Annotated in this window: 61 protein-coding genes, 4 pseudogenes and 1 other annotated feature (1 of these 66 cut by a window edge); of the genes and pseudogenes, 16 read left to right on the top strand and 49 right to left on the bottom strand. The window is 34.9% G+C overall.

What is annotated here, in order from left to right; all coding sequences use genetic code 11:
• Positions 1 to 298: 298 nt before the first annotated feature.
• Positions 299 to 556 (bottom strand): annotated as a pseudogene (locus tag K8L98_RS26855) (GrpB family protein); the annotation flags it as partial.
• Positions 557 to 587: 31 nt separating this feature from the next.
• Entirely contained in the window at positions 588 to 1,139 is a 552-nt protein-coding gene (locus tag K8L98_RS11870) for a TVP38/TMEM64 family protein (protein ID WP_223442702.1), read from the bottom strand.
• A 335-nt stretch (positions 1,140 to 1,474) separates the two neighbouring features.
• Between K8L98_RS11870 and K8L98_RS11865 the strand changes: the two are divergent.
• Positions 1,475 to 1,678: pseudogene (locus K8L98_RS11865) on the top strand (small, acid-soluble spore protein, alpha/beta type).
• Between the two features lie 12 nt (positions 1,679 to 1,690).
• A complete protein-coding gene (locus K8L98_RS11860; RefSeq protein ID WP_338037041.1) occupies positions 1,691 to 1,909 on the top strand; it encodes a recombinase family protein in 219 nt (72 codons plus the stop codon).
• 66 nt (positions 1,910 to 1,975) lie between these two features.
• On the opposite strand, the gene K8L98_RS11855 is transcribed toward K8L98_RS11860, so the two are convergent.
• From K8L98_RS11855 to K8L98_RS11845, 3 genes are all read right to left on the bottom strand, one after another.
• On the bottom strand, positions 1,976 to 2,560 hold the full coding sequence (locus tag K8L98_RS11855; RefSeq protein WP_223443347.1) for a YdhK family protein: 585 nt from the start codon (positions 2,558 to 2,560) through the stop codon (positions 1,976 to 1,978).
• A 234-nt stretch (positions 2,561 to 2,794) separates the two neighbouring features.
• Positions 2,795 to 3,868, bottom strand: a complete 1,074-nt coding sequence (locus K8L98_RS11850; RefSeq protein WP_223442700.1) for a sensor histidine kinase — start codon at positions 3,866 to 3,868, stop codon at positions 2,795 to 2,797.
• A complete protein-coding gene (locus K8L98_RS11845) occupies positions 3,865 to 4,563 on the bottom strand; it encodes a response regulator transcription factor (RefSeq protein ID WP_223442698.1) in 699 nt (232 codons plus the stop codon). Before K8L98_RS11845 ends, K8L98_RS11850 begins: the two co-directional genes overlap by 4 nt.
• 675 nt (positions 4,564 to 5,238) lie before the next feature.
• On the opposite strand from K8L98_RS11845, the gene K8L98_RS11840 reads away from it, so the two are divergent.
• From K8L98_RS11840 to K8L98_RS11825, 4 genes are all read left to right on the top strand, one after another.
• Positions 5,239 to 5,412: a hypothetical protein gene (locus K8L98_RS11840; protein ID WP_223442696.1), complete on the top strand. Its 174-nt coding sequence runs from the start codon at positions 5,239 to 5,241 to the stop codon at positions 5,410 to 5,412.
• A 535-nt stretch (positions 5,413 to 5,947) separates the two neighbouring features.
• A complete protein-coding gene (locus tag K8L98_RS11835; RefSeq protein WP_223442694.1) occupies positions 5,948 to 6,052 on the top strand; it encodes a YjcZ family sporulation protein in 105 nt (34 codons plus the stop codon).
• 255 nt (positions 6,053 to 6,307) lie between these two features.
• Entirely contained in the window at positions 6,308 to 6,634 is a 327-nt protein-coding gene (locus tag K8L98_RS11830) for a helix-turn-helix domain-containing protein (protein ID WP_223440851.1), read from the top strand.
• Positions 6,556 to 7,497 (top strand): IS3 family transposase, encoded by a 942-nt coding sequence (locus K8L98_RS11825; protein WP_223443344.1) that lies wholly within the window; start codon positions 6,556 to 6,558, stop codon positions 7,495 to 7,497. Before K8L98_RS11830 ends, K8L98_RS11825 begins: the two co-directional genes overlap by 79 nt.
• Before the next feature lie 225 nt (positions 7,498 to 7,722).
• On the opposite strand, the gene K8L98_RS11820 is transcribed toward K8L98_RS11825, so the two are convergent.
• From K8L98_RS11820 to K8L98_RS11810, 3 genes are all read right to left on the bottom strand, one after another.
• Positions 7,723 to 9,234, bottom strand: coding sequence for a DUF4179 domain-containing protein (locus tag K8L98_RS11820; protein ID WP_223442692.1), 1,512 nt, complete (start codon positions 9,232 to 9,234; stop codon positions 7,723 to 7,725).
• Positions 9,209 to 9,745: an RNA polymerase sigma factor gene (locus tag K8L98_RS11815; protein ID WP_223442691.1), complete on the bottom strand. Its 537-nt coding sequence runs from the start codon at positions 9,743 to 9,745 to the stop codon at positions 9,209 to 9,211. The genes K8L98_RS11820 and K8L98_RS11815 overlap by 26 nt, the downstream gene beginning before the upstream one ends.
• Before the next feature lie 333 nt (positions 9,746 to 10,078).
• Positions 10,079 to 10,582 (bottom strand): DinB family protein, encoded by a 504-nt coding sequence (locus tag K8L98_RS11810; RefSeq protein WP_223442689.1) that lies wholly within the window; start codon positions 10,580 to 10,582, stop codon positions 10,079 to 10,081.
• Positions 10,583 to 10,881: 299 nt separating this feature from the next.
• Here K8L98_RS11810 and K8L98_RS11805 point away from each other — a divergent pair, with 299 nt between their 5' ends.
• Together K8L98_RS11805 and K8L98_RS11800 are read left to right on the top strand one after the other, a co-directional pair.
• The gene (locus K8L98_RS11805; RefSeq protein ID WP_223442687.1) at positions 10,882 to 11,106 is read left to right on the top strand and encodes a hypothetical protein; all 225 of its coding nucleotides are present in this window, start codon (positions 10,882 to 10,884) and stop codon (positions 11,104 to 11,106) included.
• Positions 11,051 to 11,284 (top strand): hypothetical protein, encoded by a 234-nt coding sequence (locus K8L98_RS11800; protein WP_223442685.1) that lies wholly within the window; start codon positions 11,051 to 11,053, stop codon positions 11,282 to 11,284. Before K8L98_RS11805 ends, K8L98_RS11800 begins: the two co-directional genes overlap by 56 nt.
• A 134-nt stretch (positions 11,285 to 11,418) precedes the next feature.
• On the opposite strand, the gene K8L98_RS11795 is transcribed toward K8L98_RS11800, so the two are convergent.
• The gene (locus tag K8L98_RS11795; RefSeq protein ID WP_223442683.1) at positions 11,419 to 11,598 is read right to left on the bottom strand and encodes a hypothetical protein; all 180 of its coding nucleotides are present in this window, start codon (positions 11,596 to 11,598) and stop codon (positions 11,419 to 11,421) included.
• Positions 11,599 to 11,959: 361 nt separating this feature from the next.
• On the opposite strand from K8L98_RS11795, the gene K8L98_RS11790 reads away from it, so the two are divergent.
• From K8L98_RS11790 to K8L98_RS11780, 3 genes are read left to right on the top strand one after another with little or no spacing between them, the layout of a single operon-like run.
• The gene (locus K8L98_RS11790) at positions 11,960 to 12,301 is read left to right on the top strand and encodes a PadR family transcriptional regulator (protein WP_223442681.1); all 342 of its coding nucleotides are present in this window, start codon (positions 11,960 to 11,962) and stop codon (positions 12,299 to 12,301) included.
• The gene (locus tag K8L98_RS11785) at positions 12,294 to 12,776 is read left to right on the top strand and encodes a hypothetical protein (protein WP_223442678.1); all 483 of its coding nucleotides are present in this window, start codon (positions 12,294 to 12,296) and stop codon (positions 12,774 to 12,776) included. Before K8L98_RS11790 ends, K8L98_RS11785 begins: the two co-directional genes overlap by 8 nt.
• Positions 12,773 to 13,300 (top strand): permease, encoded by a 528-nt coding sequence (locus tag K8L98_RS11780; protein ID WP_223442675.1) that lies wholly within the window; start codon positions 12,773 to 12,775, stop codon positions 13,298 to 13,300. Before K8L98_RS11785 ends, K8L98_RS11780 begins: the two co-directional genes overlap by 4 nt.
• A 591-nt stretch (positions 13,301 to 13,891) precedes the next feature.
• Here the strand turns inward: K8L98_RS11780 and K8L98_RS11775 are convergent.
• Positions 13,892 to 14,368: a GNAT family N-acetyltransferase gene (locus tag K8L98_RS11775; RefSeq protein WP_223442672.1), complete on the bottom strand. Its 477-nt coding sequence runs from the start codon at positions 14,366 to 14,368 to the stop codon at positions 13,892 to 13,894.
• A 143-nt stretch (positions 14,369 to 14,511) separates the two neighbouring features.
• Between K8L98_RS11775 and K8L98_RS11770 the strand changes: the two genes are divergently transcribed.
• Positions 14,512 to 14,940: a MarR family winged helix-turn-helix transcriptional regulator gene (locus tag K8L98_RS11770; protein ID WP_223442670.1), complete on the top strand. Its 429-nt coding sequence runs from the start codon at positions 14,512 to 14,514 to the stop codon at positions 14,938 to 14,940.
• Between the two features lie 290 nt (positions 14,941 to 15,230).
• Positions 15,231 to 15,455 carry a site-specific integrase gene (locus tag K8L98_RS11765; protein WP_223442668.1) on the top strand — a complete coding sequence of 75 codons (225 nt, stop codon included), beginning with the start codon at positions 15,231 to 15,233 and terminating at the stop codon, positions 15,453 to 15,455.
• 86 nt (positions 15,456 to 15,541) lie between these two features.
• Here K8L98_RS11765 and K8L98_RS11760 read toward each other — a convergent pair.
• The 6 genes and pseudogenes from K8L98_RS11760 to K8L98_RS11735 form a co-directional block, all read right to left on the bottom strand.
• Positions 15,542 to 15,628: pseudogene (locus K8L98_RS11760) on the bottom strand (hypothetical protein); the annotation flags it as partial.
• Positions 15,629 to 15,767: 139 nt separating this feature from the next.
• Positions 15,768 to 16,259 (bottom strand): GNAT family N-acetyltransferase, encoded by a 492-nt coding sequence (locus K8L98_RS11755; protein ID WP_223442666.1) that lies wholly within the window; start codon positions 16,257 to 16,259, stop codon positions 15,768 to 15,770.
• A gap of 631 nt (positions 16,260 to 16,890) precedes the next feature.
• On the bottom strand, positions 16,891 to 17,655 hold the full coding sequence (locus K8L98_RS11750) for a DUF817 domain-containing protein (protein WP_223442663.1): 765 nt from the start codon (positions 17,653 to 17,655) through the stop codon (positions 16,891 to 16,893).
• A 132-nt stretch (positions 17,656 to 17,787) separates the two neighbouring features.
• Entirely contained in the window at positions 17,788 to 18,009 is a 222-nt protein-coding gene (locus K8L98_RS11745; protein ID WP_223442659.1) for a helix-turn-helix domain-containing protein, read from the bottom strand.
• Between the two features lie 10 nt (positions 18,010 to 18,019).
• The gene (locus K8L98_RS11740) at positions 18,020 to 18,496 is read right to left on the bottom strand and encodes a DUF2975 domain-containing protein (RefSeq protein ID WP_223442656.1); all 477 of its coding nucleotides are present in this window, start codon (positions 18,494 to 18,496) and stop codon (positions 18,020 to 18,022) included.
• 1,306 nt (positions 18,497 to 19,802) lie between these two features.
• Positions 19,803 to 20,900 carry a GerAB/ArcD/ProY family transporter gene (locus K8L98_RS11735; protein WP_223442653.1) on the bottom strand — a complete coding sequence of 366 codons (1,098 nt, stop codon included), beginning with the start codon at positions 20,898 to 20,900 and terminating at the stop codon, positions 19,803 to 19,805.
• Positions 20,901 to 21,350: 450 nt separating this feature from the next.
• Here K8L98_RS11735 and K8L98_RS11730 point away from each other — a divergent pair, with 450 nt between their 5' ends.
• On the top strand, positions 21,351 to 22,172 hold the full coding sequence (locus K8L98_RS11730; protein WP_223442651.1) for an NmrA family NAD(P)-binding protein: 822 nt from the start codon (positions 21,351 to 21,353) through the stop codon (positions 22,170 to 22,172).
• A 485-nt stretch (positions 22,173 to 22,657) separates the two neighbouring features.
• On the opposite strand, the gene K8L98_RS11725 is transcribed toward K8L98_RS11730, so the two are convergent.
• The 18 genes and pseudogenes from K8L98_RS11725 to K8L98_RS11640 all read right to left on the bottom strand — a co-directional run bounded on the left by K8L98_RS11725 (position 22,658) and on the right by K8L98_RS11640 (position 42,097).
• The gene (locus tag K8L98_RS11725; protein WP_223442648.1) at positions 22,658 to 23,101 is read right to left on the bottom strand and encodes a DUF4279 domain-containing protein; all 444 of its coding nucleotides are present in this window, start codon (positions 23,099 to 23,101) and stop codon (positions 22,658 to 22,660) included.
• Positions 23,102 to 23,196: 95 nt separating this feature from the next.
• Positions 23,197 to 23,688, bottom strand: coding sequence for a DUF6584 family protein (locus K8L98_RS11720; protein WP_223443341.1), 492 nt, complete (start codon positions 23,686 to 23,688; stop codon positions 23,197 to 23,199).
• Positions 23,689 to 23,839: 151 nt separating this feature from the next.
• Positions 23,840 to 24,073, bottom strand: a complete 234-nt coding sequence (locus K8L98_RS11715) for a hypothetical protein (protein WP_243551006.1) — start codon at positions 24,071 to 24,073, stop codon at positions 23,840 to 23,842.
• Positions 24,074 to 24,523: 450 nt separating this feature from the next.
• On the bottom strand, positions 24,524 to 25,177 hold the full coding sequence (locus K8L98_RS11710; protein ID WP_223442646.1) for a serine/threonine protein kinase: 654 nt from the start codon (positions 25,175 to 25,177) through the stop codon (positions 24,524 to 24,526).
• A gap of 517 nt (positions 25,178 to 25,694) precedes the next feature.
• Entirely contained in the window at positions 25,695 to 27,557 is a 1,863-nt protein-coding gene (locus tag K8L98_RS11705; RefSeq protein ID WP_223442644.1) for an ABC transporter permease, read from the bottom strand.
• Entirely contained in the window at positions 27,532 to 28,296 is a 765-nt protein-coding gene (locus K8L98_RS11700) for an ABC transporter ATP-binding protein (RefSeq protein ID WP_223442641.1), read from the bottom strand. The genes K8L98_RS11705 and K8L98_RS11700 overlap by 26 nt, the downstream gene beginning before the upstream one ends.
• 90 nt (positions 28,297 to 28,386) lie before the next feature.
• Entirely contained in the window at positions 28,387 to 29,388 is a 1,002-nt protein-coding gene (locus K8L98_RS11695) for a sensor histidine kinase (protein WP_223442640.1), read from the bottom strand.
• Positions 29,389 to 29,402: 14 nt separating this feature from the next.
• Positions 29,403 to 30,092: a response regulator transcription factor gene (locus tag K8L98_RS11690; protein ID WP_223442637.1), complete on the bottom strand. Its 690-nt coding sequence runs from the start codon at positions 30,090 to 30,092 to the stop codon at positions 29,403 to 29,405.
• A 963-nt stretch (positions 30,093 to 31,055) separates the two neighbouring features.
• Positions 31,056 to 31,433 (bottom strand): VOC family protein, encoded by a 378-nt coding sequence (locus K8L98_RS11685; RefSeq protein ID WP_223442634.1) that lies wholly within the window; start codon positions 31,431 to 31,433, stop codon positions 31,056 to 31,058.
• A gap of 63 nt (positions 31,434 to 31,496) precedes the next feature.
• On the bottom strand, positions 31,497 to 32,375 hold the full coding sequence (gene vanY / locus K8L98_RS11680) for a VanY-A/VanY-F/VanY-M family D-Ala-D-Ala carboxypeptidase (RefSeq protein ID WP_223442631.1): 879 nt from the start codon (positions 32,373 to 32,375) through the stop codon (positions 31,497 to 31,499).
• Between the two features lie 102 nt (positions 32,376 to 32,477).
• Positions 32,478 to 33,590, bottom strand: a complete 1,113-nt coding sequence (locus K8L98_RS11675; protein ID WP_223442627.1) for a HAMP domain-containing sensor histidine kinase — start codon at positions 33,588 to 33,590, stop codon at positions 32,478 to 32,480.
• Positions 33,583 to 34,278 carry a vancomycin resistance response regulator transcription factor, VanR-F/VanR-M family gene (gene vanR, locus K8L98_RS11670; protein ID WP_223442624.1) on the bottom strand — a complete coding sequence of 232 codons (696 nt, stop codon included), beginning with the start codon at positions 34,276 to 34,278 and terminating at the stop codon, positions 33,583 to 33,585. Before vanR ends, K8L98_RS11675 begins: the two co-directional genes overlap by 8 nt.
• Positions 34,279 to 34,765: 487 nt before the next feature.
• Positions 34,766 to 34,945 carry a hypothetical protein gene (locus K8L98_RS11665; RefSeq protein WP_223442621.1) on the bottom strand — a complete coding sequence of 60 codons (180 nt, stop codon included), beginning with the start codon at positions 34,943 to 34,945 and terminating at the stop codon, positions 34,766 to 34,768.
• 716 nt (positions 34,946 to 35,661) lie between these two features.
• A pseudogene (locus K8L98_RS11660) lies at positions 35,662 to 36,302 on the bottom strand (DUF3885 domain-containing protein).
• A gap of 362 nt (positions 36,303 to 36,664) precedes the next feature.
• Positions 36,665 to 37,633, bottom strand: coding sequence for an alpha/beta fold hydrolase (locus K8L98_RS11655; protein ID WP_223442619.1), 969 nt, complete (start codon positions 37,631 to 37,633; stop codon positions 36,665 to 36,667).
• A gap of 460 nt (positions 37,634 to 38,093) precedes the next feature.
• On the bottom strand, positions 38,094 to 39,794 hold the full coding sequence (locus K8L98_RS11650) for a 2-isopropylmalate synthase (RefSeq protein WP_223442618.1): 1,701 nt from the start codon (positions 39,792 to 39,794) through the stop codon (positions 38,094 to 38,096).
• Between the two features lie 53 nt (positions 39,795 to 39,847).
• Positions 39,848 to 40,070 (bottom strand) — a binding site (T-box leader).
• Between the two features lie 456 nt (positions 40,071 to 40,526).
• Positions 40,527 to 40,958 carry an HIT family protein gene (locus tag K8L98_RS11645; RefSeq protein ID WP_223442617.1) on the bottom strand — a complete coding sequence of 144 codons (432 nt, stop codon included), beginning with the start codon at positions 40,956 to 40,958 and terminating at the stop codon, positions 40,527 to 40,529.
• A 251-nt stretch (positions 40,959 to 41,209) separates the two neighbouring features.
• Positions 41,210 to 42,097 carry a LysR family transcriptional regulator gene (locus K8L98_RS11640; protein WP_223442616.1) on the bottom strand — a complete coding sequence of 296 codons (888 nt, stop codon included), beginning with the start codon at positions 42,095 to 42,097 and terminating at the stop codon, positions 41,210 to 41,212.
• A 122-nt stretch (positions 42,098 to 42,219) separates the two neighbouring features.
• On the opposite strand from K8L98_RS11640, the gene K8L98_RS11635 reads away from it, so the two are divergent.
• Positions 42,220 to 43,137, top strand: a complete 918-nt coding sequence (locus K8L98_RS11635; protein WP_223442615.1) for a PhzF family phenazine biosynthesis protein — start codon at positions 42,220 to 42,222, stop codon at positions 43,135 to 43,137.
• A 1,732-nt stretch (positions 43,138 to 44,869) separates the two neighbouring features.
• Here K8L98_RS11635 and K8L98_RS11630 read toward each other — a convergent pair.
• Together K8L98_RS11630 and K8L98_RS11625 are read right to left on the bottom strand one after the other, a co-directional pair.
• Positions 44,870 to 45,367: an SRPBCC domain-containing protein gene (locus tag K8L98_RS11630; protein ID WP_223442614.1), complete on the bottom strand. Its 498-nt coding sequence runs from the start codon at positions 45,365 to 45,367 to the stop codon at positions 44,870 to 44,872.
• A 13-nt stretch (positions 45,368 to 45,380) separates the two neighbouring features.
• A complete protein-coding gene (locus K8L98_RS11625) occupies positions 45,381 to 45,701 on the bottom strand; it encodes an ArsR/SmtB family transcription factor (protein WP_148359539.1) in 321 nt (106 codons plus the stop codon).
• Between the two features lie 357 nt (positions 45,702 to 46,058).
• Here K8L98_RS11625 and K8L98_RS26990 point away from each other — a divergent pair, with 357 nt between their 5' ends.
• Complete coding sequence (locus tag K8L98_RS26990) at positions 46,059 to 46,271, top strand: YczF family membrane protein (RefSeq protein WP_476703494.1); 213 nt, start codon at positions 46,059 to 46,061, stop codon at positions 46,269 to 46,271.
• 12 nt (positions 46,272 to 46,283) lie between these two features.
• On the opposite strand, the gene K8L98_RS11620 is transcribed toward K8L98_RS26990, so the two are convergent.
• The 13 genes from K8L98_RS11620 to K8L98_RS26690 all read right to left on the bottom strand — a co-directional run.
• On the bottom strand, positions 46,284 to 47,387 hold the full coding sequence (locus tag K8L98_RS11620) for a GerAB/ArcD/ProY family transporter (protein WP_223442613.1): 1,104 nt from the start codon (positions 47,385 to 47,387) through the stop codon (positions 46,284 to 46,286).
• 17 nt (positions 47,388 to 47,404) lie between these two features.
• Positions 47,405 to 48,580: a Ger(x)C family spore germination protein gene (locus K8L98_RS11615; RefSeq protein WP_223442611.1), complete on the bottom strand. Its 1,176-nt coding sequence runs from the start codon at positions 48,578 to 48,580 to the stop codon at positions 47,405 to 47,407.
• 43 nt (positions 48,581 to 48,623) lie between these two features.
• Positions 48,624 to 50,078: a spore germination protein gene (locus K8L98_RS11610; protein WP_223442609.1), complete on the bottom strand. Its 1,455-nt coding sequence runs from the start codon at positions 50,076 to 50,078 to the stop codon at positions 48,624 to 48,626.
• Positions 50,079 to 50,410: 332 nt separating this feature from the next.
• Positions 50,411 to 50,842, bottom strand: a complete 432-nt coding sequence (locus K8L98_RS26850; RefSeq protein ID WP_223443338.1) for a vitamin K epoxide reductase family protein — start codon at positions 50,840 to 50,842, stop codon at positions 50,411 to 50,413.
• Between the two features lie 10 nt (positions 50,843 to 50,852).
• Positions 50,853 to 51,467, bottom strand: a complete 615-nt coding sequence (locus K8L98_RS11605; protein WP_223442605.1) for a DsbA family protein — start codon at positions 51,465 to 51,467, stop codon at positions 50,853 to 50,855.
• On the bottom strand, positions 51,457 to 51,738 hold the full coding sequence (locus tag K8L98_RS11600) for a hypothetical protein (protein ID WP_223442601.1): 282 nt from the start codon (positions 51,736 to 51,738) through the stop codon (positions 51,457 to 51,459). Before K8L98_RS11600 ends, K8L98_RS11605 begins: the two co-directional genes overlap by 11 nt.
• 23 nt (positions 51,739 to 51,761) lie before the next feature.
• Positions 51,762 to 52,664 carry a PqqD family peptide modification chaperone gene (locus tag K8L98_RS11595; RefSeq protein ID WP_223442598.1) on the bottom strand — a complete coding sequence of 301 codons (903 nt, stop codon included), beginning with the start codon at positions 52,662 to 52,664 and terminating at the stop codon, positions 51,762 to 51,764.
• Positions 52,654 to 54,135 (bottom strand): hypothetical protein, encoded by a 1,482-nt coding sequence (locus K8L98_RS11590; protein ID WP_223442595.1) that lies wholly within the window; start codon positions 54,133 to 54,135, stop codon positions 52,654 to 52,656. The genes K8L98_RS11595 and K8L98_RS11590 overlap by 11 nt, the downstream gene beginning before the upstream one ends.
• A complete protein-coding gene (locus tag K8L98_RS11585; protein ID WP_223442592.1) occupies positions 54,110 to 54,865 on the bottom strand; it encodes an ABC transporter ATP-binding protein in 756 nt (251 codons plus the stop codon). Before K8L98_RS11585 ends, K8L98_RS11590 begins: the two co-directional genes overlap by 26 nt.
• A gap of 151 nt (positions 54,866 to 55,016) precedes the next feature.
• On the bottom strand, positions 55,017 to 55,244 hold the full coding sequence (locus K8L98_RS11580) for a hypothetical protein (RefSeq protein ID WP_223442589.1): 228 nt from the start codon (positions 55,242 to 55,244) through the stop codon (positions 55,017 to 55,019).
• A gap of 390 nt (positions 55,245 to 55,634) precedes the next feature.
• Positions 55,635 to 56,312: a GNAT family N-acetyltransferase gene (locus K8L98_RS11575; RefSeq protein WP_223442586.1), complete on the bottom strand. Its 678-nt coding sequence runs from the start codon at positions 56,310 to 56,312 to the stop codon at positions 55,635 to 55,637.
• A 558-nt stretch (positions 56,313 to 56,870) separates the two neighbouring features.
• Positions 56,871 to 57,152, bottom strand: a complete 282-nt coding sequence (locus K8L98_RS11570) for a Gfo/Idh/MocA family oxidoreductase (protein WP_338037040.1) — start codon at positions 57,150 to 57,152, stop codon at positions 56,871 to 56,873.
• A 252-nt stretch (positions 57,153 to 57,404) separates the two neighbouring features.
• Positions 57,405 to 57,671: the 3' portion of a Gfo/Idh/MocA family protein gene (locus K8L98_RS26690; protein ID WP_338037039.1), read on the bottom strand. It continues 318 nt past the right edge of the window; only the last 267 of its 585 coding nucleotides appear in the window; its start codon lies off the right edge, out of view; its stop codon occupies positions 57,405 to 57,407.

The following is a 57,671-nucleotide window of genomic DNA, read 5'->3' as shown; positions in this document are numbered from 1 at the left end:
AAACCCCACATCCAATTCGACTCACCTTCAGTTCTTTTTTGGCTGATCCAACACTTTTGTAATTTTATATTAGCCTATACATTTGAATAAGAAGAGAATAATCCGACAAACAGCAGTAGCATTATCAAAATTTTTTCATGAGAATATTTTCACCTAGGCGTAAGTATTATAAAAGAATTTCCTTTAAAACGAATGAGGGCAATTGGATTTTCAACAATTGCCCCCGATTGTGGAATAAGTTAAATTCAACAAGCTCATCCATTATTGTAAGTTTCTTTGGCAAGTGAAATTACATTAGTTATAAATGGAGCTTTTGCATTTGTATATCCAACTCGATCGCATTTATAACGCACAGATAAATCCTTTTTAATTCATTATATTGAAGCTTTATATCTGAATTGTCTATTAAGTAATTTCGAAAAAAAATATTATTAATCCAGAACTCACTCTTATATTCATAAATATGTAAATGATGAGTACCAGTTCTCCCCTGGCCTTTTCTAAAAAAACATCTTCCAGTAAATCCCACATGAAAAACATATTCGTATTCTAATTGCTTTAGTGGGTTCTCTTCTTTTTATAGGTCCTCACTTCTTTTTCTTTATGTTTTTATAGCAAATAAAAACCCCATAACAGGCAGCTAAACTCATGATTATTTTCCCTTGAACACTTACTGTTGTGACTTGATAAACAGCATATGACTCCATAAGCAATGCCGGTAATTTACCTATTGTGCTCCCAAGGAAAAAAACTATGACAGAAACACTTCCAATTGCTGAGAAAAAGGTAACAATTCCAGATGGAATAAAAGGCATAATTCGTAATGATAAAATCAGTAAAAATGCATCAAAGCCTTCAATATGCATAAGAGAGTTTACACGTGGATACTCTTTTAACTTTTCATGGGATAACCTTTTAAATCCTTTGCGGTATAAATAAAAAGCAATTAAAGCACCTAATGTTTCACCAATAAAAGATAGTAATGTTCCTTGCCAAAATCCAAAAAAAGTAAGGTTAGCAGCAGTGACAAACACACTTGGCACTACACCTGCAATAGAAACAATAATGTTTATAAGGATACTTATAGTAATTGCCATAGAAGAGTAGTTTTCTAAAATCTGAACCAATTCTTCTTGCACTGTGACGTCACCTCAATGTATTGAACTATTAGTTATGTTGTATTTGTTATTCTATCAGTTATTTTTCTCGCAATTTCATTTTTTTTAGTATGTTTTGTGAATACGTGCACTACGGATTAATTACAAATAAAAAAGACCTGAATTGGCCTTTTCTAGTTTGTTTCGTTTTGATAGCCTCATTATATTTTTCTAGATAACTCTTCTTTGTATAAATAAGCTACTGAAAAAAATAGTCCAGTAATGAAAAATGAAAAGGTTATTGCAGAAACTCCTATACTTGCTACACTAATCATTGTGGTCAGGAAAGTGAATATAACTTTAAGGAGTTGGATCAGATGGCTGGAAGAAACAGCAATCGTAATGACTTATAAGTACCTGGAGCGCAGCAGGCTATTGATCAAATGAAGTATGAAATTGCTCAGGAGTTTGGTGTTAACCTAGGTGCAGAGACAACGTCACGCGCTAATGGTTCAGTTGGCGGAGAAATTACGAAGAGATTAGTACAATTCTCTCAAAAAGGTATGGGCGGAAGATTCTAAAACAAAGTTTAGCTGCTGATACAACAAAAAAGAGCGAGATCACAATATGATCAGTGCTCTTTTAAAGATAATTTATCTTTTAAGGTCAATGAAACAGCAAACCCCCTACAATCTTTATTATTAAATGTTGTAGGTTCTTTTGCGCAGTTTGAAAGAGAGATAATAGTTGAACGAACATCTGAAGGTAGAAAAAGATGTGCGGAAGATTGCAGAAATTTAGTAGCTGGATGAAGTGGGAAAAGGAGTAAGAGATCTTTCTTACTCCTTTTTTGTTTTGGTTTTGAGTAACGCAATTGGTCAGTGACCACTGTGATTTCCTGCACTCGAAAGTTCACTTTCTGTTACCCATTTGTGATTTTTCACTGGCTCTCCACCAGTAGTTGGGGTGAAATCGACCATGTAAACGGTAGTCTGTTCAGCAGTATCAATGGTTGCTTTGGCCCCTTTCATCCCTTTCATATGGTCGGCATTTAAATCGGCTTCATCCCCAGGTTTTAGAAGGGTATCACCGGCATCTTTTATCTCCTCGTGTATGACCCATTTATGATTTTTTACAGGATCGCCACCTGTTATAGGGGTGTAGGAAACAGCGTAGACAGTTGTATCAAAAGCACCGGAAATGGTTGCTTCAGCCCCTTTCATGCCACCCATATGGTCCGATTGAATGGTTGCAGTGCTACCAACTTCATATTTAGGATTTGCTGCTTCTTTTAACCCTTCGGGGATTTCACCTGTACTAGAGTGGTTCATCTCTGAATGGTTTGTTTCTTCTTCTTTTGGCTCCTTATTTTTGCTTTCATTGTTTTCACGGTCTGCAATGTTACCGCATCCACTTAAACCAATAATAGTAGCCACACCAAGAAATAATAGTTGTTTTTTCATTGTTTTTTTCACTTCTCCTTATTAGTATTAGCACCTTCCAGATGAGGAGAGATTAGCATGTAATGGTTTCGCAGACTAACTCTCGATACATCAAGTTTACACAACAATTATGTAGAACTTATGAAGATGGCAGGCTGACAACCTTGATTTTCTGGAAAGCATTTTGGAATATTACGAGTTATAGAGAATTCATCTTCCAATAAGAAAAAGGCAGGTTAACCTGCCTTTTATCCTCTAGCGTTTGGGAAGTCGAACAAAAACAGACGTTCCTTTTCCTAATTGACTCTCTATCCATACTTCACCATGATGAGCTTCGACTAAACGTTTTACAATTGCTAACCCGATACCGCTTCCGCCCGTGTTACGGCTCCGCGAACTATCTTCTCTGTAAAAACGGTTAAATACTTTGCTTTGTGAATCTGTTTTTATTCCGGAGCCGTTATCTTCTACTACAATAAGTACAGATTTCTTTTCCTCTATAGCCGAAACACTGACTTGTCCATCAGATGCAGTATATTTTAAGGAATTGGATAAAAGATTGAAAAATACTTGTTTCATTCTCTCTTCATCGAAGGGGAAATCTAACCCTCCTGAAAGCTTTGTTTCTAACTTAATATTCTTTTGAAGGAATGCCCCGCTCACAGTTTCGATACAGTGTTCAATTGTTTGTTTCAAATCATGCTGTCGGAAATTCATGCGAAAATCAGGTGACTCAATGGTATTTAACTGCTCGAAGTCGTGAATCAGGTGGATGAGACGATTAATTTCCTCTGTACAACTCCTAATTCGCTCAGGCGTTGGTTCCCAAATTCTATCTTCAAAAGCCTCCATATGGCTCTTTAAGGTAGCTAAAGGCGTTCGAAGCTCATGTGCAATATCGGCTGTCATGCTTTTTCGTATTTTTTCTTGTCTTTCTAGTTCAAATGCTAATAGGTTCAGTGATGAACCTAACTCACTCACTTCATCATTACCAGGTATATGTATTCGGGTTGCCCAATCGCCTTTAGTCATTTTTTCTGCCGCCCTTCGCATCTGAAGGAGAGGGTCGGACAGTTTTTTGGCTACAAAGTAACTAATGATAATCACTAAGATGATAGCTCCGGCAGCTGTAAAAAAGATGGATTCCAGCATTGCTCTTTCCAAATGGCTGCTTAAAGGATCCATATTTTGATTCATGGAGGATTCGTGTTGAAACATCTTAAAGTGATAGTGAATTTCCAAAGCATAAACTATGCTGGCAAGAATTAAGACAGACGTGGTGGTTATAGTGAAACTAATAGCCAGGCGAGCATGTAGTCCTTTCATCATGATTTTTCTCCCATGAATTTGTAGCCTATGCCATAAACAGTAATCAAGTAAATAGGTTCTTTTGGGTTTGGCTCAATTTTATGGCGTAAATTCTTTATATGTTGGTCAATGATTCGAGCTTCGCCTTCATAATCATAACCAAGGACTTTTTCTACTAAATCTTCTCTGGTATATGTTCTCCTAGGATATCTGGCTAACACAAGCAGCAGCTTATACTCACTAGGTGTGAGATTAATGGTTTCGCCGTGAAATGAAGCTTCCTGATTAGCTGTATCGATGACTAATTCTTCATTATTAAATGCGATTCTCTCCGCTAAAAGTAAATCCTCATTTGTGCGTCTTAATATGGTCTTAACTCGCATAATCAGTTCTCTTGGGCTAAAAGGCTTCACCATATAATCGTCTGCTCCTATTGAGAGCCCATGTATTTTATCATTTTCCATAACCTTTGCCGTAAGCATTAAAATAGGTATTGAAAATTTTCTTCTTATAATCTCGCAGACTTCTTCTCCCGACATATCAGGCAGCATTAAATCAAGAATCATAAAATCAGGCAGTTCGTTATTTACGATTTCAATTGCCTCAGTTCCATTACGTGCCTCCAAGGCACAGTATCCTTGATTTTGCAGGTAAGAAGATATGACCTCTCTAATTTTTTGTTCATCATCCACAACTAAAATTTTAGTCTTTTTCAATTACTACACCTCCGAAAATTCACTGTCTTCATGATAAAGAATGATATCATTATTAAATTTATTACGAAATGTTTTAGATGAAGTTCTCATTCCCAAAGAAAAATTAATGAAGAAAATAGAAAAAACAACATTAAAGGTAAGAGGAATGTCATGTGTACATTCGCAGTTAGTCACAGCTCCGGCTAACAATCGAGCAGCAAAAGATCCGGTATGAGAATATTGATTAGTGATAGTTGCGTTAGAACCACCCTACGGTGAAAGGGAACCTGTTTCAAAACTTCCATTTATTATACGATTTTCTATTGTCACTCCAATAACTCCTTTATTGTAATTACTATTAGTTTATTTTCATGTTAGAGGAGTGACAGTGCTCTTTCATTAGGATAACTAATTACCACAAAATTCAATTTTTCAGTTTTTTACTTAGAGTAACAACAAACTAGAAGACAGCGTCTTTTAATAAAAGGCTTTGTTAAGTAGTATTGTTGTTTTTCAGGTATAAAATTTGGGAACGTCCGATTTGGACGTTCCCGTCCTTATTCCATTAAAGCCCCCGATTGTTGAATAAAAGATTTCAAGATATCACCTAGTCTGCTTTTTAAAATCATCAATAATTTCTACAACTTCAATTTTTCCGTTAACTAAAAGCTCAGGTAGAAACATGATATTAATGTTGTGGCTGAAGGGATTACCGAAGAGGAAATGGAAATCGATTTAATGATAAGAACAGCATCAGGAGAAAGTTTTGAGAATGTTAAACAAACTGTAACTAATGCTATTAAAAAGGCTCTTAAAGAAAATGACATTAAAGTTTTTAAAATTGATATAAAAGAAGAACCAGAATGGTAACACGGAGAGCTCAAGTTGAGTTCTTTATATTTAACCATGAGATCCTACAAGTCTACTTTTTAGTAAAAAAACAACCGTATATCGGTTGCTTTTTTTGTGTTCTCTTTATAATTCAAGTGTTACTCCATTAAAGACCCCGATTGCGGAATAGCTCATGCTTTATTCATAAGATTATCTCCCAACAAAACGATCGAAATAGGTAAAAGCGTATGTATCAAACATACGCTTTTACCTTTGAAAGTGATAAGGAAGTCAATATGGGCTGGAGGCACCAGAGATACTTGCGTTCTCTTACTATAAAATATGACTTAAAACCAAAAAGGTTTGGACAACTGTTGAGGAAAGAGTGGATATTAGAAAAGATAGGGAAAGTTAATCACTAATTCCTAATTTCAAACCCCAAATACTTTATATAGCTGGACATATGCTGTTACTTTTTTGTGAAAATCATAAAATACCCAGAGTGTCTGTCCAATCATTCTCAATTTTTCCACATAATTTGGTATTAGCTTATATTGGGGGGGAGGAATCTTAAATGAGTGATTATGGTGGCAGAAAAGACAACAATTTCGCGTTAATTGTCGTACTATTTGTATTGTTAATTATTGTAGGTGCTTCTTTCATGAAGGACTTCTACTAAAAACCGTTTAGATTTACAAAAAACACCTGGCTTTCAGTTAAGCTAGGTGTTTTTTGATTTAATGTGGGGAAGAGGAATTTTTGCTTATATAGGTTTTAATTAAAACGACTCGTCTTACATGAATACTCCATACAAAAATTAATTTACATAAACATAATTATCGGCATTAAAAAAGGATCTTCAAATGATATTATCCCCTTATAGTAGACAGTAAAAAGAAAGGTTTGTACTGTTTATTTTGGAGGGGATTTTATCATGGGGAAAATTAGAAAGACTTATACAAAAGAGATTAAATTAAAAGCAATTAATTTGTACATAAATGATATGGGCATTAGATCAATTTCTAAAGAGTTGGGTATAGGATATACAACTATCCAAAGATGGATATCTCATTATAAAAGTGAAGGAGTCCAAGGCTTAGAGGAAAAAAGAGGAACATCACGTAGCCAGTTTAAAGGTAGACCTAATAAAGATTATGAAAGTGAGGCAGAAAAAATAAATCGATTAGAAGCAGAAAATGCCTTTCTAAAAAAGCTCTTAGCTGCGAAAAGGGGGATGTTAAAAGAAAAGAAAAATCGTTAGTATATAAAATAATCCATGAACTTAAAAAACAATTTAGTATCATCACCTTATGTAAAATAGCAGGTGTTTCAAAGAGTGGTTATTATAAATGGTTTAAACGCCAAAATAACACTTCAAAAAAAGAGCTGGAAGATCAATCAATTGTAACAAAAATTATTAAATGCCAACAAGATCCTGATATTAATTGGAGTTATGGTTATCCAAGAATCAAAACTTGGTTAAAAAAGACCTACGGTCTAAGAGTTAATCATAAAAGAATTTATCGTTTAATGAAGAGATATGGAATTCAAGCAAAGATACGAAAAAAGAAGTGGAGGCACTTTGGACGTAAAGAAAAATGTGTCGTCTCTGATAACTATTTAAACAGAGAATTTTCAGCTACACGCCCAAATGAAAAATGGGTGACAGATATAACCTGTCTCAAATTTAATGGAAAGAAAATCTATTTATCTACAATATTGGACCTTTACAATAATGAGGTTGTTTCGTATAAGATAAGTGAAAGAAATGATCTTAAACTAGTAACTGACACTTTAAAATCAGCCATAAAAAAAAGAGATGTCAAAGGACTCCTATTGCATAGCGATCAAGGATTTCAGTACACCTCAATAAGATATAACCAACTATTAAAAAGAAGCAATATAAACGTAAGTATGTCCCAAAAGGGAAATTGTTTTGATAATGCTTGTATAGAGAGTTTTTTTAGCCACTTTAAAACAGAATGTTTTTACCGTTCTCGATTCAAGACTTCAAAAGAAGTAACAACAGCAGTAAGAAAATATATCAAGTTTTATAATAATAAACGTTTTCAAAAGAAATTAAACAACCTCAGCCCTACTGAATTTAGGGCTACGGCTGCTTAATTAGTGTACCCTTTTTTTCATTGTCTACTTGACGGGGGTAAGACCAAACGAAGATCCTTTTTGCTGCTTGTTTAATTAAAGCGCCCGATTGAGGAAGATCAGTATCTGTAAATGATCACATATAAATCAAAAAAACCAATCTTCCGGTACCTTATGAAAAAAAGTTAAGCCATATTTAAATACAAATCCCCTTTAAATTAATAAAGGGGATTTATTTTATCTATCTTAATCATGAGTTAAATAAATAGGAATGAAAGACAAACCATCTTCTTTTCTTGCTATTTTAGCATCTTCTGCATTTAAAGCCTGAACTTCACTAAGCATACCAGATGTTTGTGATATGGAAACTTCTAAAACCTTTGAATTTTCATGATTTTTCACTTTTCCTATTACAGTTCTATCAATTGAAAATTCTTTTGGAAATTTTTCAAGATATAAATCCATTTCTTTCATTTCATCATTCGACAGTTGTTCTGCTGTAAATCCATTTTCAGCTAACAATGCGTCTATATTTGGTTTTTCATTACCTTCCGCTTGTTTTTCTATAGTTCCACTCTTATTTAATGGTATTTTAATATCATCACCAACTTCAAGAATGCAGTCTTGGCGATCCTTAACCGGAGCAAAAATCATTATATATTCGTCCTTTGCTCCCTCTACTTCACCCTTACTAAAAATTGGCTCCACTTTTTCGGCTGCTGATTTCAAAAATATACCAGATTTTTTATCGTCAACGATATAACCGTATTTTTTATCTATTTTCCTTGCATTAAGGAATTTATGTTCCAATTTGCTCATTACTCTACCTTGACCTCCATCCTTATCCGGTATGGGGTCCCTGTCAGGTGTAGGTGTAGAAACGACAACTCTTGTTTCTAGCTGTGAAAACTCTACCTGTTTAATCTTGTATGTTTCTTTTTCAAAAGTGAATTCTTTATTTATTTCTACGGTTTCTCTTTCTGAGATGGCAGATTTATCGAGCTTAATATCGAGTGGCCAAATCGTTTGAACTTTACTAGTACCGTTGGCATCATATATTGTCAAATTTTGAATTTCTAAACGAATGTCTTGATCTTCATATTCTTTTATTGATTTAAAAGATAATGCTTCAGCCACTTTGTTTTCTTTACTATCGTAATACCTGCTTCCCCAACCCACATTGTCTAATTTTTTTTGTTCATTTCCAACAATCAGGTTAATCGAAGTTACACCTTCAAAAATATCGAGATAATAGTTCTTTAAATTTGTCTTTTTACTTTGAAAAGTCAGTAACAGCTTTGTCTCTTTATCATCCGTCATCACACTCTCAAAATGCACTGTTATATCATGTTTTTCATCATAAAATGTTTGATCAACAGCTTGACCATACCCCTGGGTAATTGCAGTCCTAACACCTGTATCATCAATATGTTTACTCGAAAATATTTTATCATAAACCTCTTGAATAACTGCTAATGCGGGTGTGAAAATAAATGTCGAAACAATAATCAAACACACTACTATAGCTAATGAAAATCTTTTGTAAAGAGTACTTCTTTTGTTAAAGGTGCTGACATTTACCTTTTTGCTATGTGTTGATATACTAGAGTACTTATTTCTCTCATTAGATTCCAAATTTTCAATATCAACTAAAATTCGGTTTTTTAGTTCTTGTTTTTTTGTTTTATTCCACATTAAATCGGAATTTAGCTTTTTTAAGGGATTATCAAACTCAGTATCTTCGTATTGCTTCTTCATTTAAAAATCCCTCCTTTATTAATTGTTTTTTTAGAACTGGTATCGCCCTAAAAAGCGTTGATTTAACCTTACTTTCAGACCAACTTAAAATCTTTGCGGTATCCTCTATAGAAAAACCCTTGATCTTTCTTAAAACTATCACTTTTCTATATGTATCTTTGATTTCACCTAACGCTTTATAAAATTCAAATGAGTTCTCTTTAATTTTAATAATCTCTTCAGGCAATAGATTATTGTCTTTTTGTGAAAGAAAAAATTCTTTAAAGAATATGCTTGGCTTGCGCTTTCTTAAAAAATCCACCGTTAGATTGTGAGCAATACTAAATAACCATGTTTTTTCACTTGAGTGATTTTTAAATGAATCATAATATAAATATGCTTTAACAAACGTATCGTGGGTTAAATCTTCTGCTTGTTGATAGTCCTTAACCATCAATAAAATAAAGGTTAAAATCGATTTACTATGTTGATCATACCAATCTGCAATTTCTTCTTTTCTGTACTCTGACAATAAAATCCCCCCTCCTTTTCTTAATGTTCAATACTTAGACGTAATAACAAATCAAAAGTTGTGTTTTTGAATTTTTTTAAAAAAAATTATCTTAGTTTAACAAGGCCCCAAGTTTCAAATGTATACTCTATACAAATCTAGTTAACATAATCGTTCCTAGAGGAAGTTGGAAAAAAGAAAACCCCTTGATTTATAAGGGGTTTTTCACTGTCCGGATTTATCATTTTTTCACGTTTTGAGGCGACACTTATTAAGTAATCGCCCCCGATTGTGGAATATCGTTTATGTTGTCTTATCGAAGAATAGCGCCCTTTAACGGAAGTATGGATTTGATTACATTGTTGGGGGTTCCATACCAAATTTAGCCCATTCTTCTTTTGAAGGGCCATATATACCTGGAACATTTAATCCTGCTTGACGCATAAGAACAGTCATTTGTCCTCGATGGTGACTTTGATGCTGAAGTAAGAACATCAAAAGAGAACCATTTGGCATTTGTCTACCCAAAAAGTTGATATGTTCTCCTAAAGTTTGGTCCCTCCATTGAGTTTCTAAAGCTTGTACAAATGCTTCACTGGCTTTCCTATAACTACATGCTATAAACTTAGCTGAATCAGGGACTGGCCAATCTTCTGCTTGGGCTTCAAATCTTAATTTTGTGTTTGAAGTAATGATATGAATGGACGCAACTGTATGCCAAGCAATACGTCCTAAATTCCAGTTCTGTGAAGTAATTTCCTGCTTTAGTGACTCATCAGTTAGATTATTCAGTAGGTTCTGTGTGGCTCCAGATTCGTACTCCCAGGATTTTAAAAAATGGTTTAGGTCTTGGAACATAAAAATCCTCCAATTTTGTTATAAATAATAGTTTCGCCAAATCTTGTATATTCCCTTCCAATTTATTAAAGTGTCTATATGGTCATATTAGTTTAACTTAAAAAGACTTACTCAAGAATATGGCCCGATTGCTGATCAAACTCTTGAAACCACTCTTCAACTATGTCTGCCCTTTAATAGAGTAACTAATATTTCCATTTCTACATAATTGTCCAAAATCCTTCCTTAAGTATATTAAAGAAAAAGAATATCGTTAGCCGGCAGAACCTAAAAAAAATGAGAATGGTTCTACAGAATTATTGGAAGTTGGTCAAAAAGCTAAGAATGATACAGCAACGGCAGAACTGTTCAAGATTAAGCAAGTTAATGAAACGGTTGATATTGCCCCTTTAAAGATTACAGTGAAAGACGTTAAAGTCATTAAACTTACAGACATAGATCCAACATTTGCGGAAGATATTGCTTTAAATGCTGATACTACTTCAGAAGAGATTAAAGACGGATTCTCATACATTCAATGCTGAAAATACAACAGAAGGTAACGTTGAATGGTATGATCTTATGAACGTTGTTACAGATAAAGGTGAACAGATTGACGGACAGATAAAAGATTTCTTCTTTGATGATTCAAAAACTGATTCAGTATTCATTGGCAAAGTGAAGAAAGATTATCAAGATGGCTTTATTATCAAGGATGCGTAAATCAATAAAGTGAAGTTGATATTTGGAAGTTCAATGAATGGTGATACCTACGAAGACATTACTGGACAGCAAACAGTTGAGTATACATTTGAATAATAAATATAAAAAGCTGAAGAGTTTCTTCAGCTTTTTTATTATGCTATCCAATGTTCAAAAGAAGGAATTCTTAAATATCCTTTTTGGGTCAAATTGCGGTATTTTACAACGCCTTTTAACTTCGGCTCAAGATAGATAAAATCATTGTTTTCGTTAACAACGTACTTTTGGTATTCAGCATATAGTTTCTTTCGGTCAGCCGGTTTCATAAATTCCATTATGCCTGCTGCTATATTATGAAGTTCTTTGAATTTAGAAGTTTCGTCATTATTTATCAAGACCTAAATTATATAAATCCTTAAAAATAAAGAGGAGCACATATTAGTCATGTATAATATGTGCTCTTCTTTTTATTCAATTAAAGCGCCCGATTGTTGAAGATCAAAGGCTGTTGTAGCTGGCTCGCACTTATTTAACTCTAGCCCCCTTTAGTATAAGTACAATTCTTCACATTCTAATTTTTTTGTTATCACAGAGAAAAAAATTGACACAATACTGTTTATGACAGCATACTGTTATTAACAGTATGCTGTCACCGAAAAATAATTTTTACATTAAAATTAGGAGGTTATATATTTCATGAAACATACAGGGAGACATACAGGTGCATTTCTTTTGCTGTTTTTAACAGAGGGAGATAACTATGGAGGGAAACTTCTGCAAAAATGTGAGGAAGAGCTTCCCATCAATCCAATTGATAGTTCCATATTATATCGCACACTAAAAAAATTAGAGGAAGAAGGTGCTGTTGAGTCTTATCTGGATACATCTGATCGAGATAAACCGATAAGGATGTACAGAATCACTACAGTTGGAAAAAGAAAATTAGAAGATTTTCAAATAGATATTGAAGAAAAAATTAAAAATTTATCGTTTTTCCTAGAAAAATATAAAGAATGGAATGCTCAAAATAATGATTAATGGAATTATTCTCTATACTATAGCCACTATTTATTTGGGTATTTCCTTCACAAAAGACAAACATAAAACAAAGGTAGCCTTATTAAGTTCATGGAAAATGTTTCGCAATGTTTTACCGGATTTATTAGCTATTATGCTTTTTGTTGGGCTAGCATTGTCTTTATTGACACCGTCCCTTATTTCTTCAATTATTGGCGAAAATTCTGGCTTACTAGGCATCATTTATTCAACAATCATTGGCTCAATTGCTTTAGTTCCAAGCTTTATCGTCTTTCCTCTCGGACATACATTAGTTCAAAATGGTGCTGCTCTTCCACAAGTAGCGGTATTAATGTCGACATTAATGTCTGTAGGACTTGCAACTTTATCTATGGAACAAAAAACTTTTGGACGAAGTTTTGCTTATGCACGAAATATTTCTGCCATAATAATGTCTCTTCTATTTGCATTGATTATTTGGGTGGTGATGACATGACAAAACTAAAAAGATATCGGTTCTTTCTCATTTTATTATTAGGGCTTCTTCTTATTGCATTTATGAATCAAGCTATTGCTATGAAAACAGTTCAGTTAACTGGCAAAAGTATTTTGGATATGTTATTCCTACTTCCTCCTATATTCATATTAGTGGGATTATTGGATCAATGGGTAAAGAAAGAATCACTCATTCGATATATGGGTGAAAAATCAGGTATATATGGTGTCTTCTTCACCTTATTATTAGCAACAGTAGCTGCAGGCCCTCTTTATATAGCCTTTCCAATTGCAGTACTTTTATTGAAAAAAGGAGCCAGTGTCCGCTATATAGTGTTTTTCTTAGGCGCTTGGTCAACAGTGAAATTGCCAGTTCTAGTATATGAATTCACTTCGTTTGGTTCTAAATTTACACTTATTCACATTTGTTTTGGCCTCGTGTTTTACTATTTAACAGGAATTCTTTTTGAAAAAATTTATGGCCAACAAAAGTTGTTAAAGTATGATATAACTAAGGAAGTATAGATTTAGATCAATAAGTCTTTAAGCCCCTCAATCCCAGATTATTTTGTAGCTGTAGCTTTTTAATTTATAATATTCCATTAGGAGCCGGACTTTTTACGGAAAAATACTTGGGAAATAACTAGGGAAATCAGTTGAAAAAACCTTGAGAGTATTCACTTGTCGCTGCTGGACTTGGCTCCAGAATTGCTCATGAATACAATCATTTTCTGTTAATCCTGCACCTACAACGGACTACTGTATGCAGCAAAAGATTAGAGGATACGGTATGTACTATATCCTCTTTTTAATTACCTTATTAAATAAAGCTTCTTCTGATTTATGAAGAAGCATTGGAGAAATGTACATAGAATCACCTAATTTTAATTCTAATCTTTACTGTTAAGTTAGTAACTAGTAGGTTCTTGGGTTCATGGAAAAAGAGGAAAGGCTTAAAAGGTGCTTTTATTATTTGATGCTTGTTTAACTAACGGGTAGTTTAAGTACAATCCTTCACAAAGTTAGAAAAAAAGCCGAACTCCACTTTTGGAAATCGGCTTTTTATTCTATATATTAATTTCTAATTATAATTGATTTAATGGAGTTCTTACGGCTCTAATTCAAATCTTTTAAATACCACGCATTCATAGCAGAATGGGCAGAACCTGATAATGGTTGATGTAAAAGTGTAAATCCAAATTTTTCATATAATATACACGCAGTTTTTAATTCGTGCTGTGTTTCTAAGTAGCACTTTGCATAATGTTTAGAGGCAAATGACAAAGCTGTTTCCATTAGTTTCTTTGCAAACCCTAAACCTTTTGCTTTTGGACTTAAGTATAGCTTTTGCAATTCGCAAACTTTGTCTTGTTCGTTAAACGACGCTATACCAATTCCACCAACAACTTCTCCTTCCAATTCTACTACCCAATAGTTAGCATATTTTAAATTAGTATAATATTGGTGAAGGTCGTTAAGTTGAGGGTCAAAATAAGCTGTTCCTGGAATCGCCAAGCCAAGTGATATTAGTGAATCTTGTATTATTTCTTTTACTTTTGCATTGTCTTCTTTTTTAATTTCTCGAATAATCATATACTATCTCCTTCAATTAGATCTTAATAAAGATTGCGACACATTTTTGAAAATGGCATCTCTAAAATGTTGACTTAGTCCACATTTTAGAGATACAGTTATGTTAATATCAAATGTGGACATAGTCAACTAAAGGAGAATGTATGGATAAAGAAATCATTTATGATATCAGACAATTCAATCGATTTTATACAAAGGTACTTGGTTTATTTAATAACCAAATTCTAGATTCAGATTATTCATTAACCGAGGCACGAATACTATTTGAAATAAGCGAGAGAACTGAGTGTATTGCGAATAATCTCGTTCAAGAACTTAATATTGATAGAAGCTATATGAGCAGAATTTTACGTAAATTAGAGAGGGAAGCATTAATAAAGAAAAAAAGCTCAATATTAGACAGTAGAAAAAATCTTCTCTTTTTAACAAAAAAAGGAGAGAAATTGCTAGATAAAATTAATATTCAGTCAAATGAACAAATAAATCATTTATTGAATGGACTAACTGAAAGTGAGATTAATGAAATACGTATTTCGATGATGAAAATAAAAGAAAAATTAGATAAAAATTAATTTTGAAAGTTTTTTCAATCAGTTTGCCCTGGTGTAAGTGCAAACTAAACAAACCAACTGTCTCTTGTCGCACCACGCTAATGTGTGAATTAATTCACTTATTTTTTTCACAGCTTAGATCACCTCCTTATTTAGATGAAAAATCCCTTGGAGATTAAGCCAAACAAAAAAAGCCTTTAGGCTTCTGATCCAGATCTATGTTGTTTCTTCAACTCTTCAATTTCTTCCTTAAGAATCTTTTCTTTTTCCTTGGATGATTCAAGCTTTTTGTATTTTGCAAAGAAGATGGCATGCGTTTAAGAGAAAGAACAATTCAAACTGCATTTGAAAGACTAAAGAAAACTAGCGCTGTAATGCTGCTGGAAGCAGAAGTATCTTTAAAAGAGATTCAAGAAAGATTAGGACTTAAGGATATTATGACTACCGGAAACATTTATTCCCATGTTACAAAATCAATGGAAACCAAATCAATAAATAAATTCTCAGAGTATATGGGAGACTCAATCACATTTTAGCAAGGAATGTGGTCAAAATGTGGTCAGTCACCTTTTTATACCCCGTGAACAAAGCAATTACTTAATAAGGAAAGTGGCGTTAAACCTTATTCCTCAAAGTGTTTTTCAAGATTCGCTTTAACTTCTTCTAAACCTGGTTTCCCAAGTAAAGCAAACATGTCTATTTTATAGGCTTACAAAATATAAGGGCAATTTCACTTTGCAGCAAACGCCCCCGATTAATTAAGAAGGATTAATAAAGTTTATCTCAATCTTTTTTGGGGTTATCTCCTTCATTTCTAATAAAATCTTCTGCATCAGATTTAATTTTTTCTATGTAATTTGAAAAGACTGAACCAAACATTCTTCATCATCGACAATTTTCTTTTTTTCTTCAAAATCTATATTTAGCTCACTAAAAATCTTTCTCCAAAATATAACAGCAGGAATATTCTTAGCTAATTCCACAACAAAGTAACTACCCTTTTTTTGTTTAAACAATACCTTTAATAATGAAATTGCAATACCTTTTCTTCTATATTTTTTCAAAATAAAAATATCATTAATACTGTAATCATAGTCCTTTTTTAAAAACGGACTTTCCAAAAGTAATAAAAACCCTACAATTGTTTTATTTTTTTTCAAAAAATATGGTGTTAACCCTTCCGTCTTCCAAATTAATTCAAATGAATCAAATTCAAATAAACCATCTGTTGAGATGTCTAAACCCTCGGTATACTCTGAAAGGTCATGTAAATAAAGGGAATATAAATTCTTAAGAATATGCTTTTCATCTTTGGAAATGGGGTTCAATGAAACAGTCATTGTTATACCTCTTTTACAATTAATTAAATCTCTTATTTAATTAATTTCGACCTAAACTTTCATTTGTCCTTCACGAACTAAACTGCCTCGTTAGTTAATTTAAGTGAAAGGCTTCACAATTCCCCGATGTATTTTTTCATAAAAATCCAATTTCGTTGAAAACGTGTCTCATCATTCTGGTCCTTTAACTAAAGAAAAAAGAAAAATCGAATCCTCCACAATCCTGCACTTTAATCGTCCCCTTTTGTTGAATAAAATACTTTAAGGTAGTCTCATGATGGGACTACCTTAAAGTTTCATCAATTTTTCTAAATTGTTTTTTACCGATTAATATATCAAATCAACAGTTATTTGAGCAGAATCACCGCTGGACAGTAATCCATCTTTCTTCATCTTAATAAATTAGCCGTAATAATCTAATACTTTCAAGATTGCCAAAAACTTTGGTATGTTTTCATAAAATATATATAAGACATAAGAATGCCATCTCCTAAAAATCAGCTGCGGAAATGATTTTTATACTTCTCATCTATTACATCTGGCAAATAAACATATTAAATAAACATCTTCGTCATAAATCAGATCATCTATTTCAGGATATTCATTTAATTACAAAGCCTCCCATTTTGAACTATGATATTTTGAACTTAACCTGCTTTAACGTCGCTACTATAAGAAAGCTGACAATCACTAATAAGAGCCATGAACTCACCTTTCCTAGATGAACGAGACTCCATGCGTTGGTTTGGTTTGGATATTCCCAAGCTCCAAAGAACGTTGCGATATTTTCCGCTATCCATATAAAAAATCCGATAAGCACAAAAGAAAGTGCGAGTGGCATACGGTAACGAGTTCCATTAATCTCGTATTTGACCCATGATTGCCAAAAGACGATCATGACAAGTCCAGATAACCACCAACGAATGTCAATCCAATAATGGTGGGTGAAAAAATTCAAATAGATTGCGGATGCAAGTGGTACTACGACCAAAAACGGCGGCCACTTAACTAGTTCAACCCTCAACCTCCTCCACGCCTGACAGAGATAACTCGCTACACTTGCGTACATAAATCCGCTATACAAAGGCACTTCAAAAACTTTGAAATATCCTTCCTCTGGATATGACCAGGAGCCCATATGTACCTTGAAAAGTTCCAGAGCGAGTCCAATAAGGTGGAACAAGGTGATAACCTTTAGTTCATCCCGTGTTTCAAGCCCAGAATGCACCATCCACCACTGCATGAGAAGGCAGATGATGAGCAGCCAGTCATACCGTGGCAGGAAGGGAAGCGGTATGATTTTTGTAAATGCCAAAGAGGCAAAAATAACGACAGGAAACAAACATGACAGTGCCTGCTCCCAACCAAAACGAACGAGCTGGTTTAGTGCTCTCATGATTTGTGCCTCCAATGGTTTTTTCTAAAAATATGCAAGTCCTGCTTAGTATAATAGCTAAATAGACTTAGGGTTATGAGCATAGGTTCACCGCCGAATAACTTTCTTTTCCTTTTAAATATTCATGCTATATTAATCCTTGGTGTCTTCATCACTTCGGTATTCCAAAATATCTCCGGGTTGACATTCTAAAGCCTTACAAATCGCCTCTAAAGTTGATAATCGAATCGCTTTTGCCTTTCCATTTTTTAATATAGAAAGGTTTGCCATTGTTATTCCAACCTTCTCCGAGAGTTCTGTTACGCTCATTTTCCTTTTAGCCAGCATCACATCAATATTGATTATAATTGCCATTATTTTCACCTCAGACTATTAAGTCATTTTCCGATTTTATATCAATCGCTTCTTTTAAAAGTCTTTGAAGAACAGCAGCGAATACTGCGATTACCATTGAAGCAAAGATAGAGACTATTCCGATTATTATGAGACCTGGGGCATCATCTAGATCTGCTACTAGAAAAACAAATGGCATAATGACCACATACAAACCACTGATTGTCATTGCACAGAATTTGATTTTCTTTAGAGCTTTAACAGACAATTCAGAGAAAGCTTGGTTCTTGTCAATATAGCTTAAAAGTTTAAAAGCCTTATACAATGCAATGTAAAACGGTATCGCTGATACATACATACCTATTAAAATGGGATATAGTATGTGGGCATAATCTGGATTTGCTGGATTATTTGCTAACCAAGGCAACCCAAAAATACACAAAGCAAGAACTGGAGTTCCAATTAGAAAAACAGCTATCTTCAAAAAGAGGGTTGAACCATGTTTCATAAAAAGCACCTCACTTATTTATTATTATTTGAATTTAACACGATATTTATTGTTTTACAATAAATTTTTATCTATTATTGCGATATTTTTATTGCTATAAATGAAAACCCAAAAAAAAGCATTCTTTATTATCAAGAAATACTTCAAACAATTCGATATATAACTTTCTTTATTAACTTGCCCGTTGATGAATGAGAAAAAGCTGGAGCTCAACCGGCTGGATCTTTAGCAATCACCCCCAATTGTTGAATAACGGGTACATAGCTTATAGCCGAATACGTTAAATATCGCTGCTATTAATAATCAAGTGAGTGCCTAAAATTGCTCAACTCATAATTCTTCTTAAACTAGCTATCGAAAACAATCGTTTTTTAGACGGTTTCTATTTAAGTATCAAATATTAAAAAAGGCACCCAATTGTAAGAATTTCGTTTAAACAATAGGAGTGCAGTTCTTTTGGATACGCATCAATTTTTATTTTATATCCTAAGACATTTTTTTAGTTTTTTCATCACTTGCCACTTCTTCATCATATGGTGCACGGGTTCTCCAGAACTGAGCTAAGAATGTCCCTGTCACAACCTGCCATGCAGAAGCAAAAGCACAGGTGTAATACTTCTGGTGAAACGCCTGCTTCTTTAATTAATTGCTCTGTATCTTTCGCATCACTCCCAAAACCAGTATCGAAAAGGATCGGTAGCTGATCCTTAATAAGGATCATGTTTGCACTTGGAAATTTTTTTTCATAGAAAATAATACTGGATTTTTCATAAGCTCAAACTCCTTAAATTCATTGACTAAACGGTTATGGTCGAACGTTCAATCAATTCTTTCATTTATTTTTTCCTCAGACGATTTACGTCTAAGATGGACACCACCGCAACGCAGCTGAAGCAACTCGAACAGCAAGATCCTGTAAATTAACAATTCGGCAACTAGATTCACCAATCCTACTTAACTAACACGCTGAGTTAGGTTAAGTAAAACCTTCACAAATTCCACGATATAATGATTATTTCAGCTTGCCAAAGATCCAATTATCATACTGTTGAATGATCAGAAGTTAACAGGTTTTGGTGATTTGTTGTACGAAAAAACGCTCAGAGCATTTTTACTCTAAACGTTATAATACAAGTGATTCGGTTACCCCATTTAAGCCACCGATTGTGGAAAAAAGACTATAAAACAGCCCTAAAGGCTGTTACTGTTAACTAATATTTTGGCCGATTCTTGGTTAACTTTTTGTAAGCATAGTTTAAGTAAAGAGTTAGTCACTCCCTTTTACGATTGTTTCCGTGGCTTAGTATTATCCCTTTTCTTTGTTATGTCGAAATCTAGCTACTGTTAACAATAACAAGGGAAGAATGAACCCCATTGTCATGTCATAGAGAGGCCAGTATTTTATAATGGCATTATTGTAATAGACGATGTTTGGAGAAACGACTAATGACAACACAATCATTATCATCCCGAGCGGAATAGTAAAAGGCCGATATTCTTTTAATCTTAATGTTTGTGCTAGACCTAATGAAGTTGCATAAAAATAAAGACCTATTTTGAAATATATGGTAATAAACCAAAGAATGGCCATTATCGCCTCTACTCTCTGAAAAAAATTACCAATATTGATCTTACGAGCCAATTCATAGCTTGGATAAATATGTCTGGCTGTTTGATCAGCACCTAAAACAAGGATTGTTAATGTAGTAATGACTATTAAAACGAGACCTCCTATCAATGCTCCAAGAAAAAGACTCTTTCTAATCTTTTGTTTCTCACTAACATAAGGAAGAATCATAAGGATCACAACTAGTTCCATAAAGGGGAAGGTAATAAAGGCAAAAGAGCCACGTATGATCGGTTTAAAACCTTCCTCTAGAATTGGTTTCATATTTTGAGTCTTTATTTCTGGCAAAAGAAAAATAGTTAAAATCAATAAAAGCAATAATAAAAAGGGAGAGAAAATTTCGGCGCTTCTAGCCACTGGCTCTAGTCCAAGGCGAGCCGCCATGATAATGGTGCATAGAAAAAGGCCATTAATCCATTGGACTGGAGTATCAGGCATGATATGAGTGGACAGGAAACTCCCAATTTGCCCTAAGTGAGCTGCTGCGGAAATGAACCAATAGCTCAAGAATAGGAAAGAAACCGTGATTCCTAGCCACTTCCCCAATATTTTTTCGCTGTATTCAACCAATGTTAAATTAGGAAAGAGGATACTTGTAGAATGATATAAAAATACAATTAATGATCCTAAAATCACACTAACAATAGCAACAATCCATGCATCTTGTTTCGCTTCCATGGCAGGAATAGATGGCAACACTAAGATAGCATCCCCGATTGTTAACATGACAACGAGAATCAATAGTTGACGACTTCCGATTTTTCCGTTCTCAAGCATCTTCTTTCTCCTCATTACAATTTTATGTTAATTACTCATTTACTTATCCATTTAATACATTATTGTCAAAGATCAATCAAAGTACTCTTCAATAAGAAAACGTGTTTGGAAGGCTAAATATTTCTTTCCCTGATCTCCTACAAAGAAGTAAAAAGATTGATCGATTCTATGATCCTTCTTCCATTAAAGCGCCCTTTAATGGAAGAACTCCTGAGCTTTTATTAGCTGGTATTGTTGAAGATCATATACGTATTGTACTAAAGCACCCCTTTATTGAAGGTTAATATTCAATTCCAAATAGTAATTGACCGTGGGAAAGAGCAGCAGTCAACTTCAGCATATATGACTCATTCTAAAGTTGTAGGTAAAGTCCAACAATTTAGCCGAAGTATTAAGCGTTATTAAATAATAAGATAATAAATGTAACACTTAATCAAAGGAGGAAGAATGATGACAATTTTAGTAACAGGAGCGACCGGAAACGTTGGTCGCCATGTAGTCGCTCAGCTTGTCCAGGCCGGCCAGCGTGTTCGCGCGCTGACGCGCAACCCAGCTAATGCTAATCTGCCAGAAGGGGTGGAGGTCGTGTATGGTGACCTTTCTGCACCGGAGTCCCTTGCGCCTGCGCTACACGGCGTTACTGGCATTCACTTAATCACTTTTAGTAGTGAAGGTTTCGGCCCCCTGCAAACAGGACCCGAGATTGTTGAAATGGCCTTGAAGGCCGGGGTACGACGAGTCACGGTTTTGTGGAGCGGCGAGAAGGGACCTGTGGAGCAGGCCGTAGAAGCCAGCAGCCTTGAGTGGACCTATCTCCAGCCACCCTCTGAGTTTATGTCCAATGCACTCATGTGGGCGGAGTCCATTCGCTCAGAAGGCGTGGTGAGGGAGCCATTCGGCAACTCATTGGATGCTATGATTCACGAGGCCGATATCGGAAGTGTGGCTGCAATCGCGTTAACCACCGACGGTCACGCCGGTAAAACCTATACGCTGACCGGCCCCGAAGTGCTGACAATATCCGAGAAGGTTCGCGCGATCAGTGCAGCGATCGGGAGGGACATCCAATTCGTTGAACTTACCGAAGAGCAAGCGCGCGAACGCATGCGGGAGAAGGGAGCCCAAGATGACGTCATCGATTTTGTCATAGGGTGGCACGCCAACCCTCCAGAGTCTGCGTTCACAGTGGTCCCAACCGTCGAAGAAGTCACCGGTCGTCCAGCCCGGACTTTTACCCAGTGGGTAGCCGAACACGTGCAGCATTTCAATTAACCAACACATGTCAATCATTTTTGAAATATATGCATCCTCATATTCATTTTCGATATCAAAGTTAATGATTGGTGGGACCGATGATCAGCACATAAAAATCTATAGCCATTAAAAGTCACCGCTAGCATTGGTAAAAAGCTGCATAATTACAACACTCAGGTGATTTATTCTTGACAATAGGACTATTGTTTAAAAGGTTAGGAAATACTCCTAATCTTTTTTCTGGGAGGTGCTTATCATTTGTCGGTGTTATTCCATATTCCAAAAAGTTCCTGATGTTCTTCAACTATATGGCCCGATTGTTGCAAAGAACTGTAATTTCAAATCCTTTATTTTACCTAATTCAACTTCAATTGCTGCTCTCATTAATAGTCTCCTCATTTTGAAACAATGATTATTCCTTTTTATATTGTTCAATTCTTATCAAAAGGGGCGATCACTATATGTTGCAATCGCCCCCTTTACTTGAATAGGGAGTGTACTTTCTAATCATCAAAATAAGAGTTTGCATACAAATCAATATCAAATTCAGCTTTTATACTATTTGCAAATTCATTTTGTTCATTATTAAGGTATAAACCAGGTGTGTCCCCATTTTCCATAATGATTACGATAAATAATTTACATTCCAGTTTATACTTCGTTTTTAACTGATTTATAATAGCTGCTTTATTTTTTAATGGTTCAAGAATCTGGTCCATTTGTTCCTTTACATCGTATGATTCTTGATAGTCCGTACCTAGTTCCCAGGCTGTTTCTTTTCGAAAATGGGCTTTCTTTGATAAAACATTTTGTTTATGAGACCTTTCAATGACATCACCCTTATTACAGAATTCCGTTGGTTCAACTCCCAATGACTCAGTCACGTAAGCTATAGGAAACTCATCTCCAAACAAGCTGAAATAAACCTTTACTCTAGTTTTATCCAATCACAATTTTCCTCCTGCTAGTTCTCACTTTCCAACTAATATATCATTTTTCAAATAACCTGCTCGATGCTAACTAAAAGGGATGATTAGCAAGATCAAATAATCCAATTCAAGAGTGAGTATACTCCTATCAATGCAAAGAGAATTGTTAGTGTTATTATTGAAAAGCAACCAAAAATAATTAATTTATCTTTCGAAGAATCTGTAGGTTCTTCCTGAAGTTTTTCCTTCACTTTATTTTGTACAGGCGAAATCACCTGATTTAATTTCAACTTTTTTAAAACTTCATTGTCACCCTTAAACTTCAAAGCTCTTGCTATAAGGAAAGGATCGTTTCCCATTGTTTTTTCAAACTGAATACAAGCTTTGATCATTTCCGGTGTCTTTTCCTTTTCTAAATACCAGTAGCGACCGGCCATTGATGGATACCCCAGAATGAAATAGATGTCCCCTAACTTTCTTCGGAGTTCTAATTCATTTGGATAAGTTGAAATTAACCCGTGTATTCTATCCCTTGCTTTTCCTAAATCATTTTTCCTAATGTCTTCTTCAATCTTCTTAATAGTTATAACTGGTGGTTTTTCTATGTAAAACACCTCACTAATCTTAATTTAAGTTATCTCTTTAAAATTAGGCTAGTTCCATACAAATCTACACTCATCAAGTTACTTATTGTAAAAAGTTGTTCACTCTATGCTGCCCCCAATTCGTGATATAAAAAATACTCTCTCATTGCTATTAAATAACAATGTAATAAACGTAAGCTGCCACTGGTAAGACACTTAACAAAATGCCTAACGAAATAAGAAGTTTATTCTCACCACTCCTAAACAGTCCGATCACAGAAACAATGAGTTGAATTAATATTACTGCTGATATTATTTCCATTTTGATCATAACGAAAATTAAAAACCAAATAAATATCCCTAAGCTTAATGATAAAACACTAAATAAGATGGGTAAATCTTTCATAAATAAAACTCCCTTACCAATTTAGCTTATTCAAAAATCCTGCCCTATACTTCAATAAGAGGCGATTCCATATGAAAAAGAGTTAAAGGAATTAGTAATCGATGAAATGCTTAAATTAGGTCTAACAGATGAAATAGGCAGACTAAAGAATCCGTATTAAAATAATCCCATAAAATTATCTAAAAACGGAGGTTTTAATTAACAAACGATTATGAATTACTAAAATAAAAACAGGGTTTGATTCTCACGATATGAAGATCAAACTCTGGTTTTATTTTAAACCTTAGTCAGCAACAATCTTTGAGAAAACAGCGTTTTTTAAATGCATTTAACTACCTATCTACAAAAAGAACCTAGGAAAAATCCCAGGTTCTTTCTATCATTTAACGATAGATGATTTTAATTTGAAAGTGTAATACTTTTAAACTCCCAAATATTCATCATTATTTTTTATAATTCTACTTTCCATTTGATTTTTTTAAACGTCCTATATGAATATCTAACGAAGTCTAAAAATTTATAAGGTATTTTCACCGGAATCTTATACAACGTTTTTTTATAGATCTTATAGTACGCCTTTACTAAATCATCCCATTTTTCATCTTGACCCTCTTTATAGAAGTCAGATATATCCACAACATACCCCCTGCCATCCTTCATCATTACGTTTTTACCGTGAACATCATATGGATTTAAACCTTGGCTTCGAGCAAAAGTAAGAGCTTGATCGATATCTACAATGACACTCTCTGGTATTTTAATTCCTTTTGCGATTGCATCATAAAGAGTAATTCCGTCTAATCTTTTTAATACCAGATAATTTTGTCCCTTATATAGTAAGTTTGAAAACGCTGGATGTATGCCTAATTGGGTATATACATTCGCTTCTTTTTCTAAAGCTTCAAAACTTCTCCCATATACTTTGACAACTGCATTAGGATTAGATTTATGCGAAAATACAGCAGCATAATTCCCTGTCCCTAAGCATTTCCAATCCTTAGGGATATTTTTAGCAACAATTGGATCATATGGGCTTTTGCTTATTAGAATAACTTTATGAATAAGTTCTTTTTCTATCATATTTAAAAATGTGTTATTGATCATTAGACTTCCTCAAATTCGAGTTGGATTTTATATACTAATTTATTGAGAATTTAGCTTTGTTTAAACATGGCTCATAGCTAGCACCTTAATTTATAACATAGAATTAACTCTAAATGATTATATAAAATTCATCAACTTCTTCTTTATCTTCATCTATCCCTTGCTGCCACGTAATATTCTTTACTGGACGGAGACGGCCTGTAATAAAACCTGTTTCAGTACGGTTGGCACTCCTGATTGTTAAATTTTCGTCTTTATCAGCAATAATCTCTTTAAATTCTTTGAGTCATTTATATGGCTCCTTTGTTGTTTATTGCAAAGATTATAAACTGACATTTAAGTGAATTGATAAATTAGTATATATACTCTCCTCCTATATCAGATTTGGAAAAACTTAAATATTCGTTAACTTCATATTAAAAAACCGCTTTATAATTAAAGCGGTTTTTATAGTGTCAATTGATGTTTTAAAAGGGTCAGATTTTGTCTGACCCTTTCTTCTTGTATTCTTATTCATTTAATTCGACGCCTTAATCTGCTTTGTATAGAAAAAGCGTACAATGAAGAAATAAACAACCTGGATGGCTAAGAAAACACTTAGAACAATAACTGATTCCTTAAATAGGTTAAAATAGAACAGGTTTGATAACGCTGTAAGGGCTACAGCTCCGTGGATGAGAGCAACGAGTATTGGGGCGAAAAACAGAATCATCGTTTGTCTGTTTACTACTTTTTTCAGCTCTTTATCGGTAAGCCCCATTTTTGAAATTGACTTGAATTTTTGTTTATCCTCATCCAAATCCATGTAAAGTCGGAAGTAAAGGAAGCTGCCGGCTGATACGAAAAAGACAATCCCGATAAATAACCCGACAAATAATATTGGTCCGTATCCTTTCATAATTTCATATATTTCATATTCTACCGACATAATTTCATATCTTGGTAATTTTTCGTACAGCTTTTCAGAGGCGGCCATTACTCCTTTTTCTCCATCTGTTGCTTGCCACGCATAATAGCTTTGTTCATCCTCTGGTTCAGGAAGCTTTTGATAATCCTGATCTGAAACTATATAATAGGAATCTGTTGCAGGCAATGCTTTTGAATGTAGGACTTCCTTTGGTTTCAACGTTGCACCTGAAGTTAGTGTAATCGTTTCATTTAGTAGTTCCGTGGTTTGTCCAAAATTTGTTCCTTCAAATTCCACAACCATGACTTGCCCTTCTTTTATGTCAGTGGTTTCTTCACCAATTAGAGCGGCAAAGCGGTTAAAATCGGATTCGCTTGTGATCAGAAAGGTATCCTGTCCAATTGGATAATAGCGTAAGTCCGTGTGCTCTGACTTTGTTTCAATTTTCTCTTCTTTTAATGTTTGATTGATAAACGAAACATTCTGTTCTTCATTTTCTTCACTTGTTTTATAGGAAAACGTGGTTGAATTCGTCGCTTTTATGCTTGATGTTAAGAAAGTTTGAAAGCCGAATAATGAACCAATGGCACAAAACGCAACCGTTGAAACCATCGCGACCATGAAAAAAGTGCGCGCATTATCCTTCATGCGAAAGGCTAAATCCGAAAACAGCAGCATATTGGTTTTAAACCAAAAAACGCGTTCATTCTTCTTTAACCTTCTAATAATAAAAACACTTAATTGCGTAAATAACAAGTAGGTACCAATACAAACAACGATAATAACTGGCACCATTGCGGCTACAACCATCGTTCCTTCTACTAGTAAGGCAACAGCATACCCCGCCGCTAATAAAAGTACAGCTAACAACGTTAAAAAAAGGTTCGCTCTTGGCTCACCCTTTGATATTTTATTCCCTTTAATTAATTCAATCAGCTTTTTACTACGCAGAACATACGTAACAAATAATGAAATAAAGAAAAATAAAATAATAAAGGAAACAAAGGTGATCATGATTGCTTTCGTTGGAAAATAAAAAGACAGCGCACGTTCAATAATCAATACATTTTCAGCTAATAGTAAAATAGCCTTAGCAAAAACAACGCCAAGGAGTATACCGCCTAGTGTTGCTAAAAATCCAATGAACATATTTTCTAAAAACACCATTAAACGGATTTGTTTCATTGACATGCCTTGCATCACTAATAAACCAAACTCTTTTTTCCGAGATTGTAAAAACGAGCTCATCGAATATAAGACAAAAAAGAAGGAAAACACATAAATAATCCCTGCTGCTGCATTCATTCCTTTCGTTACACTTGAGCTCATATCATCCCCGCTCAATACAGGATGATTCGCAAAAATGGAGAAGGTAAAAAAGACCATGACCGTAAATAAGCTACTAAGAAAGTAGGCTGCATATAACCGTTTATTACGTATGACGTTATTAAACGCGAACTGTCGAAAGGTCATGCGCATCCCCTCCCAATAAAGAAAGTGTATCAATGATCTTTTGGAAAAAGGCTTGGCGATTTTCACCACGGTGAATCTCCGAATAGAACTTTCCGTCACGAATAAAGACTACCCGATTACAATAGCTCGCTGCTTGCGCATCATGTGTTACGAGCATCATGGTTGTCTTCTCATTTTTATTAATGGATTCAAGCATTTCCATAACATCCTTTGAAGACTTGGAATCAAGATTTCCTGTTGGTTCATCCGCTAATAGCAGCTTAGGTGTATGAATCATCGCTCTTGCAACAGCTGCTCTTTGCGCTTGCCCGCCGGATATTTCATACGTCCGTTTTTTCATAATGCCTGTAATCCCTAATTTTTCGGCGATTTCATATGCCTTTTCCTTCATTTCCTTCACTTTTTTTCCGTCTAATGTTAACGGCAGAACAATATTTTCTTCAACCGTTAAAGTATGAAGCAGATTAAAGTCCTGGAAGACAAAGCCTAATTCACGGCGACGAAATTTGGCTAGCTCTTCTTTTTTTAATTTGTGTGGATTACTTCCATTGATCAGGATCTCTCCTGTTGTCTGTTCATCAATAGTGGCAATCATGTTTAGCAAGGTTGTTTTCCCGCTTCCTGATGGACCCATGACTCCAACAAATTCACCTGCTTCAATCGTTAAATCGATATCAGTTAACGCCCGGTAGGCGATCTTTCCTTCATAAACCTTGCTCACTTGTTTCACGTTTAGCATCACAAGTTCTCCTTTCATTCAATTCCTTTGACTTGTGACCAGTATAGCTCCTATTCATTCTTCAAAAAATCGATTTTACTTTCACTTTCCTTACATCGTTGTAAGGTTTTGTGTTGTTCCAAAAATGATTCGAAAGGTTGCACCCTCTCCAGCCTTTGATTCAAGCTCGAGACGATGTTCAAGATGCTCGGCTGCCTCCTTCGTTAAATACAGCCCCATACCGGTTGATTCTCTAAATTTCCGTCCATTTTCACCTGTATAAAAAGGGTCAAATACACGGCGCTTGTCCGATTCTGGAATCCCTACGCCATAGTCCTTCACCTCTAAAACAGCCTCTCCCTCATTTTCATAAATGGCAAGATCAATTTTATGACTCTTGCCTTTTGAATACTTAACTGCGTTATTGATAAGCTGTGAAAGGATAAAGAACAGCCATTTTTCATCCGTCTCAACGATCATATCCTGTTTTTGCTGCAGCAAATTCGGATACACCTTGTTCCGAATATAGAATCGTTTATTTTCACTATTTACTTCATTCACCATTTTAGTCAAATTTACAGGCTTGATATGAAAATCCTGTTCGATTGTCCGAAGTCGAGCCATATAGAGAATAGTGTTTAAGCCTGTTTTCATCCGGTCTGTCTCTTCTCGGATACTGGATGAGTCAGGTTCATCCAAATTTTGCGCGATAAGCTCAATGACAGAAAGCGGTGTTTTCATCTGATGGACCCATTGATCCATAAACGTTAAGTGTTCATCCTGCTTAGATTCCAATGCTTTTATTTTTGATTGATAAAGCTTGTATTGATCCTTTAAGAGATGATCAAGCGCCTCTGATATGGGGGAATGTTCAGTTGTTTGGAAGGAATCGTCAAGGGATTCAAGTGAGTTAGTAAGCCTTAAATAATACCTGCGACGACTAAAATAGTGGTAAGCAAGATAACCCGTGAGAAAGAAAAGACCGAGAAAGATCGCATAAAGGGCTGGTAACAGATTACGATAGCCATCAAGCCAATAGATGCCGAGAATAAGAAAAAATTGGATCATTTGTACGGCAATTAATAATGCATGCTCTTTAAAGAATAATTTCATTTTTCTTCAACCTTTCACCATGTCACATTCAAACGATAGCCTGCACCCCTCACTGTTTCGACCGCTCCAGGAATCCCGACTGCTTCAAATTTTTTTCGAACTCTCGTAATATTCACATTTAACGTATTTTCATCCACATATACTTGTTCATCCCATAGCTTTTCCAGCAAGTCTTCACGACCGGCAACACGAGGATATCGTTCGAGTAAACTTTCGATTATGTCTGCTTCTTTTTTTGATAGTGGGACGGTTTTATCACGAAATGACAATTCCAGTCTTTCCGGGAATAGCTTTAATCCCTCTGTCTCTAAAATTCGTTCTTGGGCCTGTGATGCATATTCCCCGTAAGCACGACGAAGCTGACTGCGAATTTTTGCCATCACAATTTCAGGATGAAACGGCTTTGTGATAAAATCATCGCCGCCATTTTCGAGCGCCATCACCTGGTCCATCTCCCCTACTCGTGCGGAAATAAATATAACTGGACAGATCGACTCCTTCCGTATTTGCCTGCACCAGTAATAGCCATCAAAGCTAGGAAGATTAATATCTAATAGTACAAGGTCTGGTTTCTGCTTATGAAACTCATCCATAACATCATCGAAATTTTCCGTAAAGATGGCACTGTAGCCATATTTAACCAAATATGATTTAAGGTGCTCCGCAATTTTTGGATCATCCTCAATAATTAATACTTTTTGCATCCTCTCACTCCTTTGTCTCTAGAAAATTATGCCATACAAAAAATGTGAATCCAAAACACATATCCAACCTTACAAGAATGTAAGGCACACTTATCTGCATTAGTCTAACAATCTGCAAAGAATAACACTGCTGCTATTACAATTATGGAACCATGATTTAAGAAATGATTGCAACAAATGGTCGTAATTATGATAAATTAGATAGAAAATTTTGGAGGTTTGATAAGATATGGAGACTTTAAGAAAGGAAGGCATAGATGAAAATTTCAATAAAAATTAGATTATTTTTAGGTATCATTCTATTTATATTTTCAATTCCGTTATGTAGAAACATACAAAGACCCTTGGGACTATGTTATAAACTTAGCAGATGTTTATATTTCCATCAATGATGAAACTAAAGAGGTTCTGAAAAACTATCCTGTTAAAGTAGGACAAGAAGGATTAAATCAATATACTCATTACGTTTCTTATTGGATTGTAGAAAATAAGAAAACGAATAAGCAATCTTTCTTAATTGTTCTACAAAAGAATGGAGCTAGACAGAAGGAACTCCCTAATAGTGAAGGTTTTGTTCCACAAGAAAAACTTAAGTATTTATATTTTGGTGGAGCAGGATATTATACGGATGCTTGGTTCAGCTATCCTATTTTCTTTTTTCCTTTTAGTTATCCTTTCTTGACTACAATTTTGGGTCTAATATTGATATTAGTGAGCATTAAATATAAAGTTCTCTTTAATAAAACCACTTAATTTGAACAGAATTCTTGAAACCACTCTTCAACTATCCTGCCCTATACTTCAATAAGAAGAGGCGACACTTTGTTAAGCAATCGCCCCCGATTGTTGAAGATCATTTATGTTGTCTTATCGAAGAATAGCGGCCGATTATTGAACAAGGAAAGCGATACTCTTGTTATTCAAGCATGGCACTCTTAAATTAATTTAAAAGCAAATGTAATTTTAATAGTTAGAAATTTCGACTAGATTACCATCTGGATCCCTTGTATAAATAGATGTTATCGATCCTAATGCTCCCGTTCTTTTTACTGGACCTTCTTCAATAAGTGCTCCGTAACTATCTAAATGGTCTATCACGTCTAACATAGAAACATCTGTGATAAAACATAAATCAGCCGTGCCAGACATCGGTGTTTTTGCTTTTGGTTCGAATTCTTTGCCTGCTTCATGTAGGTTTATTTTCTGCTCTCCAAAGTGTAGTGCCTTTCTTCCCGCTCCAAATGTGATTACTTCCATTCCTAAAACTTGGCTATAAAATTCACATGTTTTATCAATATTCTTTACAGTCAAAACCAAATGATCTAATTTAGAAATTTTCATTGAATCACCCCATTTTATTCTTTAAAGCAAATAATACGATTTAGTTCCTTTTTTATCTATTTATTATTCGTGCACGGTCACAATTACTCCATCCATATTGTTGCCTGAAATCTCATAATAGAGATCCTCTGGTACTTTAATTGGACTGCTATGAGAAATGGAGTAATAGGTAACAGTATATTTTTTCTCGTTAACACTAGCAGAAATGTTCTTTTCTTCTTTTAGATAATCCAAATATTCTTCCAAAGCTAAATTCTTATCCTTCATAATCGCGCTGTGAGGCAAGCCAACATAGCGGATATGCCACGGTTCATATTGAATTCCTGTGACATCAGTTTTATCCTTTGGATAGCGTAAAATAAAGCCGTATTTCCAAGCATTTTCTTCTATCCACTTTCCTTCTGGTGCTTCACTCATCTTCATTTGAGTAGATCCTACATCAAGTGATAAACCCAAATTGTGTTCGCTAAAACCTGCTGGCAAGGCATAGTCAGAGCCCATTTCTTGGTAAAGTACACTTTGCTCTTCAAATTCTCGAAAGCCACTATTAATTAAAAAATGACGAACTCCTTCTTTTTCAGCAGCAGTTGTCATCTCTGAAAAATTACGTGCGACATCCTCTGACAATTTAATATCACTATTCAGTAACTCGTATCCCTTTATCAATTCTTTATGCTTAAATAAATTTACGACATCTGATTTTATACTCTCTTGGTGAACAGGATATTCCTTGTTGACCAAGAGTAGATTTCCTTGATAGATCTGATCTTCTGCAATCTCATTGTTTTGGATACGTTCAGAAGTTCCTAAATAATTTATATTATCTTGATGATTTTGAGCATTTTTTTGAAACTCTACTTTATCTTGAAACAACGGTGTTATATTTCCGATAGCAAATCCCAAACACAATATTAAAAAAAATAAAAATCCCCACGTCTTCATTTTCAATTTCCTCCTTGATCTTACTTGCTTTAGAATAGGAGAAACTATTTAAAAAAAGAGTAGGGTAAATATTAAATTTTTCTTAAATCATTTACTTGGATATTAAGTTTGATTATTTGGTACACTGTCCTGCGGTAAACGAACCTCAAATATCGTACGTATTAAACTACTTTCTGCAGTAATCGTTCCATTATGTTGCTCCACAATATTCTTCGCAATGAACAAGCCAAGACCTGTGCTGTCTTCTTGTTGAGTTCGTGCTTTGTCACCGGTATAAAACATATCAAAAACATGCGGCAGTTCATTCGGTGGAATACTATCTCCATAATTCACAATCTGAACAACCACTTCTCCTGAATCAATAAAGCCGTTAATATCTACAAACTGGCCATCGTATCCATAACGATTGGCATTGGTCAGAAGATTTTCAAACACTCGTGCTAACAATTCTCCGTCACCAACAAAAGGTAAATGAGGAGGAATGTCCATTCGGGCCATCAAATGGTTTTTCTCGAAAAGCGGGTACAACTCTTCCGTTAATTGATGGAGCAGGTCAGATAAATTAATTCGCTTTTTATTCACGGGCAGCTTGCCATAGTTCATTCTCGTTATTTCGAATAATTCATCTATAAGTCGTTCTAAACGCTGAGATTTGGTAAAAGCAATCGTTAAAAAATGTTTAACCTGTTCTTGCTTCAAATTCTCTTCTTTTAGTACCAAATCCAAATAGCCTAAAACAGAGGTAAGCGGTGTCCGTAAATCATGTGCCAAATTGACGACCAACTGATCCTTGCTGCTTTCCGAAAAATCTCCTCTTTCTACAGCTTGTTTCAATTTTTTACTTGCCAAATTAATATCATGGGCAATATCTCGAAATTCATCATTTGACTTGATTTGAATTTGATGTGAAAAGTCTCCCCGAGAGAGATAATGGATTCCGATTGAAATCTCGTTAAAATAGCTAGAATATCGCTTCGTGAGTAAGTAAAAGAACATAAACGAAAGCGGGATAAATAGTAGTAAAAAGACGTTAATGTCGCCAAATTGTTTCATAATTTTCCGATAATATTCCAGTCGGTCACCATACTGGGCATTCGATTGATAATAGAATTGGAGTGATTTAAAGACTATAAACGTTATAATTCCAGAAAAAATCATACTTAAACCAAATAATAGCACCATCTTTGAACGAAAGCTGTGTACCATTTTAACCATTGAAGGAATACCCAACTCCCCACACGGTTTTAATCCATTTGTGGTTCTGTTTGCCGTCTTCAAGTTTTTTCCGCAACGTACGAATATGTACCATGACAGTATTGCCACTTTCAAAGTATGCTTCTCCCCACACATGTTGAAAAATATTTTCAACACTATAAACCTTCTTTGGATGACTCGCAAGTAAATACAAAATGGCAAACTCTTTCGGAGTAAGCTCGATGGTTTTACCGTATAAAACAACGGTCCGCTCCTCAGGGGATATCACAAATCCGCCAAACTCCAAACTCGATTTAATATCTATCTTGGGTTGATTTAACTTCATAAAGCGCCGAAGCTGCGCATTTACACGGGCCACCAATTCAATCGGGGTAAATGGTTTTGTCATATAATCATCGGCTCCAATCACCAGTCCGTGGACTTTATCGAAGTCAGATGTTTTAGCACTTAAAAAAATGATAGGCAAATTATATTGTTCGCGAATTAGGCGCGTTACTTCATATCCATCGATTTTCGGCATCATAATATCTAGAATTAGCAAATCAATCGACTGAGTCTGGATAGCATGAATGGCTTCTTGCCCATCAGATACTTTAATGACATGGTATCCTTCTTTTTCTAAATGGATGGCAATCAAATCAGCAATCTCCTCCTCATCATCAGCTATTAAAATCGAAATACGTTTCATCTACTCCACTCCTATATAAAGTTGCATTAAGTTAATTTATAATCTAATGATTAAACTATACGCAGCTGAACGCTTCAAAAAACCTCGCTGTTTTTGGCGGGATGCCTTATCAGCATGATCTTAATTAGCATGGCAGTTAATTGAATAATTTAGAGCTTCTTTTTATTTTCTATTATTCCCTTTACTTATTCAAGAATATGGCCCGATTTTTGAACAAAAAGGGGAACCATCTTCAATTAAACTGCCCTTTAGCTTAATAAGGAAAAAGGACAACAGTTGAAATCCAATGTTTTAGACAAAAGAATAACGGTATTGTTCTCAGAAAATCAAATGATATTTAGGTTTTAAAGTTATCTCGATTATACTTATATATCTGTCAGACTTGCCGTGAAACAAACGAATTTTTGAATTTTTCCTTTTTATTTTCACAAATCTCAATTTTACTAACAGATAGTAATTCAAGATATGACATTACTTTATTTGTTTTCTATTCCTTAACACTTAAAGAAAATTCGTGATAAAAAGGAGAAATGCTTATTTCATATAATTCATATTGATTTTCAAAAACAAAAGTTAAATTATCATAATAAAAAGGATCTGTTTCATCTTTCCTCTGTGGAATTGCCCCAAATACAGAAATTAGGTCTAATTCTTCTGGAATCACCATCATTATCTCTCCTATTGAGTTAATTACAATTTTATATCTCATAATCACCCACTTTAAACAATCGTCATATTGAACAATTTATGCGCGATTTTTCAATATGAAATGGCGATCACGCGGTGCTGCAATCGCCCCCGAATGATGAACAGTCCTATTTTTTAATTAATTTGGAATTCCTGGCACTCATCACTTGGATCGCTTATGAATATCCAGTCCTGTTCTGTAATCCCCATCTCCTCACAGTATTCTTCATCAGCTGCTAATTCTTCACAGTGATGATCTGCAATGCAAAGTTCATTATTAATTGTGTCCTAGAGAAAACGCAGGAGCCTTCGGATGATTCATAAATCATCATTTTTCTAATTCCACTTATCATTTCCTTAAGTAATGCATTTTTCTCATTTATAGCCCTCTTTAGCGGAATAACACTTGTAGTTTCTATAGCTGGATAAGTTCGTGTTGAACTAACTAATTCACATTGTTAGAATATATTCTTTATTATGCGAAACATCATTCTTGGAATAAAAATTATGATATTCCATATCAATTCAAATAATATTGAATCTCGAATCTCAATTATAATGTCTTTAAAAAATCCGTCCTGACGCTTCTTTTGTTCTTTTTTCATCTTCTATCTCCTAGTAACTCATCCCTTAGATGCCCATAGTGCAACCGCAGTTTGATGCAATGACCACCGTTTTTTGAAGAAGGATGAATCCTTATTTAAATACCTTGTCTATTTCATCCCTGTCGTAATTTAATATCCAGTGATTGAATTTGTTATAAATATCCCGTATGGGCTCAGGAAATGCAGCAAGCAAATCACAACCCCTGTCATCATAAACATAAAAAATGGTTTTTCTTTTGATATTTAAAAAATATATCATATGAAAAATACTTGGTTGAATACCTAAATCTTGATTGCATATTGCTTTTAACAATGGAATGTATTTAATATCAGATGCTTTACATTTAAGAGTAAATCTATGTGTTTTATACTTTCCATCTTCATTGTCTTCTGGAGATATAAAAGGTATCTCTATATGCTTTAATTTATATAGGACTGATTTTTCAAATACATATGGAGAAAAAAGCCTACCTTTGTGCTTATAGGTTATTCCAACTCCAAAATCATTCACATCCATAACAACCAAAATTTCCTCGTCTGGTGAATGTAATGAATTAAATAAAGTGATAGCCCTATTATAAACCCCTTTTATATAAGGACTGTTTTGTAATCATATTCTCTATTCCACTCCACCCCTAATCCGAACCGTATACCTATTTCCCAGTTATAAAATAAAGGTGGTCGAAAATTTAGGTTAGGAAAATTATCATTGAAATAGTTATTTAAAAACACATCCGCACCTCGTTTGTTTCTTTCATTTTACCATTCTTATTCCACGATCCTGCCCGTTTGTTGAATAAGAACCAATTATATATTTCACCATAAAATACAAGTAGTTAGTTCTTTTATCCAGTTAGAACAATCTTTTAGAAAACAGCCTTAAATAAAGAAGGTAAAAAGTCGAATCCTTCACACTCCTGTCCATTTGTTAGTACCAATTATTTCAAATCGATATGACTAACACAATCGTTTTTCATTAAAAAGACACTTATCTTTAAATCAGATAAGCGCCTTGATTGTTAAATATATTAAAATAAACTTGCTGTATAGATATTGCATAAACAACAAGCTTCTTTTTAGATGAATACATTCTATTAATCCTTTACAAAAGTATCCGTGAATTCATTTACGTAATCGGATATTTTCTTATACCGCGTCCAATGGAGATAATGGTGTCCTTCTAAAATAACGAGTTTATTTATAGCTACATTTCTTAATTGCGATTGATAAAAAGTTTTATTTGATCGGCCTTCTTTATTTCCTTCATTTTTATCCGCAGTAAAGATCATGACAGGCAAATGCGCAGGAAATGACATATCTTTCGTTTTTTCTATATTATTATTTATTTCATTTCCCTCATCCACTACATTTCGATTATAGCCTTTCCAAGCAGAAATGATTTTGGTCATCTTTAGATTCTCATTAGAATAACTTCCTTCATTTGCTATTGGCAGGAATTCATCAGAGGTGATAGTTAATGCAAATCTTACAATTCCAGTCGGGGCAGCAAAGCTCATATACTTTGGCAATGTTGGTGCAGACTCTGCAAAATATTCTAAAGCCTTCGGCAATGTAAAATCAATCCCTATAATAGCTTTAATTTCATCTGGATATTTATTAGCATAATACATGCTATAGATTCCGGAAACAGAGTGAGGCATTAATATGTATGGCCCTTCTATGTTTGACTTTTTTAGAGCTGTTCTTACTTCTTCAACTATGTTTTCCACTGTTCGTTCCTTATTTGTTAAATCACTCCAGCCATATCCAAAAGGTTCTACGACTACAATTTTATTGTACTTAGCCATCTCATTAATCAAAGGTTCAAAATCCATCACTGGTGCAGCCGTGCCCAAACCGTTTAATAAGAGAATTGTATTTCGACCATCACCCTTTGTATAGACATGCATGTTGTTTCCACCCACTTCAACTAATTTTCCTAATGCTTGGTATTTTTTTTGTTCATATATAGTCATAACATTATGAAAAATGATCCAAATAAGAAGGACTGCTACTATAATTAATAAAATATTTCTCGTCATACTCTTTATTTTTGTTTTCATTCACCACTTCCTATATAAACTCTATGGATATAAACGCTATATTCGATTCTAAATGACGGATTTTCTTCTTTAGGTATGACCAATCCTCCTTTTACCTTTTCATGTCTATCTTAGGCAATAAAGGTTAAAGTCAGGTAAGAGGAAAGTTTAAATTTCATTTAAAAAAGGTGTATGGTGAAAGGACATTATTTAAGTCCTTTCACATACACCTTACTAGTCTTTCTTTATTTTTAATCATTGGTAGTGCTCAATTTGTCCTCATACCATCCAGATTCATCCCCTACATATTGTGTGGAGGAAAAGAATGTTTAAACACAAAGTGAACTTGCACGATGTGGCACTGTAATGTAATAACTGTACTGGAGGGTTTGGCCTATTTACGTTTTTTATCGATTATGCAAGAATTTTTTACATCGTTGATTTATCAACGTTTTTGGCTTTCTTCAGAAGCATTTCCCGCTTATTTTTTTAAAAGGATAAATTCTTTATCAACAGGAAGTTGTAAGCTGGATACCATTTTGTTAACGGCACTAAACAGAGCTTTTACAGAAGAGGTCATAATATCAGCGTCAATCCCGCAGCCCCAATATACAACACCATCCATATCGGTAATCCCTACATAAGATACAGCGTTTGATCCTGAGCCTATTTCTTGCGCATGCTCTTTATAAACTAAATCTTTATAATAGATACCCAATTGGGTTTGAAGAACGTTGCTGATAGCGTCTAGTCTTCCATTCCCCACACCGTTAAATTCATGTACTTCATTCTTCATCCGGATCGATACAATTGTTTCGTAATGATCATTTTGAGTAAATTTGTAATTGATAAACTCGACAGGGGTATTAATATTCACATATTCGTTGATAAAAATGTCATAGATTTCATTCGGCATAAGCTCCTTGTGCTTTCGATCCGAAACATTTTTAACACTATATCCGAAGCTCTCACGCATTTCGGCAGGCAGATCAAGTCCATACTTTTGCTGAAGCACATAGCCGATTCCACCCTTACCGGATTGGCTGTTAATACGGATGATATCTCCTTCATATTTTCTGCCAATATCCATCGGATCAATCAATAGATAAGGGACGGTCCAATACTGACATTCTTTTTCTTCACGCCATTTCATCCCTTTGGCAATGGCATCTTGATGGGAGCCTGAAAATGCAGTAAAGACGAGTTCACCGCCATATGGGTGTCTTTCGTGAACCTTCATTTTTGTCAATTCTTCATACATGGAAATAATTTTAGGGATATTTTCAAAATTCAGCTTAGGATCCACTCCGTGTGAAAACATATTTAATGCTAGCGTTACAATGTCTACGTTGCCTGTTCTTTCTCCATTTCCAAACAATGTTCCTTCAACTCTCTCCGCTCCGGCAAGCATTCCAAGCTCTGCATCTGCAACCCCGGTTCCTCTGTCATTGTGTGGGTGAAGTGACAGGATCACATTGTCCCGGTAGTTCAGATGATCACTCATATACTCAATTTGACTTGCATAAACGTGAGGCATGGAGATTGATACCGTAGCTGGGAGGTTGATAATCACCTTGTTTTTGACTGTCGGTTTCCATATATCAAGTACCCGGTTGCAGATATCAAGTGCGAACTCCACTTCTGTACCCGTGAAACTTTCCGGGGAATACTGAAACTGGAAATCTCCCTCGGTTTCATCAGCATATTTCTTAAGCATCTTTGCTCCGGTTACAGCTATGTCAATAATTTCTTCTTCAGATTTTTTGAATACTTGCTCACGCTGTGCCACTGATGTGGAATTGTACAGGTGCACCACTGCTTTATTCACACCTTTTAGCGCTTCAAATGTTTTTCTTATAATGTGTTCTCTTGACTGTGTTAGCACTTGAATAGTCACATCATCCGGAATTAAATCTTGTTCAATCAATCTGCGTAAAAAAGCGAATTCTGTTTCCGATGCAGCGGGAAAGCCCACTTCTATTTCCTTGAAACCTACTTGCAAAAGCAATTGAAAATATTCTAACTTCTCCTCCAGACTCATAGGGACGACCAAAGCCTGATTTCCATCTCGAAGATCTACACTACACCACGTAGGAGATTCCGTAATATACTCCCTCTCTGTCCATTTCAAGCTTTTCACTGGGGGCATAAAGTAACCTCTAGAATATTTTTCGATATTCATTCAGACTCCACCTTTTTGTTAATTTATTTGAAAATAAAAAAGCCTATCATCTCATAAGAGACGACAGGCTTTGCCTACGTGGTACCACTCTAATTGATTCATTTAAAAAAACTAAACGAACCCGCTTAAGGACTTTATTACGGCGGTCAACCGTTAAGACCTACATATCGGCCTTACCACTCCTGGGCGAGTTGGGGGATTTATTGACTGTCTTTCACCAGCCGACAGTTCTCTTAACAATAAATATTCCTTAATACTCCCGTTCATAGTGTTTCAGTTAATTAATTTATTTGATTTATCTGATTTTTCTAATCTTATAATGAATTTTAATAATAATCAAGCCATAATTTTTAATTTTGCTCAATTAAAAAACCAGCTTCGCAAATAACAAAGCCAGGTTATGTTACAACTACACTTTCCATCTCACACAGATAATTTCAGTTATGTGTCTACGAACAGTGCTGTCACCGATGGTGTTTTCTTTTTTGGAAACGATTACAAAATTGTTGAGGAAAGTGCAGGGCTCATTAGCTATTCTGCAATTTCCGTTTTAATATTATCCCCAATAATATCCCCAAAACTTTCGCTTGTGCTGAATACATAATTCCTACAGTCACAAGGAATGCGTATAAGTACATTTCTTCACAATGTCACACCGATTTTAATATAAATATCCTGTTTTGTTTGGAAGTGTTATTCCATTAAACTGCCCGCTGTTAGTTATTTAAGTGCCTACATTGATGAACATATTCTTTTTGCTATTTCGTCTAACTCTGTCCGTGATGGATTTACCGACCAATCTGCATCAATTTTAAACGAATCTCCCTTAAATCGTGGGAATACGTGCAAATGCGAATGGAAGACTTCTTGAAAAGCTGCTTCACCATCTGCAAGAAAAAAGTTAATGCCCTCACATTTTACATCGGACTTACGAATTGCATTTGCTAACTTTTGACCAACAGTAAACATTCTGGCAGCTATCTTTTCTGGCACATCTGACAAATACACATAGTGATTTTTAGGAATGACCAGCAAGTGCCCTTGATTAATAGGTGAGATGTCCATAAAGGCAATTACATAATCGTCCTTATAAACAATACTGGAGGATATATCGCCTGAAACTATTGAACAAAAAATACAATCATTATGGAAGTTTGAAGTCATGTTTTTTCTCTCCTTAATAAAGCTACATCTAAATTAAGTTTTAAAAACATTAATTTCTCTGGATATGTCGAATATTCCTTCTTTAAAATTATGAATTCCTTATTTAAACTGCCTATTACTTTAAGTACATTACTTCACAATCTCTATTTTGTAACATAAATATCAAATTAACTTCCGAGTGTTATTCAATTATCTGGTCCGATTCCACAATATCTTACAACTACCTATACGCTAGAGAGTAATCCTTGTAATTAACGAATAAATGATCGTTCTTCTATTATCCAAGCTTCTGTTACCTCTAAAAACTTCTTAGCTGCTGGAGAAAGAGTGGTAAACGAAGTAGAAGCAATACCAATCGTTCGGTATATTTCATCACCAATGTAGACTGACACTACTTTATCCATTGAATTTGGCAGTGTCATCTCCGGTAAAACACTAACTCCTAACCCAGCTTGAACTAATGCGACTATTGCATGGTCATCACCTATTTCAAATCGGATACTAGGTTTTAATTTTCTCTCTTTAAAAAGCTTTCTTATATAGGCATCGCACCCTTTTTTGGGCATGATAAAAGGTTCTGCTGCTATCTTCTCCATCGTAATAGAGCCATCTCGACAAAGCGCATGTCCTTGAGGGAGAAGTAAAACGAATCGGTCTTTTTTTAGTATCAATACCTCATGAACATTTTTTGGTGTAACTGATATAAAACCCAAATCGACTAAACCCACATTGATCCAGTGTTCCACTTCCTCATAACCCCCTTCTAATAATTCTACTTGGATAGAAGGGTAGTTCTGTTGAAATTGTTTCAAGATTTGAGGCAGCCATTTAATGGAGACACTAGAAAAAGTACCTACTCTGATCGTACCTGTGTGTCCCCCTGTGATACTCGCTGCATCTTGTTCCATTTGTTCCTTTATGTGCATGATTTTACTTATATAACCTAACATCCGTTCTCCATTTGCAGTAATGCTTACCCCTGATCGGTTTCGTTTGATTAACATAAAACCTAATTCAGATTCCAGACTGGTTATTGCATGACTCACTGCTGATTGAGACAACCCCAGTTCTTCTCCAGCTCTAGTAAAGCTCCCTGTTTGTATTACTTTCAAAAAAATCTCCATTTGAATAAGCGTCATGATTTTATCCTCATTTCCATGCATGAATATTATTCATGTTTATAATCATAAAGATTCATTTTACTAATGTAAAGAAAAGGGTTATTCTTTTATTAGAGTTTTTATTGAAAGGAGAAATGAAAATGTCAGAATTATCTTACGTTTTAGTCGACGTTTTTACTGATCAAAGGTTTGGAGGTAATCAACTGGCTGTATTTCAATCCTCAATACCACTTGCTACAAATGTAATGCAAAAAATAGCCCGGGAATTGAACCTATCTGAAACAGTGTTTATTTTCCCGCCTAGCGATCAGACCAAAACTAAAAAAGTACGGATCTTCACCCCGCAAATTGAGTTGCCAGTAGCAGGTCACCCAACAGTAGGAACCGCATTTCTCTTAGGACTTGAAAATTGGGTAGAGACCGTACAAGGTGTTAATGAGTGGATTTTAGAAGAAGGGGTAGGAGATATTCACGTAACTGTTTATAAAGAGCATGATAAAATCACAAAGGCCGAAATGAGTCAGCCAATCCCGAAATTTGGAGAAGTGTATCATGATACCAAAGTCATTGCTGATCTTTTGTCATTGTCTGTTGACGAAATTGATACTAACTTGCCTATCCAAACGATTTCATCCGGTGTTCCTTTCTTATATATTCCTGTACGTTCACTAGATGCCATGAAACGTATCAACTTCCGAAATGATGTGTGGCAGCAATCTTTTTCAGCTAATAAGGATACGCAGCATATTTTCGTATTCACGCTAGAAACTGTAAATCCTAGTTCAACGGTACATGGCCGCATGTTTGCCCCTGCCATGGGAATTACTGAGGATCCCGCTACTGGTAACGCCAGTGGACCTTTAGGGGCTTATCTCATCGAACATGCACTCATTCCATTCAATGAAAATGGAACATATACCATCCGCAGCGAACAAGGTTTAGAAATGGGGCGTCCTAGTTTTGTTGATATTTCTATCAGTAAAGAAGGAAATGATTATAAACAAGTCAAAATCGGAGGAGCTTGTGTGAAAGTAGGGGAAGGAAAAATTTATATATAATTGTGTTAATGGATGCAAAGCAATTACATGAAAAGTGACGCAGAAGACATACAAAAAAAGACCGAAAATTCTCTCTTTTTTCTTTAATTACTATACCTGAAATTTTTATTTGTTATTCAACAATTTGTCCCGATTGTTGATCAGAACCATTGAAACCGCCCTTTACTTCAATAAGACTTTGTTAAGCAATCGCCCCCGATTGCTTAATAAGCTTTATTTTCATTTGCTTATAAATTATTGTTTATTCCATTCCATTAAGGACAATTCATTTTGTTTCTACGGTAAGTTAGTTTAACAAAAATGGCGTTAACCCTTCTTGGATTAACGCCCCCGATTGTTGAAGATCTTAACTACTCTTTCTTGTTGAACTAAGCACCCGTTAGTTCAAAGTTATTTGTCCTTTTTTAACCTTCTGGTTGTTTATTCATATAATGTTGAAGACCAATCTGAAAAGGAGTGAAATCATATGGTATTTTTTCTACCACAAGGTCCAATGAGACAACAACCACAATCGCCTCCCCCGACATTCATTCCACCCAAGCCTTCTGTATCCTATGTAATTGACTGTTTATACCAAAACACATATGTTTGGCTAATAAATGGAGAACGCTTTTGGTTTTACCCAACTCGCGTCGAGTATGGTGAAGTTTCTGGATATAGATGGAACGGTGTCTTCTGGATGTTTTATGGTATTGATCCAAGATTTATTGATGCTGTTGCCTGTCCTCCAACCCCTACTCTTTACTAAATGCAAAAGCCCTTTGTGGAAATTAAGTACCACAAGGCTTTTTTACATTTATGGCCTCAACAAATAAACGGGTTCATTGATCTAATCTAGAATTCCTTTATTATGATTAATTTTTCAATCGCCTTCTTATTCCTGTTAAACTAAACTCCCTCGATAAACTAATTTCAATCTCACGAATGCTCTAGAATTCTTAGGATTTCATAGCCATATCATTAACCAGTTTCTAAGTAAGATCAGCATTACTCCTAATGGATAGGGATTTACCCCCAAAAAGTGAATACTTAGCTAGCCAATTACAGGAAGTAATTGATTAAGTATTGTTATGATTGCACTTTTGGAAGTTCACATGTCTCATGAAGGTCAACCCTCCCCTGCCTAACAGAGTCGATGCCCCTTGTGCTGCAAACGCTTTCGAATGTTGAATAAGAAATTGAATTCGAATACCTTGCTTATCGTATTAGTAATACGATTAATATCATACAGAAAACTATACTTAAGATTAAAGAAAATATCTTTTTCCACCATTTATCTTTTGAAATAGTAAATAAAACTAATGTTATTGTTACAAATAATATTTTTGAAGCATTCTCGTTTATGTTCATTTTTCCAGGTAAGATGACGGCTGTTAAAAAAAGCAACAAACCCACTGCAATTGAATTTAAAATCATTCGCAAAGCCATAATAATCAACCTCTATATCTAAATTAAAATCGAAAAAGACTTTGTACCTTTTTCAACTATAAAGAGTGATCGCATTATGTAGCAATCGCCCCCGATTGTAGAATAAAGGACACGATCCACTATTTTTGAATTGCGACTTTTAATGGAATAACATAAAATTATCCTCATTCTTAAATAATCACTTTTTTATGTTCAACTAAAGCACTCGTTCGTTTAAAATTCAGTAAAAATAAATAATTACCAAGAACAATGAGAACACTGCTATTAACAGTGTCATTGTTCTTTTGTTCGTCGTCGACCTATATCAGTTTTCTGAAATATTTGAGAGGTAAACAGCCAGTTGAACGAAGGTTCCTGAAAAGCCCTCCTGAACCATTTCTTGCAACTCCTCGTAAGTTTTCATTTCCTCCTCAGTTGGGGATACAGGTGCCCCAATCATCGTAAGTATTGTTTTACCTTCATGCTCGGTGAATGTAAAAGTATTGAGAATTTCCAATGGCCAGTTGTCGTTAAAAGGAGCACGTACGATGTTACCATTTTCATCAGAAAAGAAAGAGGTGTAAACGAGTTTCTCTGGAGCATTTACTTCATGATATACAAATTTGACCCACATTACATTACCGTCAGGAGATATCTGGCTGTAATGGAAGACACCATCCTGGCGAAGTTCAAACTTAGAAATATTAAAAGCCCATCCTTTTGGGCCCCACCAGTTCTGCAGATGTTCTGATTCGGTAAATGCCTTAAATACAAGCTCACGAGGAGCGTTGAAACTACGGGTGATTTCGGTTTTTGTAAACATTTTATTCCTCCAATTATTGTTTTTTATTTTGTAACTCCTTCAGATAAAGTTCCAAGCTGTCGAGTTTTTCTTCCCATATTTCACGATACTGCTCCAACCAAATGTTTAATGCCTTAAAGGGTTCTGAACGAAGCTTATAAATTCGACGATTTGCTTCCGCATAAAATTCCACCACCCCTGATTTATAAAGCACACTTAGATGTTTAGATGCCAATGGCTGGCGAATCTGAAGTCGGTCTGCAATTTCTCCCACGGTGAGAGGTCCGTCTCTAAGGAGTTCAACAATCCTTAATCGATTTGGCTCGGCAAGAGCACTTAATAATGTAGTATTCATCTTTACACCACGATATATTAGAATTATATTCCTTTGATTAAAATATAAACGAACAGGAATATTCCCGTCAAGTAATATTGAAGAAAATATTTATCTCTAACTTAGTATAGCAAGGGGAGGTGAATCGGTCTTTTCTATATTTTGCGGCTCTCTTCATTATTTTAAAACGAATGAGATGTGTCTTCTTTTGTATTGTCGTTTTTCGGAGTTATAGAAGTTTATTTTCATAATGGATAAAACGACTTAGATATTGGTTATGAATGATAAAACATGTTAAACATATTCAAGTAAACATGTGATCATAAATTCTTTTAGATTTCCTTTTTACAAATACATAAAAGCTTGAGGGTGATTCATATGCTTGCGTTAGGCATTCTTATCTCCATATTGATTAGTACTTTCGTTCTTATTGTCTTTCTGGACATAGTACAAGGTAATGATATATATGTATCTTGGTTTAGTCTTAAAAAAATTTTGAAAGTAGCAAGAGGTGAAGATTATTTTCTTATCTCGATTTTTATTGCTATATTTCTGCGATTATTTTGGTACCATGTACGCGGTAAGAAATAACCTCCATTGATTTTATGAAAGAACTTGTTTTATTTTTCCTTTTATAAAAACTGTAATTAATAATAGTGCCGGGATAACTATTTGAAAAGGTATATGAAGAAGATAAGGAACTTTTTTTAGCCCTTCATCTAAATGGTTTTGGTAACTAGGTGCAATGATAATTGACGATATATAAATGATTGCTCCTACAAAATAAGTAGAAAACAAACTGGGTTTTAATTTGAACAAGTTGTTCATTCCAATGACTGCACAAAAGAAAAATATTGATACTTTTATAAATGCTAAGATCACAACTAATAGAATGACAAAAGTATCTAATCGCTGGATAAATCCCGCAATATTTATATAGCTAACTGCTGTAAGGGCAGGAAATGCAGATCTTGATTGGACGTCAGTACCCAGTATGCAAATTAATAAAAGTGTGTTTAATGTTAAATACAAACCCACGAATACAACCGCCATACTTCCAACCTTTATTAATTTCGTTTGTTTATTTATATAAGGAAATATCATAGAGAGAATAATTAATTCCCCATAAGGAACCGTTATATTTAACGGTATTAATTCCTTTAGTATCGGTTTCCATCCGTCTGCAAGAATGGGTTTTACATTTTCAAAATGGATTAAATCACCTATTACATAAAAGATATTTAATATAAATAAAGTGAAAGCAACCATAATAAAACATATACAAGCTGCCCTTGTGAATACTTCTATACCTAAATTCACTGAGTAGATTAAGACAAACGTCATACAAATACCAATTGTAATAATCGAAGTATTATTGTATGGCGCACTAATTAATAATTCCTCAAAGTCTCGTAAAACTCTTGATGCGATATAAATAAAATAAATGATATAAAAGTAACCTATTATGCCTCCAATATATTTCCCCCATATCTTCCTAACATATTCCGTTAAGGGTAAATCTGGAAAACGCTTGTGGAGTTGTACATAAACTGTAAACAAGATCAACCCTGCAAAAGGTGAGATTAGAGTTACGATCCACGCATCTTGTTTTGCTCCACTGCCTAAATCTAAAAAAACCGCTGTCCCAAACATGAAAAGAACCATAATACAGAATAATTGAATGCCATCAATTTTTATTTTGGACAAAACAAATCACCTCTTTGTTATTTTGTTTCATAGGGATCCGTTAACATTCCTGAATTATATATAGAAGTATTCACATGAACATCGACACCTGCATTAGCGAATATTTTGTCCCACTCTTTTTTATGTTTTTTCCAATATTCAGGATTTTCCTTTGATAGTTTATTTCCAAACCCAAAAACATCTGATTCAGCCTCTTGTGCGAATTGAATTGTTTGTTTTATTTGGTTTATAACTTCTTTTTCCAAATCACTTTCCAATTTTTTCAGCACTTTTGTTTTACTAATATCAATATTGCAATTTGTTTCACCGATTTCACCGTTTATTGTTACGTTAACTTGTAAAGCTGGACTAGGTTTTATAACAGTTTTAATCGTACTCTTAATTCCTTTGGCTGTAAATGTAATGTGCTTATTTCCATCACAGGATATGGGAAACGACGTACTGTCTACTTCTGATAGAATTAAATGAGCAGTACGAGCCATTTCTCTATCGTACCAATTCATTAATTTATCTTTATTAAAAATCGCTAAACCATTAATTTCTATAATAGATGGTTCTATATCTTGTAAATTTTCAGTTTGGTTTCTCGATTTTAGTTCCTTATTTAATTTAATCCCAGTTAATAGAAGGTTTGTTCCTTCACTGGATAAAGCAGAAATGACTTCATATACAGGCATGACCTTTGCAACCCCATACATTTTTTGATTGTTTTCACTTGTACTAATGATGCTTTTTGTTGGATTTGACTCAATAGGTTCAATTACCCCTAAAATGTCTTCAGCAGACGAACCTCTTGCAATAAAAACCGGCATATACGTTCTTGCATTTTCCCCTCTTTCAAACGCATCAAATAATAAATTCAGTCCGTCTCTCGCCACCTCTTCACCAATAACTATTAGAGATAGATGTGAGATGTTATTTTCTCTCGGTATGATCGTAGTTGCCAAACGATATGCTTCATATATAGATTTAGCTTCTACCGAATAATTAATAACCGGTATTCCATTTGCATCACCTGTTGAAGAGAATTGACTGGGGTTTACCACTTGATAGGTAACCCTGTAACCATTATTATTTTCCTGAGAATGATCGATTCCCATAGCAATAATCAGACCTAATTCATTTAATTCTCTATAGTTGGAACATCCAGTAAGCAACATCATACATAAAAGCATTGTGTAGATTTTCTTCATTTTTGATCCCTTCTTATATTCACTCGAGTTTCATTTGATTTATTTACCGGTGATTTCTTAAGCGCGAAAAGATTGGAAAACGAATTAAACCATCTCTTTGTCCACCTATTCTTAAAGGTGCAAAAGGAGCGAAATAAGGTACACCTAACGATCGTAAACTACATATATGCAGTAAAATACATAATGAAATTAGTAAAATTCCATAAAAACCAATAAAAGCAGAGCTGAAAATAATTATAAAACGCAGCCCTCTCGCAACATTTACAATACTTGTATTCGGAATCGTAAAGCTACTAATGGCAGAAGTGGCTACAATGATAACAATTGCAGCAGAAACAAATCCAGCCTCAACCGCTGCTTGACCTAAAATGAGTGCTCCTACAATGGAAACAGCAGGACCAATTGCTCTAGGCATACGTACTCCAGCCTCTCTTAGCACTTCAAATGCAAGTTCCATTATTATTAATTCAACGATTGCCGGAAAAGGAACCCTTTCTCTTTGGGCCATTAACGAAACCATTAATGTAGTGGGGATTAATCCATGATGGTGTGTAATTAAAGCTAAATAGATAGCAGACGCGTACATATTCACAAAAAATGAGCCAATTCGAATTAATCGTAAAAAAGAACTAAAAATATTGTTTTCATAATAATCTTCTGGTGATTGAAAAAACTGGATGAAATAGACCGGTAAAATTAAGACAAATGGTGTTCCTTGTATGAGAATAACAATTCTGCCTTCTAATAAATTCGCAACAACAGTATCCGGCCTCTCAGAATTTTGCAGAAGAGGAAAAATTGTTTTTCTGTTGTCTCGGACTACCTCTTCTATATAATTGGAATCAAGTATGCCGTCTATCTCAATCTTCTTTATCCTAGACACAGCTTCTATAACCATGTTCTTATCCGCAATTCCCTCAATATACATAATGCCAATATCCGTTTTTGTCACACTTCCTACTTTTGTACGTTCAAGCCTTAATTTAGAATTTTGAATTCGAGCACGAACTAATGAAATGTTTGTACTTATATTCTCTGTAAAGCTATCCTTCGGTCCTTTAATTACTGTTTGGGTAGTTGGTTCAGTAATAGAACGAGATTGAATTTTTTGTGTACCAACAGCTATTGCCTTTGAGCAGCCATTTATCAAAATCACTGTACATCCGGCCAAAATACGATCTAAGAGTTCAGACCAGTCTAAAATAATAGTGATGGAGGCTGCAGATATAATTTGAATGATATGATCTGCCAAGTCTTTTGTAGTATTGGCAGACTCGATTTCTTTAAGAAGTTGTATAATTGGCTTAATCACATTTTCATTCATGCTTTGTTCGTCTACGATACCTTCAATATGTATGATGGATACATTTATATTAGTGGAAAAATTGAGTTTTCTAATAGATAAATCGGCACTGTTTCCGAATTCATTTTCTAGGGTTTTGATGTTTTCATCTACATTCTCGCTTATTGGAATAATATTATTATTTTTTCGGAACACGATAAATCCCCTTTAGATGAAATGCCATACATGTTAGAACATTATTATGTTTCCCGGAATAATCTTAATTATGATTTAGATTTTAAGAGGAGAGGGATTACGAATATTTTTGAGATAAGTCATAGAAATTTAAATTTCCACCTGATTTTCACACTTGAGGGTACTCCATATGTGCCTGAGAGCTGTATAAAAATGGGGTTCTAAGCAACATCTTATTCCATTAAATGCCCGATTGTTGAAGATGAGCACTTTTTAAAGCCTTACTGGGCAATGATAGCAAGCTGTAAAATAATAAAAACCACAGTGACATGGACTGTGGCTACATGAACGTTTTATGCATCATCCGTATGTTTGAGTAATGGAAAATAGTCAGCCCAACAGCTCAAGATATTCCATATGCATAATCCAGCAATTATACAAATGATCCCAGCAGAAACAGCACACCATATACAGAGCGCTTTGATTACAAAAATACTGACAGTCATAAGGTACACGCTAAATGCTAATGCACTCATTATCATTAGGCAGAAGGATAAAAACCCCCATCGTTTATCAATCAAAGGTAAATTTATTAATAGCATGGAATAGCCAATTATCCCCAGAAGCGATACAGGCATTCCATGAAACCTGCTATAAGGACTTTCATTCACTTTCATGCAGCTGGTGCTATCAATTATAGGACAGGCAATTGGGACATTCAGTAAACTGCTAAGATAAAGATATGTACTAACACAAAACCCGATAACTAGAAATAAGAGAAACAAACCTTTAAGATTATTCCAATTCTGTTTCAATGTACTTGAGAAACTCCTCTTTTTTTAATGTCCCTTGAAACTTTTGTCCATTAATAATAGTTGTCGGAGTTGATGTAATTCCGAGTTTTTTCACTTCAGATTCCAATTTCCCTTTAATCTTGACAGGATTCTTTTCTTGGAGATTTGCGTTCTCAAAATACCTTTCAAGTTCACCTGCATTTTTTTCACTCCATTGTTCCTGTTCTTTAAACACCCTATTTATTACACTGAGCTGGCTGTCCTTATCTGAAATAGCATTGACTCTTTCATTTACAATTTCAGCATTTTTATAAGCTTCAATAGATACATGCTTCATCAGATAGTAGAGCTTTCCATCGTTAATTAGTCTTTCCACTTCCTCATTAAGTTCTGAATGCTGCTCTTTGCAGTATGTACATTGAAAATTTGTATATTCTATCAATGTTATTGGGGCATCCGAGTCACCGAAAGCATACCCATTTTCAATTAATTCTTCACTACTTATTTTAGTTGAAGCTACCGAAGAATTTGAAGACATTAATAGGTTGCCAACTCCTGCTATAAACAAGAGAATTGTAATGATTACCAGACATGCTATTATCTTTCTATTTTTCATTTGCATTAGCCATTCTCGATTTAATCATTTGGGAGATAGAAAACAGGATGATGAAAAACAAGGTTGTGATTCCAAACAGGTATATCATTCCCTCTGAGGCTTCCAAATTAAAGCTTGCAGGCTCTTTAGTAATTTCTAATTTATAGAAATCACCTAGACTGAATGATTGAAATGTAAAAAGAGAATATAGCGTAATAACTGTAAAGAAAATAGCCATTAGTATGAGTGAAACTATTACAGCTGAAAATAAAACTTTCGTATACATCTTCATATCTATTTCCCCGTTTCGTATAACTAAAATGAGTAGCGTTTTTTTCTGAGTTTAGAAGGAGGCGATGTACTTTTGTTATGCTGATCAAAAATTTCATTATACAATTTACTTCCGTCATTAAAGAAAGGCAGCAAATTTAACAAATGAAGCAAAAAAATGCCAGAACAAACCAAACCCACTAAATGGAAAAACGGATCAGAAATCATCAAACATGCCCAGGCCCCAGCTATTCCGAAACCTCCGGTTATCATTGGTCCGCTGACGGCCACAATAAGCTGTTCATTTACCGCAGGACGAATGATCTTAAAACTCATAAATCCAATCTTTAAAAAGCCAATTGAATTTTTTTGCAGGCTGCGCCTCAAAAAGTAAAGATGTGAGGTTTCATGGATACTGATGCTTACCGCGATAGCAAAAAATATGCAAAGGCTATAAAAAATCACAGTCATCGCTTCAGCTTCTTTGCTTACTATAAATGGAATGGAGCTTAACAGCGTAACTATTACCATAAGAGGGAGGAGCTGAGCTGCACACCTTACTAAAACAAACAAAACCATTGCAGGAAATGAAAGGGTTTGGATGTTATATCGTTTAGCAGATGGAATATATTTTCGATTTGTTAATGTCACAAAGTAAGACAAAAGTGTATCTTGCAGTTTATTGGAAAAATTTATAAGATGATGCTGTTCGAGCAGGCTGAACACATTCATCAAGTCTTTTTCAATTTGTTTTTTCTTTACATCAGAAAAATGATCATGAATTTCCTCAATCAGATCCTCAATTGTCTTCTTGCCATCTATCTTGGAGAGCATATAAAAAGCCATACGGTCAATTTTATGCTGTTTCTCCAAACCTAAATCTTCAATACAATTCTCCTTTAGCACGACATCAACAGGAAACGCTGGAATGCTTTTATTAGTCAGCATATTTTCTCTTCCACCCATCAATAACATATAAAGATAAACTAAAGACTGCAATTAGAAAAAGAATGATATATTGATAAATTGATTGGGGGACGTATTCGAGTCCCTTATAAATAAGCAGGAATGCAGGCAATGCAATCAGACTTCCACCTACTGCGGTAAATGCTGTAGAATAAGGATGTTTTGGTGAGTAGGGAAAAATGACACCAATCATATAAGCCGCAGTCGTAACCAATATGCCGATCGGCAAATATTTATAAAACTCAAGTATAGGTAAAGGATATGACATTTTAAAAACAATAAACAGGATCGTTGCTAGCCCGATAGAAAGAAACATATTAGCAATCAGCTTTGCATATATCCATTTTTTCGAAGAATAAGGAATTGCGTTCCACATTAAAAATGTCTTTTGTTCTCTTCCATAAGAGCTGTAGCTCAAGAAGCTGCTCATGATCCAAATTGGAATGGGCAAAAGAACATAGTAGCTGCTGAGATCCAGGACGAATGCGAGAAACAGACTAATTGTTGACAAAACGATAACATATAAGATATTTTCAGAGTTTCTGATGGTTTCCTTGAATTCTTTCACAGCAAATGAGAGAAACTTGTTTTTTGAGAAAGGAAGACGTTTAAGAAATGCAATCCCAGATGAATCTTTTAAGGAAGAAGGCAACAGTACACAGCAGAGAAACACTAGAAAGATAAATAGGGCCAATAAATGGACCATGACCACATAACCTGCTTGAAAATCACCGAAAAGATTTGAAACAATAGTCAGATTTATAAGCATTAGATATAAAAAGTTGTACTCCATGTTTACGTATAAACTTTGGAACATATTCAAATCAAGAGTCAAAAATAAGATTCCTAAAATGGCAAACCCTGCTGATGACACACTAAGCGCCCTGTTAAATGGAAGATTCAGCAAGTGGCCTGTCAGATAATTCACACCTTCAAAAACAATTAATGTTGTAAAGAGAATCATGGTAATCTGCAAAAACATGCTGCCAAATAACACAATTGTTTGCAAAAATGTAAATTTCAGCGCTAAAGTCATAGTTAAAAGAATTGGCACATAAAAAACGGATAAAAGAAAGGTTACTATGATAAGCAACGGAAGGTAGTATCCCGCTTTTCTTTGAAAAGCAGTTAAAGGCAGCCATAGCATACTGAGTTCAATATTATTACGTTCAGGAGAAATAAGCAGCAGCATATTAAGGGAAATGCTTGTTAGCAAAGATAGATTAATGAATAAGGCAACAAAAATAACGGGAATCATCCTTGGATCCGTTAATCCAAATGATTCTATAAATGGATATAAAGCCTGTTTTGTTAATAAAAGTAAAAGTGCAAATAATAGAATGGCTGTCATTGGAATAATAATCTTCAAGAAAGGATTTTGAACGATCAGCTGTTTATAATGATTTTTCCAAGTTAGGTAGATAATCTTAGAGATTTCCAATGACTTTATCAATTTCGATTCCTCTTTCTGATAAACCTGAAGCTGCCATGAATACATCTTCAAGTTGATTCATTGAATACTTGCGTAATAAATCCTTAATTTTCCCATCTTCCACCAGTTCGGCTTTTGAGATAATTCCAACCTTATCACACAGAGATTGAGCAGAAAGCAGATCATGTGTGGCAATAAGAATAGCTGTATTCTTCGCCCTGTAATGCCCCAAAAGCTTTTTAAAGATAATCACTGCCTCAGGATCTAATCCCCTAAAAGGTTCATCTAGAATCAGCAGCTTAGGCTGATGAAGAATAGCTGCTATAAATTGCAGTTTTTTCTTCATTCCATGAGAATATCCCCCTATCAATGAGTGCATTGCATCTTCAATTCTGAATATCTTCACCAATTCTTTCATTGCATAATCATCATCAACTTCATACATCTTCATCATAAAGGACAAGTATTCAAATCCTGTTAATGTTTCTGGAATTAATAATTCGTCTGGAACATAACCAAATTGGCTTCTTGCGGCTAAAGAAGAACCTTTTAATCCATTTATTGTTATTTCACCGGTATCCGCCTTAGAAAAATTGGTTATCATATTTATTGTAGTCGTTTTTCCTGAACCATTTGGACCAATTAATCCATAAATTTCACCAGTTTTCACCTGAAAAGATACCTGATCAACAGCTATAACCTTTTTATTGTAAACTTTGGAAATATTGTCTACCTTTAAGATGTCTATCACTCTTTTCAACCTCTTTACTGGATTTTATTTAATAAAATTGTTATAATATAACTCTAAATTGTAAATAAGATGTTAGTAATTGATAAAGGTGTAAAGAGAGGGTGACAAAACACCAGGTCGAATTGTTGATTTGTCTCCCCCCTTTTTGCAACTATTTACATCCTATTCTGAATTTCCAGCCTCCGCCTTCTACTTGCTCAAGCGTTCCTTCGAAGCTGCTGCGCGCGTACATAAAGCACCATGCAATTGCACCTAGAATCAGTGTGGCTCCAAGCGCTAATAATACATAACCAGCTACAATAAAGAATGCTACTAGATCTTCAACCGTTTGCGTATTGTCCATCTCCATTTTAGGAGATGCATAGCTTGTAAGTTCCAAAAGATTACCTCCCTTCTCTTCATAAAATATATGTACCTTTATTTGCAAGAGGGTACTTCTACACTCTACTAAAATTGGAAATATTTATCTATCCATTATTACCATTTTAAGGATAATTACCTACAGAAAACTATTCCATTTAACCAGATAATAATTTTGAATCTTTTCATTATTGGGTATTATTTACTCTTAAATGATAAATAATTATTTCTTTTTGATGTATAAATCAGCTTCAGCTTTACCAAACCTTATGATTTAGTTGAGTGAAACAGCTGCTCTTCTCAACCTTAACTCATATGAGCAAGGTCTTCTTTTTTGATGAGTTCTACTAATTTCTTTTATCTTTGGTTTCCCTTTTGAAGCATAAGCCCCTAATATTGAACAAGGAAACTAACTTATGTGCAGATCTACCCCATACTTGTATAGGTTTAATTTCTTCGCAATAGTTTGCGAAGAGAAGTTATCCCAAGCTGTACTATAAAGTGGATATAAAGCTGCTTTTCTAATTTCGTTTGCCCAGGCAATTACACTACTTGTCCCATATCCACAACCTTGATAAGAATCCAAAGTTTCTACGCTTGCCTCAGCACCTCTTGAACTCTTTCTTGCACTGCAGCAGACAGAAACTGCTATTCCGTTCTGAATAATGGCATAAACGGGCTGTCTCTTTTCAAAATGCTGAATAAGATTTGGGAATCCCATTCGCAATAACTCTTTATTATCGTTCGTTATTTTAATTGCATTTGAAGTCATATTAAAATTTTCAGGGAAAACATAGGCAGGACCCATCCATATCTTATTTATCTGTTTTAACTTACTTACATTCATAATTAAGTTCCCAAGCTCTATGTTATTTTGATTGTTATTTACTACTTCAAATATCTTTATTTTATGATGATCCGGAAAAGTTTTGTTGAACCGAATGACGTTGCCTTCTTTTGTACGACCCAAAAAGAAGAAAGGTGCTATTAAATCGGTTGACTCATTTATTTCTGTTATTCTCTTTAAATGATCAATTTTAAATAAGACTTCTGTCTGTATTTCCATAAGTTCATAGTCTTTATACAATCTTTGTCCCCCTATTTTCAAAATGTTGCTCAAGTCTATCCAAAAGGACTATTACCTTGTGCTGTAATCGACACCATTTGTCGAGCTAATTTTGATCCTCTCATTGCTGCTGATTAACATTGAAATAAACGTAAGTTACAACAGGCAAGACGCTTAACAAAATGCCTAACGAAATAAGAATTTTATTCTCACCTCTTCTAAAAAGTCCAATCACAGAAACAATGAGTTGAATTAATATAATTGCTAATATGATTTCCATTTTGATCATAACGAAAATTAAATACCATATGAATATGCCTAAGGTTAATGATAGAACACTAAAGATGGGTAAATCTTTCAAAAATAAAACCGCCTGTACCAATGAGCTTCTTCAACAATCCTGCCCTTTCGTATTATAAGGTCAATGGACTGTTATTTCTGCGCCTGATAAAAAAGATAAAGGAATGACACAGAAAGAATTAGCAGAGTTTATTGATATCATTAAAAACGAAAGATAAGGCCCGCATATTCTCATGCAGGCCGCTTTTCCCTATTTAAAATATCATAGCCTTCCTTTTGCTAGACTCCCACCTTCACAATTAGCTTTGTCGTATTCGACTCGACAGCAGCCAAGATGACATCCTGCGACCTCATTCCTTCTTCACTCGTAATTATTGGCGTCTCTCCATTCAGAATACAGTCCACAAAGTGATCGATGACATGTGACTTTGTCTGGCCGCCTTTTCTGTTGGACTCTATCCATTCTAGTGCGCAGTTGACAACTTCACCAGTTTTGTATTGAGCGACGAGCGAATAGGCAGGATCATCCTCTAAACGAAGCATTCCTTTCTCACCATAAATTAAGGTGGAGTTGTCTCCTCCTGCAATTCAGGACAGATGTATGAATTTTGCATTTCATAATGCCTGCCAAGAGAAGCCGACTCATGAAAACCATGCATGATTTCAAGTACATGAAAAGCTAGATCTCCCGACGCACGGTGGTGCCGTCTATTCAATATAGCATCTGCCATGTCTTCAATCCCTAGGCCACGCAGGTTCTCAACTGCTTTGGAAACCAGCTCTTGCTCTACCCACTGATCCGTTCCTTTACGGTTAAGCTTTACCGGCCCAGCAAACGTGTTCGGATCCGGAACAGAAATCGATCCCTTCCGTTCCGTAGATTTCAATAAACGGCGTTTGTGTGGCCAGCACATTAAAGCTTGTGATGATGGTGCCGATCGCTCCGCTTTTGAACTCCACATTCCCAGAAATATGGGTCGGTGTCTGAACTGGTATTTTCTTTCCTGCATCCTCTCCCGTCATAATCGTTCGTTCTAAAAAGGGAATGCCGGCAGAAGCGGTAACCCGCTTAACCGGGCC

It is taken from the genome of Metabacillus dongyingensis (assembly GCF_019933155.2).
Taxonomy (GTDB): domain Bacteria; phylum Bacillota; class Bacilli; order Bacillales; family Bacillaceae; genus Bacillus_P; species Bacillus_P dongyingensis.
This window is presented reverse-complemented; position numbering and strand designations above follow the sequence as displayed.

What these genes read in the sequence shown, in the direction of transcription:
- K8L98_RS11855 (WP_223443347.1), bottom strand. Translation starts at nt 2,560, where the DNA reads ATGAAAAAACAACTATTATTTCTTGGTGTGGCTACTATTATTGGTTTA.
- K8L98_RS11850 (WP_223442700.1), bottom strand. Translation starts at nt 3,868, where the DNA reads ATGATGAAAGGACTACATGCTCGCCTGGCTATTAGTTTCACTATAACC.
- K8L98_RS11835 (WP_223442694.1), top strand. Translation starts at nt 5,948, where the DNA reads ATGAGTGATTATGGTGGCAGAAAAGACAACAATTTCGCGTTAATTGTC.
- K8L98_RS11830 (WP_223440851.1), top strand. Translation starts at nt 6,308, where the DNA reads ATGGGGAAAATTAGAAAGACTTATACAAAAGAGATTAAATTAAAAGCA.
- K8L98_RS11820 (WP_223442692.1), bottom strand. Translation starts at nt 9,234, where the DNA reads ATGAAGAAGCAATACGAAGATACTGAGTTTGATAATCCCTTAAAAAAG.
- K8L98_RS11810 (WP_223442689.1), bottom strand. Translation starts at nt 10,582, where the DNA reads ATGTTCCAAGACCTAAACCATTTTTTAAAATCCTGGGAGTACGAATCT.
- K8L98_RS11800 (WP_223442685.1), top strand. Translation starts at nt 11,051, where the DNA reads ATGCTGATACTACTTCAGAAGAGATTAAAGACGGATTCTCATACATTC.
- K8L98_RS11795 (WP_223442683.1), bottom strand. Translation starts at nt 11,598, where the DNA reads ATGGAATTTATGAAACCGGCTGACCGAAAGAAACTATATGCTGAATAC.
- K8L98_RS11790 (WP_223442681.1), top strand. Translation starts at nt 11,960, where the DNA reads ATGAAACATACAGGGAGACATACAGGTGCATTTCTTTTGCTGTTTTTA.
- K8L98_RS11785 (WP_223442678.1), top strand. Translation starts at nt 12,294, where the DNA reads ATGATTAATGGAATTATTCTCTATACTATAGCCACTATTTATTTGGGT.
- K8L98_RS11780 (WP_223442675.1), top strand. Translation starts at nt 12,773, where the DNA reads ATGACAAAACTAAAAAGATATCGGTTCTTTCTCATTTTATTATTAGGG.
- K8L98_RS11775 (WP_223442672.1), bottom strand. Translation starts at nt 14,368, where the DNA reads ATGATTATTCGAGAAATTAAAAAAGAAGACAATGCAAAAGTAAAAGAA.
- K8L98_RS11770 (WP_223442670.1), top strand. Translation starts at nt 14,512, where the DNA reads ATGGATAAAGAAATCATTTATGATATCAGACAATTCAATCGATTTTAT.
- K8L98_RS11765 (WP_223442668.1), top strand. Translation starts at nt 15,231, where the DNA reads ATGCGTTTAAGAGAAAGAACAATTCAAACTGCATTTGAAAGACTAAAG.
- K8L98_RS11755 (WP_223442666.1), bottom strand. Translation starts at nt 16,259, where the DNA reads ATGACTGTTTCATTGAACCCCATTTCCAAAGATGAAAAGCATATTCTT.
- K8L98_RS11750 (WP_223442663.1), bottom strand. Translation starts at nt 17,655, where the DNA reads ATGAGAGCACTAAACCAGCTCGTTCGTTTTGGTTGGGAGCAGGCACTG.
- K8L98_RS11745 (WP_223442659.1), bottom strand. Translation starts at nt 18,009, where the DNA reads ATGGCAATTATAATCAATATTGATGTGATGCTGGCTAAAAGGAAAATG.
- K8L98_RS11740 (WP_223442656.1), bottom strand. Translation starts at nt 18,496, where the DNA reads ATGAAACATGGTTCAACCCTCTTTTTGAAGATAGCTGTTTTTCTAATT.
- K8L98_RS11735 (WP_223442653.1), bottom strand. Translation starts at nt 20,900, where the DNA reads ATGCTTGAGAACGGAAAAATCGGAAGTCGTCAACTATTGATTCTCGTT.
- K8L98_RS11730 (WP_223442651.1), top strand. Translation starts at nt 21,351, where the DNA reads ATGACAATTTTAGTAACAGGAGCGACCGGAAACGTTGGTCGCCATGTA.
- K8L98_RS11715 (WP_243551006.1), bottom strand. Translation starts at nt 24,073, where the DNA reads ATGAAAGATTTACCCATCTTATTTAGTGTTTTATCATTAAGCTTAGGG.
- K8L98_RS11710 (WP_223442646.1), bottom strand. Translation starts at nt 25,177, where the DNA reads ATGATCAATAACACATTTTTAAATATGATAGAAAAAGAACTTATTCAT.
- K8L98_RS11705 (WP_223442644.1), bottom strand. Translation starts at nt 27,557, where the DNA reads ATGACCTTTCGACAGTTCGCGTTTAATAACGTCATACGTAATAAACGG.
- K8L98_RS11700 (WP_223442641.1), bottom strand. Translation starts at nt 28,296, where the DNA reads ATGCTAAACGTGAAACAAGTGAGCAAGGTTTATGAAGGAAAGATCGCC.
- K8L98_RS11695 (WP_223442640.1), bottom strand. Translation starts at nt 29,388, where the DNA reads ATGAAATTATTCTTTAAAGAGCATGCATTATTAATTGCCGTACAAATG.
- K8L98_RS11690 (WP_223442637.1), bottom strand. Translation starts at nt 30,092, where the DNA reads ATGCAAAAAGTATTAATTATTGAGGATGATCCAAAAATTGCGGAGCAC.
- K8L98_RS11685 (WP_223442634.1), bottom strand. Translation starts at nt 31,433, where the DNA reads ATGAAAATTTCTAAATTAGATCATTTGGTTTTGACTGTAAAGAATATT.
- vanY (WP_223442631.1), bottom strand. Translation starts at nt 32,375, where the DNA reads ATGAAGACGTGGGGATTTTTATTTTTTTTAATATTGTGTTTGGGATTT.
- K8L98_RS11675 (WP_223442627.1), bottom strand. Translation starts at nt 33,590, where the DNA reads ATGGTTAAAATGGTACACAGCTTTCGTTCAAAGATGGTGCTATTATTT.
- vanR (WP_223442624.1), bottom strand. Translation starts at nt 34,278, where the DNA reads ATGAAACGTATTTCGATTTTAATAGCTGATGATGAGGAGGAGATTGCT.
- K8L98_RS11665 (WP_223442621.1), bottom strand. Translation starts at nt 34,945, where the DNA reads ATGGTGATTCCAGAAGAATTAGACCTAATTTCTGTATTTGGGGCAATT.
- K8L98_RS11655 (WP_223442619.1), bottom strand. Translation starts at nt 37,633, where the DNA reads ATGAAAACAAAAATAAAGAGTATGACGAGAAATATTTTATTAATTATA.
- K8L98_RS11650 (WP_223442618.1), bottom strand. Translation starts at nt 39,794, where the DNA reads ATGAATATCGAAAAATATTCTAGAGGTTACTTTATGCCCCCAGTGAAA.
- K8L98_RS11645 (WP_223442617.1), bottom strand. Translation starts at nt 40,958, where the DNA reads ATGACTTCAAACTTCCATAATGATTGTATTTTTTGTTCAATAGTTTCA.
- K8L98_RS11640 (WP_223442616.1), bottom strand. Translation starts at nt 42,097, where the DNA reads ATGACGCTTATTCAAATGGAGATTTTTTTGAAAGTAATACAAACAGGG.
- K8L98_RS11635 (WP_223442615.1), top strand. Translation starts at nt 42,220, where the DNA reads ATGTCAGAATTATCTTACGTTTTAGTCGACGTTTTTACTGATCAAAGG.
- K8L98_RS11630 (WP_223442614.1), bottom strand. Translation starts at nt 45,367, where the DNA reads ATGTTTACAAAAACCGAAATCACCCGTAGTTTCAACGCTCCTCGTGAG.
- K8L98_RS11625 (WP_148359539.1), bottom strand. Translation starts at nt 45,701, where the DNA reads ATGAATACTACATTATTAAGTGCTCTTGCCGAGCCAAATCGATTAAGG.
- K8L98_RS26990 (WP_476703494.1), top strand. Translation starts at nt 46,059, where the DNA reads ATGCTTGCGTTAGGCATTCTTATCTCCATATTGATTAGTACTTTCGTT.
- K8L98_RS11615 (WP_223442611.1), bottom strand. Translation starts at nt 48,580, where the DNA reads ATGAAGAAAATCTACACAATGCTTTTATGTATGATGTTGCTTACTGGA.
- K8L98_RS11605 (WP_223442605.1), bottom strand. Translation starts at nt 51,467, where the DNA reads ATGAAAAATAGAAAGATAATAGCATGTCTGGTAATCATTACAATTCTC.
- K8L98_RS11600 (WP_223442601.1), bottom strand. Translation starts at nt 51,738, where the DNA reads ATGAAGATGTATACGAAAGTTTTATTTTCAGCTGTAATAGTTTCACTC.
- K8L98_RS11595 (WP_223442598.1), bottom strand. Translation starts at nt 52,664, where the DNA reads ATGCTGACTAATAAAAGCATTCCAGCGTTTCCTGTTGATGTCGTGCTA.